At 74.8% G+C, this 57,671-nt stretch carries 40 protein-coding genes (1 of these 40 running past the window's edge); 26 read left to right on the plus strand and 14 right to left on the minus strand.

Features of this window, described 5'->3' with window-relative positions:
* The 11 genes from ACFVVL_RS00005 to ACFVVL_RS00055 all read left to right on the plus strand — a co-directional run.
* On the plus strand, window positions 1-3,069 hold a 3,069-nt coding region (locus ACFVVL_RS00005), incomplete at its 5' end, for a serine hydrolase (protein ID WP_387670041.1).
* A gap of 82 nt (window positions 3,070-3,151) precedes the next feature.
* Window positions 3,152-4,684, plus strand: a complete 1,533-nt coding sequence (locus tag ACFVVL_RS00010) for an amino acid adenylation domain-containing protein (RefSeq protein ID WP_387670044.1) — start codon at window positions 3,152-3,154, stop codon at window positions 4,682-4,684.
* On the plus strand, window positions 4,681-6,036 hold the full coding sequence (locus ACFVVL_RS00015; RefSeq protein WP_387670047.1) for an MFS transporter: 1,356 nt from the start codon (window positions 4,681-4,683) through the stop codon (window positions 6,034-6,036). Before ACFVVL_RS00010 ends, ACFVVL_RS00015 begins: the two co-directional genes overlap by 4 nt.
* Before the next feature lie 98 nt (window positions 6,037-6,134).
* Entirely contained in the window at window positions 6,135-6,935 is an 801-nt protein-coding gene (locus ACFVVL_RS00020) for a thioesterase II family protein (RefSeq protein ID WP_387670050.1), read from the plus strand.
* Entirely contained in the window at window positions 6,935-8,332 is a 1,398-nt protein-coding gene (locus tag ACFVVL_RS00025; RefSeq protein WP_387670053.1) for a condensation domain-containing protein, read from the plus strand. Before ACFVVL_RS00020 ends, ACFVVL_RS00025 begins: the two co-directional genes overlap by 1 nt.
* Window positions 8,333-8,381: 49 nt before the next feature.
* Window positions 8,382-10,214 carry a fatty acyl-AMP ligase gene (locus ACFVVL_RS00030; protein WP_387670055.1) on the plus strand — a complete coding sequence of 611 codons (1,833 nt, stop codon included), beginning with the start codon at window positions 8,382-8,384 and terminating at the stop codon, window positions 10,212-10,214.
* Window positions 10,211-11,983, plus strand: coding sequence for an acyl-CoA dehydrogenase family protein (locus ACFVVL_RS00035; RefSeq protein ID WP_387670057.1), 1,773 nt, complete (start codon window positions 10,211-10,213; stop codon window positions 11,981-11,983). Before ACFVVL_RS00030 ends, ACFVVL_RS00035 begins: the two co-directional genes overlap by 4 nt.
* Window positions 11,980-13,716: an acyl-CoA dehydrogenase gene (locus ACFVVL_RS00040; RefSeq protein ID WP_387670059.1), complete on the plus strand. Its 1,737-nt coding sequence runs from the start codon at window positions 11,980-11,982 to the stop codon at window positions 13,714-13,716. Before ACFVVL_RS00035 ends, ACFVVL_RS00040 begins: the two co-directional genes overlap by 4 nt.
* Window positions 13,717-13,793: 77 nt before the next feature.
* On the plus strand, window positions 13,794-14,084 hold the full coding sequence (locus ACFVVL_RS00045; protein ID WP_380290357.1) for an acyl carrier protein: 291 nt from the start codon (window positions 13,794-13,796) through the stop codon (window positions 14,082-14,084).
* Entirely contained in the window at window positions 14,084-15,334 is a 1,251-nt protein-coding gene (locus ACFVVL_RS00050) for a cytochrome P450 (protein ID WP_380290355.1), read from the plus strand. Before ACFVVL_RS00045 ends, ACFVVL_RS00050 begins: the two co-directional genes overlap by 1 nt.
* Before the next feature lie 150 nt (window positions 15,335-15,484).
* Window positions 15,485-16,159: a class I SAM-dependent methyltransferase gene (locus ACFVVL_RS00055; RefSeq protein WP_387670062.1), complete on the plus strand. Its 675-nt coding sequence runs from the start codon at window positions 15,485-15,487 to the stop codon at window positions 16,157-16,159.
* Window positions 16,160-16,173: 14 nt separating this feature from the next.
* On the opposite strand, the gene ACFVVL_RS00060 is transcribed toward ACFVVL_RS00055, so the two are convergent.
* The 3 genes from ACFVVL_RS00060 to ACFVVL_RS00070 are packed head-to-tail and all read right to left on the minus strand — an operon-like array spanning window position 16,174 to window position 18,309.
* Window positions 16,174-17,313 carry an MAB_1171c family putative transporter gene (locus ACFVVL_RS00060; RefSeq protein ID WP_380290351.1) on the minus strand — a complete coding sequence of 380 codons (1,140 nt, stop codon included), beginning with the start codon at window positions 17,311-17,313 and terminating at the stop codon, window positions 16,174-16,176.
* Complete coding sequence (locus ACFVVL_RS00065; RefSeq protein WP_387670064.1) at window positions 17,310-17,843, minus strand: hypothetical protein; 534 nt, start codon at window positions 17,841-17,843, stop codon at window positions 17,310-17,312. Before ACFVVL_RS00065 ends, ACFVVL_RS00060 begins: the two co-directional genes overlap by 4 nt.
* A gap of 10 nt (window positions 17,844-17,853) precedes the next feature.
* Window positions 17,854-18,309, minus strand: coding sequence for a hypothetical protein (locus ACFVVL_RS00070; protein WP_387670066.1), 456 nt, complete (start codon window positions 18,307-18,309; stop codon window positions 17,854-17,856).
* A 210-nt stretch (window positions 18,310-18,519) separates the two neighbouring features.
* Between ACFVVL_RS00070 and ACFVVL_RS00075 the strand changes: the two genes are divergently transcribed.
* From ACFVVL_RS00075 to ACFVVL_RS00120, 10 genes are all read left to right on the plus strand, one after another.
* Complete coding sequence (locus ACFVVL_RS00075; protein ID WP_387670069.1) at window positions 18,520-20,472, plus strand: BTAD domain-containing putative transcriptional regulator; 1,953 nt, start codon at window positions 18,520-18,522, stop codon at window positions 20,470-20,472.
* Window positions 20,473-20,543: 71 nt separating this feature from the next.
* Window positions 20,544-20,867: a hypothetical protein gene (locus ACFVVL_RS00080; RefSeq protein ID WP_387670070.1), complete on the plus strand. Its 324-nt coding sequence runs from the start codon at window positions 20,544-20,546 to the stop codon at window positions 20,865-20,867.
* Window positions 20,868-21,144: 277 nt separating this feature from the next.
* Entirely contained in the window at window positions 21,145-21,660 is a 516-nt protein-coding gene (locus tag ACFVVL_RS00085; RefSeq protein ID WP_387670072.1) for an RICIN domain-containing protein, read from the plus strand.
* A 58-nt stretch (window positions 21,661-21,718) separates the two neighbouring features.
* Window positions 21,719-22,273, plus strand: a complete 555-nt coding sequence (locus tag ACFVVL_RS00090) for an RICIN domain-containing protein (protein ID WP_380290339.1) — start codon at window positions 21,719-21,721, stop codon at window positions 22,271-22,273.
* The gene (locus ACFVVL_RS00095) at window positions 22,261-25,464 is read left to right on the plus strand and encodes a DUF6603 domain-containing protein (protein WP_387670075.1); all 3,204 of its coding nucleotides are present in this window, start codon (window positions 22,261-22,263) and stop codon (window positions 25,462-25,464) included. Before ACFVVL_RS00090 ends, ACFVVL_RS00095 begins: the two co-directional genes overlap by 13 nt.
* 7 nt (window positions 25,465-25,471) lie before the next feature.
* Complete coding sequence (locus ACFVVL_RS00100; protein WP_387670078.1) at window positions 25,472-27,793, plus strand: hypothetical protein; 2,322 nt, start codon at window positions 25,472-25,474, stop codon at window positions 27,791-27,793.
* Window positions 27,790-31,392, plus strand: coding sequence for a hypothetical protein (locus ACFVVL_RS00105; RefSeq protein WP_387670081.1), 3,603 nt, complete (start codon window positions 27,790-27,792; stop codon window positions 31,390-31,392). Before ACFVVL_RS00100 ends, ACFVVL_RS00105 begins: the two co-directional genes overlap by 4 nt.
* A 10-nt stretch (window positions 31,393-31,402) precedes the next feature.
* Entirely contained in the window at window positions 31,403-32,812 is a 1,410-nt protein-coding gene (locus ACFVVL_RS00110) for a hypothetical protein (RefSeq protein WP_387670084.1), read from the plus strand.
* Window positions 32,813-32,882: 70 nt separating this feature from the next.
* Window positions 32,883-34,469, plus strand: a complete 1,587-nt coding sequence (locus tag ACFVVL_RS00115; protein ID WP_380290330.1) for a serine protease — start codon at window positions 32,883-32,885, stop codon at window positions 34,467-34,469.
* A 277-nt stretch (window positions 34,470-34,746) separates the two neighbouring features.
* Entirely contained in the window at window positions 34,747-35,154 is a 408-nt protein-coding gene (locus ACFVVL_RS00120; protein WP_380290328.1) for a hypothetical protein, read from the plus strand.
* A gap of 13 nt (window positions 35,155-35,167) precedes the next feature.
* Here ACFVVL_RS00120 and ACFVVL_RS00125 read toward each other — a convergent pair whose 3' ends face one another.
* The gene (locus ACFVVL_RS00125; protein WP_387670087.1) at window positions 35,168-36,493 is read right to left on the minus strand and encodes an MFS transporter; all 1,326 of its coding nucleotides are present in this window, start codon (window positions 36,491-36,493) and stop codon (window positions 35,168-35,170) included.
* A gap of 416 nt (window positions 36,494-36,909) precedes the next feature.
* Between ACFVVL_RS00125 and ACFVVL_RS00130 the strand changes: the two genes are divergently transcribed.
* From ACFVVL_RS00130 to ACFVVL_RS00150, 5 genes are read left to right on the plus strand one after another with little or no spacing between them, the layout of a single operon-like run.
* Window positions 36,910-42,978: an acyltransferase domain-containing protein gene (locus tag ACFVVL_RS00130; RefSeq protein WP_387670090.1), complete on the plus strand. Its 6,069-nt coding sequence runs from the start codon at window positions 36,910-36,912 to the stop codon at window positions 42,976-42,978.
* On the plus strand, window positions 42,975-44,804 hold the full coding sequence (locus ACFVVL_RS00135; RefSeq protein ID WP_387670093.1) for an amino acid adenylation domain-containing protein: 1,830 nt from the start codon (window positions 42,975-42,977) through the stop codon (window positions 44,802-44,804). The genes ACFVVL_RS00130 and ACFVVL_RS00135 overlap by 4 nt, the downstream gene beginning before the upstream one ends.
* Window positions 44,805-44,841: 37 nt before the next feature.
* Window positions 44,842-46,626, plus strand: coding sequence for a beta-ketoacyl synthase N-terminal-like domain-containing protein (locus tag ACFVVL_RS00140; protein ID WP_387670096.1), 1,785 nt, complete (start codon window positions 44,842-44,844; stop codon window positions 46,624-46,626).
* Window positions 46,623-47,882, plus strand: a complete 1,260-nt coding sequence (locus tag ACFVVL_RS00145; protein ID WP_387670099.1) for a cytochrome P450 — start codon at window positions 46,623-46,625, stop codon at window positions 47,880-47,882. Before ACFVVL_RS00140 ends, ACFVVL_RS00145 begins: the two co-directional genes overlap by 4 nt.
* The gene (locus ACFVVL_RS00150; protein ID WP_380290320.1) at window positions 47,879-48,574 is read left to right on the plus strand and encodes a formyltransferase family protein; all 696 of its coding nucleotides are present in this window, start codon (window positions 47,879-47,881) and stop codon (window positions 48,572-48,574) included. Before ACFVVL_RS00145 ends, ACFVVL_RS00150 begins: the two co-directional genes overlap by 4 nt.
* A gap of 83 nt (window positions 48,575-48,657) precedes the next feature.
* On the opposite strand, the gene ACFVVL_RS00155 is transcribed toward ACFVVL_RS00150, so the two are convergent.
* The 10 genes from ACFVVL_RS00155 to ACFVVL_RS00200 all read right to left on the minus strand — a co-directional run.
* Window positions 48,658-49,479 (minus strand): lipase family protein, encoded by an 822-nt coding sequence (locus ACFVVL_RS00155; protein WP_387670103.1) that lies wholly within the window; start codon window positions 49,477-49,479, stop codon window positions 48,658-48,660.
* Between the two features lie 200 nt (window positions 49,480-49,679).
* Window positions 49,680-50,753, minus strand: coding sequence for a hydrogenase expression/formation protein HypE (gene hypE, locus ACFVVL_RS00160; RefSeq protein WP_387670106.1), 1,074 nt, complete (start codon window positions 50,751-50,753; stop codon window positions 49,680-49,682).
* Window positions 50,746-51,870, minus strand: coding sequence for a hydrogenase formation protein HypD (gene hypD, locus ACFVVL_RS00165; RefSeq protein ID WP_387670109.1), 1,125 nt, complete (start codon window positions 51,868-51,870; stop codon window positions 50,746-50,748). The genes hypE and hypD overlap by 8 nt, the downstream gene beginning before the upstream one ends.
* A complete protein-coding gene (locus tag ACFVVL_RS00170; RefSeq protein WP_380290313.1) occupies window positions 51,867-52,157 on the minus strand; it encodes a HypC/HybG/HupF family hydrogenase formation chaperone in 291 nt (96 codons plus the stop codon). The genes hypD and ACFVVL_RS00170 overlap by 4 nt, the downstream gene beginning before the upstream one ends.
* A 13-nt stretch (window positions 52,158-52,170) precedes the next feature.
* On the minus strand, window positions 52,171-54,465 hold the full coding sequence (hypF, locus tag ACFVVL_RS00175; RefSeq protein ID WP_387670112.1) for a carbamoyltransferase HypF: 2,295 nt from the start codon (window positions 54,463-54,465) through the stop codon (window positions 52,171-52,173).
* Complete coding sequence (hypB, locus tag ACFVVL_RS00180; protein ID WP_387670115.1) at window positions 54,462-55,268, minus strand: hydrogenase nickel incorporation protein HypB; 807 nt, start codon at window positions 55,266-55,268, stop codon at window positions 54,462-54,464. The genes hypF and hypB overlap by 4 nt, the downstream gene beginning before the upstream one ends.
* A gap of 5 nt (window positions 55,269-55,273) precedes the next feature.
* A complete protein-coding gene (gene hypA, locus ACFVVL_RS00185) occupies window positions 55,274-55,660 on the minus strand; it encodes a hydrogenase maturation nickel metallochaperone HypA (protein WP_387670117.1) in 387 nt (128 codons plus the stop codon).
* Window positions 55,661-55,776: 116 nt separating this feature from the next.
* Window positions 55,777-55,878 (minus strand): DUF6893 family small protein, encoded by a 102-nt coding sequence (locus ACFVVL_RS00190; RefSeq protein ID WP_380283557.1) that lies wholly within the window; start codon window positions 55,876-55,878, stop codon window positions 55,777-55,779.
* On the minus strand, window positions 55,875-56,381 hold the full coding sequence (locus ACFVVL_RS00195; RefSeq protein WP_387670119.1) for a hydrogenase maturation protease: 507 nt from the start codon (window positions 56,379-56,381) through the stop codon (window positions 55,875-55,877). The genes ACFVVL_RS00190 and ACFVVL_RS00195 overlap by 4 nt, the downstream gene beginning before the upstream one ends.
* A protein-coding gene (locus ACFVVL_RS00200) for a hypothetical protein (RefSeq protein WP_387670121.1) crosses the window boundary here: on the minus strand, window positions 56,378-57,671 show its 3' portion. The gene runs 80 nt beyond the window's last position; 1,294 of the gene's 1,374 nt are visible here — the last part of the coding sequence; its start codon lies off the right edge, out of view; its stop codon occupies window positions 56,378-56,380. Before ACFVVL_RS00200 ends, ACFVVL_RS00195 begins: the two co-directional genes overlap by 4 nt.

Genomic DNA, 57,671 nt, shown 5'->3' on the forward strand with positions numbered 1-57,671 from the left:
CGACTCCCCGACGGCACCCTCGAATTCCTCGACCGCATCGACACCCAAGTCAAAATCCACGGCTACCGCATCGAACTCGGCGAAATCCAGACCACACTCACCACCCACCCCCACGTCCACGACGCCGTCGTCACCACCCACGACACCGAGAAGGGCAAGCAGCTCGTCGCCTACCTCGTCCCCGCCGACGGCCACACCCCCGACCCCGCCGACCTGCGCGACCACCTCACCGCCACACTCCCCCGCTACATGGTCCCCGCCGCCTTCGTCACCATCGACACCATCCCGCTCACCGCCAACGGCAAGCTCGACCACCGGGCACTCCCCACCCCCAACCGGGAGACGGCGGACGCCAACCGGCGTCACACGCCGCCCCGCACGCCGGTCGAGGAGAAGCTCGCCGCCCTGTGGTGCGAGGGTCTGGACGTCACCCGGGTCGGCGTCGAGGACAACTTCTTCGACCTCGGCGGCGACTCCATCCGTGCCGTCCGGATGCTCAACTCCGCACGTCAGGCCGGTCTGGACCTGTCACTGTGGATGATCTACGAGGCCCGCAGCCTCGCGGAGCTCGCCGGCCTGGTCGGCAGCGGGCAGTCCGACGACGCCGACCGCTCGCCGCTCCTGCCGGGCCAGCTCCGGCTGCTGGAGGAGGGCGGGTCGCCGGCCCGTTCGGTCCGGGTGCCGGTGACCGAGCCGCTCGACCCCGAGCTCCTGGAGCAGGCGCTGGCGGCCGTGGTCGCCCAGCACGAGGCGCTGCGCTTCCGCCTGGACACCAGTGGCACCATGCCCCACGGCTGGACGGCGGCGCACGAGTCCGCGCAGCTGGTGCGGACGGTCGACCTGGAGTCGGTGCCGGCCGAGCGCCGGGCCGAGGAGATCGCGACGGCCACCGCGGCCGACCGGGCCGACCTGGACCCGCAGGCCGGTCCGGTGCTCAGGGCCAGTCTCTGCCGGTTCGGCGGGGACCGGGTGCTCGGCAGCGAGCAGCTCCCCGAACTCTGGCTCACCGCGTACGACCTGGCGGTCGACGCCGACTCCTGGGAGACCCTGCTGCTCGACCTCGAAGCGGCGTACCGGCGCCTCTCCGAGGGTCGGCCGGCCGAGTGGGCCCGGCCGGCGATGACCTGGCGGCAGTGGGCCGGCCGGGTGGCCAAGCGGGCGGGCGACGCGGAGATCACCGACCAGGCGGACTTCTGGCTCAACCGGCAGCCGCAGGTGGAGCTGCCGGTCGACCACCCGGAGGCCGTGCACACCTGGGCCGGCCGGCGGACGCTCACCACGGTGCTGGCACCGGAGCCGACCGCCGCGCTGCTCGGCGGTGCCGAGGCCGAGCAGACCCTGCTCGGCGTGCTGGGGCGGGTGCTCACCCGCTGGACCGGCAACGACCGGATCGACATCGAGGTCGGTCGCGACCTCCGCCGCGAGGTTCCCGAACTCCGTGGCGCGGTCGGTGCGTTCGCCGACGCCTTCCCGGTCTCGCTGTGGCTTCCGAAGCGCCGGGACACGGCGGCCGCCGTGCGGTCGGTCTGCGAGCAGCTGCGCGGTGTGCCGGAGCCCTGGTACGGCTACGGGCTGCTGCGTCACCTCGCGCCGGACGCCGTGGTCGCCGAGGAGCTGGCCGCGCAGCCGGCCCCCCTGGTCCGCTTCTCGTTCGCCCGGCCGGAGGACTCCGCGGGCCGTGGTTCGGCCCTGTCAGGGCTCTTCCTGGCACCGCGCCGGGAGGACGAGGTCCGCGAGGGCTCGGCGGGCCGGGGGCACCAGCTGGCGGTGCGCGCCGAGGTCCAGGACGGCCGGCTGTACCTCGGCTGGACGTACAGTGCCGAGCTGCACACCGAGGACACGGTGCGGGAGCTGGCCGAGAACCTGGTCGCCGAGCTGGGCACCCTGCTCGCCGCACCCCGGGCGAACGGCGCCCGGGCGAACAGCCGGCAGACCAACAGCGGGCAGGCGGACGCCGGTCGGGCCGACGGCGGGCGCAGCCGCGGGGCCGCTTCGGCCATCGGCCTCGCCATGCCGGAGCTGCTGGCCCGCCACGAGGTGCCGGGCGTCAGCCTGGTGCTGATCCAGGACGGCGCGATCGCCTCGGCCGAGGCGTTCGGCACGCTGGCCGCCGGCGGCAGCGAGCCGGTCACCACCGACACGGTGTTCGCGGCCGGGTCGCTCAGCAAGCACGTCACCACCTTCGCGCTGCTCCGGCTGCTGGCCGAGCGCGGCCTGGACCTCGACGAGGACGTCAACGCGCACCTCACCTCGTGGCGGATCCCCGGCGACCCGGCACCGGCGGTGACGTTCCGTCAGCTGCTCGGCCACCTGGCCGGGTTCGCCCAGCACCCGCGGCTCAACCGGTTCGCGCCGGACGAGCCGATCCCGACGGTGCTGGACGTCCTGCACGGACGGCCGCCGGCCGTGACGCCGCCGCCCCGCTTCGCGTCGGCCCCGGGCAGCGCGTTCCTGATGAACACGCTCCACATCTCGATCCTCCAGCAGACGATGAGCGACCTCACCGGGGCGCCCTTCGACGAGGTGGTCCGGACCCTGGTGTTCGGTCCGCTGGGGATGGCGGGGAGCAGCTTCGACCCGGCGTTCCCGAGGACGGGCGGGCGCCCGGTGGCCCTGGGCCACGACGAGCCCGGCCGGCCGCTGCCCGGCGGCTACCAGGTCTACGCGGAGTCGGCGGCCGCCGGTCTGTGGACGACGGCGACCGACCTGGCCCGGCTGGCCGTGGAGGTCCGGCGCGGCTACCTGGGGCTGCCCGGCGCGCTGCTGCCGCGGCCGCTGGTCCAGGAGATGCTGACGCCGCGTTCGGGCCGGCCGTACGGCTGGAGCACGATCGTCGACGACAGCGGGGCCGACCTGGAGTTCGGCCACGGCGGACAGGCGATCGGTTACCAGGCGATGTCCGGCCTGCGGGTCCACTCGGGGCTCGGCGGGGTGCTGCTGACCAACGCGACGGCCGGCCGGGAGCTGGTGAAGCGGGTCATCGCCGAGGTGTGGCCGAGCCAGCAGCGGCTGACCGGCCTGTGGCAGCGCGGCCTGGACGACGCCGCGGCCCGCCGGGCCGAGTCCTGACCCTCCGGGTGCGGCCGGGCCCCTCCCGGCCCGGCCGCACCCGGCCCGTACCGATCAGAGCCGACGAGTGGAAGGGAAGACTATGAACACGGCGATAGCCGTCGGTCGTGTGGTCGAGTTGATCGAGGCGCAGGTCGATGCCGCGCCGGAGGCGGTCGCGGTCGTCGCCGAGGGGGCCCGGCTGAGCTACGGCGAGCTGGACCGGCAGGCGAACCGGATCGCCCGGAGGCTGATCGCCCTGGGCGTGCGGCCGGACCGGCCGGTCGGGGTGCTGCTGCCGCGCGGCCCGGAGTTGCTGCCGGCGCTGCTCGGGGTGTGGAAGGCGGGCGCGGCGTACCTCCCGCTCGACCTGGGGCTGCCCGCCGGGCGGCTGGAGTTCATGCTGGCGGACAGCGGGGCGGCGGTGCTGATCTGCCGGGCCGGCGCCGCCGGGCGGGTGCCGGCGGGCTTCGCCGGGGCGGTGCTCGAACTCGGGGAGGACGGTCCGGCCGTGGAGTCGGACGACAGCTCCCGGCCGGAACGGGCCTCGGACCCCGAGCAGTTGGCGTATGTGATCTACACCTCGGGTTCGACCGGCACTCCCAAGGGCGTGATGGTCACCCATCGTTCACTGCTGAACGTGGTGCGCTCGGTCACCGAGGACGTGGGGGCCGGCCCGGCGGGCACCTGGCTCGCGGCCACCTCGGTCTCCTTCGACATCTCGGCGCTGGAGCTCTACTCGGCGCTGCTGGACGGCGGCCGGGTGGTGCTGGCGCCGGACGCGGAGGCGCGCAATCCCGCGGCGCTGCTGCGGCTGGTCGTCGACCGGGGCGTCAGCCACGTGCAGGCCACGCCCTCGGGCTGGCGGCTGCTGCTGGCCGCCGGGTTCGACCGGCCGGATGTCCACGCGCTGGTCGGCGGGGAGGCCCTGCCGGTCGCGCTGGCCGGTGAACTGCGGCGCAGGGTGCGCCGGTTGACCAATGTGTACGGCCCGACGGAGACGACCGTCTGGTCCTCGTTCTGGGAGGTTCCGCAGCGGCCGGCGGAGGTGCTCCTCGGCGGCCCGCTGGCCAACACCCGGCTGCACGTGCTGGACGGCGCGGGCCGCGCGGCGGGTGACGGCGGGACCGGCGAACTCTGTATCGCCGGGGACGGGTTGGCCCGTGGCTACGCCAACCGGCCGGATCTCACCGCGGAGCGTTTCGTCCCCGATCCATGGGGCGAGCCAGGGGCCCGGATGTACCGCACGGGTGATCTGGTGCGGCGCGGGCCCGGCGGCGCGCTGGTCTTCCTCGGGCGGATCGACACCCAGGTCAAGATCAGCGGCTACCGGATCGAACTGGGCGAGATCCAGGCCAGGTTGATCGAGCACCCCGGGGTCCGCGACGCCGTCGTCACGGTGTGGGAGCCGAGCGAGGGCGACCTCCGTCTGGTCGCCTACCTGGTGCCCGTGGACCGGGCGCCGGAGGTGGCCGCGCTGCGGGCGCACCTGGCCGTGAGCCTGCCGGACTACATGATCCCGAGCACCTTCCTGGCGATCGCCCGGATTCCGCTCAGCATCAGCGGGAAGGTCGACCTCCAGGCGCTCCCGGCGCCGGCCCGGGCGTCCCGCCGGCCCGCGGGACGCGCCCGATGAGCCCTGCCGCGGGCACCGCGGGCACCGCAGGCACCGCCGAGACCCCCGACGCCCAGAACGCCCCCGAAACCCCCGACGCCCCCGACGCCCGCGCCGCCGCGGACGCCCGCGCCGCCGCGGACGCCCGGCAGGCCCCGCCCTCCGACCATCCGCCGCTGCACCGCAACCGGGACTTCACCCGGCTCTGGCTGAGCGCGGGCATCTCCCGGTTCGGCTCCTGCATCGCCATGGTGGCCTTCCCGCTGCTGGCGCTCTACCACACGGGGTCGGCGGCCCACGCCGGGCTGGTGGGCTTCGCGGCGGCGCTGCCGAACCTGGTCGTCCAGCTGCCGGCCGGCGCCTTCGTGGACCGCTGGGACCGCCGTCGGGTGATGCTCTGGTGTGACGTCATCGGGCTCCTGACGGTGGCCAGTGTCGCGGTCGCCGTCGCCCGGGACGAGGTGTGGCTGCCGCACCTGATGCTGGCCGCGTTCGTGGAGATGAGCCTGGCCACCTTCTACGACCTCGCGGAGCGCGCCGCGGTGCGCAGCGTCGTCTCCACCGAGCAGTTGCCGACCGCGATGTCGCGCAACGAGGCGCGCGGTTCGGCCATCGGTCTGCTCGGCCAGCCGGCCAGCGGTCTGCTGCTGTCGGCCGCCCACTGGCTGCCGTTCGGCTTCATGGCGGCGGCGAACCTGCTGGCGCTGGGCATGCTGGCGCGACTGAGGCGCGACCTCCGGGCGGTGGTGGGCGAGCGGTCCGGCCGGCGGCTGTACACGGACATCAGGGACGGCGTCAGCTGGCTGTGGCGGCGGAAGTTCGCCCGGTTCCTGGTCGGGTTCTTCGCCGGCAGCAATCTGATCTTCCAGGTGCTCGCGCTGACCGTGATGGTGATCATCCAGCGCAACGGCGGTTCACCGGCCGACTTCGGGATCGTGGCGGCCGCCCGCGGGATCGGCGGGATCGCCGGCTCGCTCGTCGAGCCGCACCTGTCGCGGCGCTACCGGCTGCACACCGTGCTGGTGATCGTGACGACGCTGTGGGTGGTCCTGATGCCGTTCGTGGCGCTGCTCCACCGGCCGGTGGCGCTGGCGCTGGTCCTGGGCGGTCTGAGCTTCGCCTCCGGGATCCTGAACGTGGCCGCCTGGGTGTTCCAGGTGCAGAACACGCCGGACGAGATGCAGGGCCGGGTCAACGGCACCGCGCGGTTCCTCGGCGCGGGCTTCAACTCCCTCGGTGCGCTGGGCTGCGGCTACCTGCTCGACGCGATCGGGACGACCCGGACCTCGATGCTGCTGTGGGCGGCGGTCGCGGCCCTCGCCGCCGTGGTCGGCTTCAGCCGGACCGCGCGCACCGAGAAGGATGTGGATTGATCCGCATATGACTCATATAGCTGATGTATAGGCATTCTTCGCATCATCGTTCAGTGCATTCATCTCGTCCTTCGACCGGTTGTCCCGGAGGGATCCCCATGACGCAAACGGGCGGCAAGTGGTTTCAGGGGTACGGCGCCGCGGCCCGTCCCGCTCTGCGGCTGGTGTGCTTTCCGCACGCGGGCGGCGTACCGACGTTCTTCCACGGCTGGGCGGCGCACCTGCCGGAGGACATCGAGCTCCGGGCGGCCTGCTACCCGGGGCGCCAGAGCCGCATCCACGAGCGGCCGGTGGAGTCCATGACGGCGCTCGCCGACGAGGCCGCGCAGGCGCTGGCCCCCCTGCTGGACACCCCGGTGGCCTTCTTCGGGCACAGCATGGGCGCGGCGCTGGCCTACGAGGTCGCCCGCCGGCTCGACGTTCTCCACGGGGTCCAGCCGGTGCGGCTGTTCCTGTCGGGCCAGCCGGCGCCGCACCGCAGGGAGCCGAGCCGGCTGAACCTGGAGGACGACGCGACGCTGGTCGCGGCGGTGCGCCGGCTCGGGCTGTCCTCGGCCGACGCGATGGCCGATCCGGAGCTGCTGACCCTGACGCTGCCGGCGCTGCGGGCGGACTTCCGGGCCGTCGAGACCTATGCGCCGGAGCCGGCCAAGGTCCGCTGCCCGGTGGTGGCCTACAACGGCGACCAGGACCGGGACTGCCCGCCCGGGACGGTCCGCGCCTGGTCGGAGCTGACCAGCGGCCGGTTCGAGTACCGGGCCTTCCCCGGCGGCCACTTCTATCTGGAGGCGCACACCGCCGCGCTGCTGCGGCACCTGGTGGGCCACCTCAGGGACGATCTGCGGCTGGCCCGGGCGGTCCGGGCCGCCGGGTCGCCGGTGCGGGCGGGGGGCGCGTGATGGCGCAGCAGGTCCTTCCCCTCTCGCACACCCAGGAAGCGCAGTGGTTCCTGTACCGGCTGGCGCCGCACAGCGGGGCGTACAACACCGGGCTCGCCGTGCGGATCCGCTCGGCGGTCGACCTCGACCGGCTGCGGCACGCCGTCGCGGCGCTGGGCGAGCGGCACACGATGCTGCGCTCGCGCTTCGACGTGGTCGGCGGCCGGCCGGTGCGGATCGAGGAACCGCTGGGCGAGCCGGTGCTGACGGTGCGCGAGCTGCCCGGCGCGGACGACCCGGCCCTGCGGGCGGCGGTCCGCGAGGAGCTCGGCCGGCCGTTCGTGCCGGAGTCGGGCGCGCCGTTCCGGTTCGTCCTGCTGACCCGGGGGCCCGCCGACGCGGTGCTGCTGGTCGCGGGGCACCACATCGCCACCGACGCGGCGTCCAACGCGCTGCTGCTGGGCGATCTGCTCAAGGGGTACGAGCACCCGGCCCCGGCCGGACCGCCGCCGGCGGGCCGCTACCACGACCACGTCGACAAGGAGCGCCGGCTGCTCGCCTCGGCCCGCGGCACGGCGATGGGCGGCCACTGGCGCGAGGTCTGCGCCGAGGTCCCGGCGGCCGAGCTGCCCGCCGACCACCGGCGGCCGGACAGCCAGTCCTTCGCCGGTGACACCCTGCGGGTGACCGTGCCGCCCGAGCTGGCGGGGCCGGCGCTGTCGGCGGCCGCCGAGTGGGGAGTCACGCCGTACGCCTTCCTGCTGGCCGCCTTCCAGGTGGTGCTGCACCGCTCCACCCGGCAGCGCGAGTTCCTGATCGGTGCCCCGGTCACCACCCGGCTGAGCAGCCGGATGCGCGAGGTGGTCGGCAACTTCATGAACACCATCGTGCTGAAGGCGGCGTTCGCCGACGGGGCGACGTTCCGGGACACCGCCGTCGCCGCCAACGAGCAGATCCGCGGCGGCATGGACGCGGGGCGCTACCCGTTCCCGCTGGTCGCCCGCGAGTCGCGCAGCCGGCGGGCCGCCGGGCGGTCGGCGCTGTTCCAGATCACCTTCAACATGCTGTCCACCGCCCATGCCGCGGCCGGGCTGCGCCCGCTGCTGGACACCGGGGACGAGGACCGGGTCACCCGGTGCTCCGGGCTGCTGCTGAGCCCCTGGCACCTGCCCCAGCAGGAGGGGCAGGTCGACCTGGCGGTCGACGTGCTGCAGAGCGCCGAGGCGTTCGCGGTCGACTTCCGCTACGACACCCGGCTGTACGAGCGGGCGACGGTCGAGCGGCTGGCCGGTCACTATCTGCGCGCGGTCGAGCTGGCGGCCCGCACCCCGGACGCCCGGGTCGCCACGGCACCGCTGTGGCACCCGGTGGGCACGGGACGGCCGGCCGGTCTCGCCGGCCTCACGACGACGAGGTGAACCGCTCCCGTACCGGGTCCGCGGCAACCATGGAGAAAGGAATTGCGGGATGGGCGACTACCTGGTCGACCGGCTCAGGCGGTACGCACAGGACCGGCCGGAGCGGGACGCGGTCAGCTTCGTGCAGGTCAGCGGGTCCAGCCGGACGACTCTGACGCTGGGCTTCGCCGAGCTGGACCGCCGGGCGCGCTCGGTCGCGGCCCGGCTGCGCACCCGGTGCGCCGAGGGTGACCGGGTCCTGCTGCTGTACCCCACCGGGCTGGACTTCGTCGCGGCGCTGGTCGGCTGCATGTACGCCGGCCTGGTGGCGGTGCCGGCGCCGCTGCCGGTGAACAACGGGCGCCGGGGGCCGCGCACGGCCGCGATCCTGCGCAACGCCGGGCCCGCCGTGGTGCTGACCGACAGCCGGTCGCTGGCGGACGTCGTCGAGGCCGTCGCGGAGGCGGGCGCGCCGGAGCTCGACTGCGTCGCCACCGACACCTTCGAGCCGGACGCGGACGCCGCCGGGCCGCAGCCGTGGATCGGCGCCGACACCCCGGCCTTCCTCCAGTACACCTCGGGCTCCACCAGCGACCCCAAGGGCGTCGTGGTGACCCACCGCTCGCTGGCCGACAACATCCGGTACATGGAGCGGACGTTCGGCCTCGACGAGTCGATCACCTCCTGCAGCTGGCTGCCGCTCTACCACGACATGGGCCTGGTCGGGATGCTGCTGGCCCCGCTGTTCCTGGGGACCGGTACGGTGCTGCTGTCGCCCGGCGACTTCCTGCGCCGGCCGTACCTGTGGCTGCAGCTGATCGACGAGCACCGGGTGACCAACACGGCGGCCCCGAACTTCGCCTACGAGCTGTGCGCGCGGCAGGTGACGGCGGAGAAGGCGGCGGCGCTGGACCTCTCCAGCCTGCGGACGGCGGTGAACGGCGCGGAGCCGATCAACCCCGGTACGCTGGCCCGCTTCAACGAGCGCTTCGCGGTCTCGGGGCTCCGGCCGGACGCCGTCGCGCCCTGCTTCGGCATGGCCGAGGCGACCCTGCTGATCACCGCCACGCCGCGCGGCCGGCGGGCGCCGGTCATCGAGGCGGACCGGGCGGCCCTCGAACGGCACCTCCTGGTCCGCGCGGGAAGCGACGCCGCCGGTGCCGACGACGCCGACGGCCCGGACGGCACGCACGCCCCGGACCGCACGCACGCCCCGGCGGAGGCGGACCGGCTGCCGCTGGTGAGCAGCGGCCGGGCCGACTGGATGGACGTGCGGATCGTGCACCCGGAGAGCCGGGTCACCCTGCCCGAGGGCGCGGTCGGCGAGATCTGGGTGCGCGGCGAGAGCGTGTCACCGGGCTACTGGAACAACCCGGAGGAGTCCGCGCGGGCCTTCGGGGCCGTCACCGCCGAGGGGGAGGCCGGATTCCTGCGCACCGGCGACCTCGGGGCCTTCGAGGACGGCGAGCTCTACGTGACCGGCCGGATCAAGGACATGCTCATCATCCACGGCCGCAACCTCTACCCGCACGACATCGAGCGCGAGGTCGCCGCGATGCACCCGGCCTTCCGGGGTCTGTCGGGCAGCGTCTGCTCGGTCCCCACGGACCAGGAGGACCTCGTGGTGATGCAGGAGCTGCGCGTCCCGCGCGGCGAGGAGGTCGACCCGGGCGAGCTGGCGCGCCGGATCCAGGAGGAGCTGGCGGGCTCGCTCGGGGTGCGGCTGCCCAGCGTGGTGCTGCTGCGCCCGGGGCACGTGCACCGCACCACCAGCGGCAAGGTGCAGCGCTCCCTGATGCGGGAGCTGTTCCTGAGCGGCGGGCTGAAGCCCGTCCACGAGGAGCTGAGCCGGCCGGTCGGGCGGCGCTACCGGGCGGCGGCCGTGGCGGGGGGTGCCGCGTGAGGGCGCCGGACACCACCGTGGCGGCCGCGTTCGACCGGCTGCTGGGCGACCCGCACGACGCCGGGCGGCTGTTCTCCTACCCGCGGTGCGCCGAGCTGGACGAGCGGGAGGAGTTCCCGCTGGAGATCTGCCGCGAGCTCGACGTCCTGGGTCTGCCCGCCCAGTACGTGCCCGCCGGGTACGGCGGGGCGCTGGACAGCTTCCCGGAGGCGGTGCAGCTGGTCCGCGCCCTGGCCCGGCGCGACCTCACGGTCGCCGTCGCCCACGCCAAGACCTTCCTCGGCGCGGTCTCGGTCTGGGTCGGGGGCAGTCCGGAGCAGGCCGAGGCGCTCGGCGCCGACGTCGCCCGGGGCACCGTGGTCTCCTGGGGCCTGACCGAACGCGAGCACGGCAGCGACCTGCTGGCCGGGGAGGTCCGGGCCGAGCGCGTCCCGGGCGGCTACCGGATCTCCGGGGAGAAGTGGCTGATCAACAACGCCACCCGGGGCGACCTGGTCAGCGTGCTCGCGCGGACCTCCCCGGAGGGCGGCCCGCGCGGCTTCAGCGTCCTGCTGGTCGACAAGCGCCGGCTCGGCCCGGCGCAGTACCGCCCGCTCCCGGCGGCGCGGCTGCACGGGATCCGCGGCGCGGACATCAGCGGCGTCGTGTTCTCCGGGGCCGAGGTGCCGGGGACGGCGCTGGTCGGCACCGAGGGCGACGGCATCGAAACGGTGCTCAAGAGCCTCCAGCTGACCCGCACCCTGTGCGCGTCGCTGTCGCTCGGCGCGGGCGACCAGGCCCTCGGCATGGCCACCGGCTACGCGCTGACCCGGCTGAACCACGGGCGGCGGCTGATCGACCTGCCGCAGTCGCGCCGGCTGCTCGCGCAGTCCTACGCGGACCTGCTCGCGGCGGAGGCGCTGACCCTGGTGGCCGGCCGGTCCATCCACGCGCTCACCGAGGAGCTCGCGCTCGTCTCGGCGGCGACGAAGTACCTGGTCCCCACGCTGGTGGACCAGGCCCTCGGCCGGCTCGCCCGGCTGATCGGCACCCGTTCGCTGCTGCGCGGCGACACCTTCGCCGACGGCCGCTTCCAGAAGGTGCTGCGCGACCACCGGATCGTCGGGATCTTCGACGGCAACTCGGTGATCAACCTGCACGCGCTGGTCAACCTGTTCCCGCTGATCGCCCGCGGCCACCGGCGCGGCGCCGCGCCCGGCGCCGGGCTGCGGACGGCGACCACCCTCACCGAACCGCTGCCCGCGTTCGACCCGGGCAGGCTGGACCTGCTGCCCCGCGACGGCTGCGGGCTGCTGCGGGCGCTGCCCGCGGCGGTCGAGGAGCTGCGCGCCCTCGCCGACGCCGGCACCGTCCCCGCCTCGCTCGCCGCGTGCGCGGCCGACGTGGCCGGCGCCGCCGACGAGCTGATCGGCCGGATCACCGCGTACCGGCCCGTGCCGGCGGGGGCCCCCGCCGAGGCGTTCGAGCTCGCCGAGCGCTACGCCCGCTGCCTCGCCGCCGCCGCGGCGGTGCACCTGTGGCTCCGCAACCGGGAGTCGGACCTCGCCCTGGCGGGCCACGGGCTCTGGGACTCCGGGCTGTGGCTGGAGGGCTGCCTGGTGCGGCTGCTGCGCTCGCTGCGCCCGGTCCGCACCGCGTACCTCGCCGCCGACGGCGGACAGGACCCGGAGCAGGCCGTCGACCGGCTGGTGGAGCCGCTCGTCGACCAGTTCACCGCCGGGCGGCTGCCCTCGCTGCTGCCCTACCAGCTCACCGGAGCCGCCGTATGACCGCCCTCGACACCGCCTCCCCGGCCCGGCCCGCACCGGCGGGCCCGCTCGGCGACCTGGAGACCCCGGACCCGCTGGAGCTGCTGCTCGGCGACCCGACCGACCCCGGCAACCCGGTCGGCTACCAGGCGTTCGTCGACGCCGACGAGCACGGCGACTTCCTGCCCGCCGGCCGCAAGGCCATGGAGGCCTACGGGATCGGCGCGGAGTTCGTGCCGACGGCGCTCGGCGGCCGGCTCGTGCAGGCCGACCGGCTCGCCCGGGTGCTGCGCACGGTGTTCCGCCGGGACGGCGCCCTGGGCCTGGGGTTCGGCGCGATCAACCTGATCGCCTCCTCCACCGTCTGGGCGGCCGGTGACCAGGCGCAGCGCCGGTGGCTGGCCGACGTCCTGCTGGGCAACGGCCAGACCGCCGGTGCGATCACCGAACTCGCCCACGGCGACGACCTCGCCCGCACCCGGCTGACAGCCACCCCGCGCGGCGCCGAGCTGGTGCTCGACGGCCGCAAGGAGGTGATCAACAACATCGCCCGGGCGCACGCGATCACCGTCCTGGCCAGGACCAGCACCGAGCCCGGCAACCGCAGCCACTCGCTGCTGCTGGTGGACCCGGCCGCGGTGCCGCGCGACCGGCTGCGCTTCCTGCCCCGCTTCCGCACCTCCGGCATGCGCGCCACCCACCTGGGCGGGGTGGAGTTCCTGGAGTGCCCCGTGCCCGCCTCGGCGGTGGTCGGCGAGATCGGCGACGCCATGGAGACGGTGCTGCGCTGCTTCCAGGTCACCAAGTCGGTGGCGAGCAGTGCGATGGTCGGCGCGCTGGACACCATGCTGCGCACGGTCACCGACTTCACCCTGCGGCGCCGGCTGTACGACCGCACGGTGGCCGAACTGCCCCACGCCAGGGCGCAGCTGACCGCCGCCTTCACCGATCTGCTGGTCTGCGACAGCCTGGCGACCACGGTGTGCCGCTCGCTGCACGTGCTGCCGGGCCAGACCAGCGTCTACGCGGCGGCCGCCAAGTACCTGGTCCCGATGCTCGCGCAGAACGCGGCCGACGGCCTGGCGGTGCTGCTCAGCGCCCGGTCGTTCCTGCGCGAGGGCCCGCACGCGGTGTTCCAGAAGCACCTGCGGGACCTGCCGGTCGCGGCGCTGGCGCACTCCGGGGCCACCATCTGCCAGGCGACGATGATCCCGCAGCTGCCGAGGCTGGCCCGCAAGAGCTGGTTCTCCTCCGCCGCGCCGGACCCGGTCCTGTTCCGGTTCGGCGAGCCGCTGCCCGAGCTGGACTTCGGCCGGCTGGCGGCCGGCGCCGGGCCGGACGACCGGCTGATCGCGACCCTGCCGGCGGCCGACCTCTCGGGCGACCCGGCGCTGCGGGTGCTGCACGGACGGCTGCTGGAGGAGCTGCGGGCCCAGAAGAACGGCTGGACCGGGCTGCCGCCGCGCAACCGGACGCCGTTCGCCGGGCCGGTCGCCTTCGAGCTCGCGGAGCGCTACGCCGTCCTGCTGGCGGCCGCCGCCTGCGTGGGCGTGTGGCAGCACAACCAGGACCACCCCAGCGCGTTCGTCCGCGACCCGGCGTGGCTGGTCTGCGCCCTCGACCGGCTCACCGCGCGGCTGGGGTACGACCCCGTCGACGGCGCGCGGGAGGCCGGCCACCAGGTCTTCGCGGAGCTCACCGCCCGGTACGCGGCCAACACCGGCTTCGACCTGATCGGCCGCCGGCTCTGCTGAACCGGCGCCACCGCGCCACCGCGCCACCGCCCTCCCCATCACCCCACCACCCGGAATCCCGAGAGAGGAACCCGATCATGACCGCCCCCGTCGAGGAAGCCGTCGACTGCCCCACCCCGGAGGAGATCCGCGCGCTGCTGATCCACCACGTGGTCTCCTTCCTGGAGTGTCCGGAGAGCGACATCGACCCGGACGTCCCCCTGATCCAGTACGGCCTGGACTCGATCTTCGCGCTCACCCTGTGCGGGGACATCGAGGACGAGTACGACATCGACATCAAGTCGACCCTGGTGTGGGACCACCCCACCGTCAACGGCATCACCGGCTACGTGCACGGGATCCTGAGCGAGAAGGCGCGGGAGATCTGATGGCCCTCGACACCGCCGTGACCACCGGGCCGCTGGACCTGGCCTCCTTCGGTCCGCGCATGCTCACCGACCCCTACCCGGTCTTCGCCGAGCTGCGCGAGCGCGGACCGGCCCACCGGGTGCGGCTGTTCGACGGCAGCGAGGCGTGGCTGATCGTCAGCTACCCCGAGGCCCGCGCCGCGCTCGCCGACCCCCGGTTCCGCAAGGACTGGTCGGCGGCCGACCCCGCGCTGCGCAAGGAGGTGATGGGCGACGGCAGCGAGGGCGGTTCGCGGCCCAAGGTCGGCCGGCACATGCTGTCCGCCGACCCGCCGGACCACACCCGGCTGCGGAACCTGGTCTCGCGGGCCTTCACGCCGCGCCGGATCGAGCTGCTGCGCCCGACGATCCAGCGGACCACCGACGAACTGCTCGACGCGATGCTGCCGCAGGGGCGCGCCGACCTGCTGGACGCGCTGGCCTACCCGCTGTCGATGGCGGTGATCTGCGAGCTGCTCGGCGTCCCGGTGCCGGACCAGGAGCAGTTCCGCCGCTGGTCGGGCTACCTGGTGGTGAACGACCGGAGCCCGGCCGCCGCCGAGGCCGCCCAGCGCTTCCACGCCTACCTCCGGGAGCTGGTCGCCGCCAAGCGGGAGTCCCCCGGCAGCGATGTGCTGAGCGCGCTGATCCAGGTCCAGGACGACGACGGCGACCGGCTGTCCGAGGAGGAGCTGCACGCGACGACCCTGCTGCTGCTCCTGGCCGGCCACGAGACCACCCTCAACATGATCGGCAACGCGGTGCTGTCGCTGCTGCGGCACCCGGACCAGCTGGCGGCGCTGCGCGCGGACTGGTCGCTGATCGACGGCGCCATCGCCGAGTCGCTGCGCTACCAGGGCCCGTTGAAGACCGCCAGCGTCCGCTTCGCCGCCGAGGAGGTGCGGGTCGGCGACACGGTGATCCCCGCCGACGGCAGCCCCGTGCTGGTGGCCCTGGCGGCGGCCGACCGGGACCCGAACCGGTACCAGGACCCGGACCGCTTCGACATCACCAGGAACACCAACGGGCACCTGGCGTTCGGGCACGGGGTGCACTACTGCCTCGGCGCGCCGCTGGCCCGGCTGGAGGGGGCGGTGGTGGTCCGGTCGCTGCTGGAGCGCTGCCCGGACCTGGCGCTCGACGTGCCGGTCGAGGAGCTGGGCTGGCGCGGCGGCATCGCGCTGCGGGGCATGACCGAACTGCCGGTCCGCTTCACGCCCGTGCGCGGGTGACGACCGGTCCCGGGGCGGGGGCCCCGGGCACGGGGGCTGTAGCCAGTACCAGGGCGAGAACGGGCATCAGGGGGAGCGACCGCGCCCCGCGATTCGGGAATCGTGGGGGGTGCGCCGCCGACCCGCCCGCGCAGAGCAGGAGAGATCCCCGTGACAGCCGTTCCGCCCGCCACCCCGTCCCGGCGCCGTAGCACCGTCGGGCGGGTCGTGGCGGGCACGGCGGCGGTGGCTTCGGCCGCGGCCCTGGCCGGCGCCGCGGCCCGGTGGCCGGCCGCCGCCGCGCCCGCCCCCTACGTGCGGCGCGGGCGCTTCGACCGGCCGCTGCCGCTGCTGTCGCTGCGCCGGCTGGACGGCCTGCTGCGGGCCCGGGCGGGCGAGCGGCTGCTGGAGATCGGCCCCGGTTCGGGGCGCCAGGCCCTGCACGTCGCCCCGCAGTTGGGCCGGGAGGGGCGGCTGGACATCGTCGACGTGCGGCACCGGGCGCTGGACCGGGTCGTGCGCAGGGCGGCGGGCAGCGGCATCGGCACCATCGTGCCGTGCCTGGCCGACGTCCACCACCTGCCGTTCGGCGATGCGGTCTTCGACGCCGCCTACCTGGTCACGGTGCTCGGGGAGCTCCCGGCCCCGACGGGGACGCTGGCCGAGCTGCGGCGGGTGCTCAAGCCGGGCGGCCGGCTGGTCGTGGGCGAGTGCTTCCACCGGCACCAGCTGCGGGTGCCCGCCCTGGCCGCGCACGCGGCCCGCGCCGGGCTGCGGGTGGAGGCGCTGAGCGGCCCGTCCTTCGCCTACTTCGCGCTCCTCCAGCCGCTCCCCGGCCGCCGCTGACGGCCGGGGCACCGTCAGCGGGCGCGGTTCGCGTAGGCCTGGGAGACGGCGACGAGCTCCCGGGCGTCGGCGCCGAGCCCGCTCGCCGAGGGGAACGCCACCCGGGTGGCGGACAGCGCGGCGTTGGGGTCCTCGACGGCCGGCTTCAGGGCGAGGGCCTCGGCGATGTGGCGGGCGAGGCGGTCGGCGGGCCCGCCGGCGAGGTCGTCGGCGGGGGCGACGCGCGCCAGGTACGGGCTCAGCCGCACCAGCGCGTCACGGCACTCGATGAGGCGGCGGTAGAACCGGGCGTGGGTGTGGCGCAGCCCCAGCCGGCCGAAGCGGGTGCGCTCCGGCTCCCGGGTCAGGACGAGTTCGGGGTAGGCGTCGGCGAGGACGGTCCACAGCGGGGCGAGCCCCTCGTACATCCGGCGGTGGTGCAGCACCGAGCGGACGTAGGCGACCAGTTGGGCGCCGGCCGCGTAGCAGAGGCCGGCCAGCACCAGGCCCGTCCCCCAGTCGTCCGGCGACCAGCCGCCGGTGTCGAACGCGGGGTGCGGCCCCGGTCCGCCGGTCCGCAGGCCCGCCCGGACCATCCGGGCCGCCGAGGCGAGCGCGACCACGCCGAGCCCGAGCGTCACCGTGCGCAGGCCGAGCGCCAGGTGCCGCCCGGCCGGGCGGGCGTAGCGCCCCGCCCACAGCGCCGAGGCCAGGCAGGCGTAGAGCAGGTAGCCGTTGCCGATCACGGCGAAGGCCGCGAGGGAGGTCCGCGCCGCCCCGGGGGTGCCCGGCGGGTGGCCGCGCAGGGCCTCGGGGGTGGCGAGGGTGCACAGCGCCAGGGCGGCCACCACGGCGCCGAGCAGTGCCGCCTCGAACCGCATCCGGGCCCGGTTCTCCCGGTACCCGCCGCGCAGCGAGGAGACGAAGAAGACGGTCAGCGCCGCCAGTCCCGCCATGGAGGCCGCGCCGGAGGCGAGTTCGCCGACGCCGGCGGCGGTGACCGCGTCGGTGGCGCTCAGCACCGCCGGGAAGCCGAGGAGCTCACCGGCGGTCAGCAGGAGCAGCGAGGCCACCAGGACGCGCAGCGCGCGGTCGAACGGTGCGCGCGCCAGGTCGACCGCCTTCCACACCGATCCGGCGACCAGTACGACGGTGGCGGGTTCCCGGAGGATCACGTCCGCCCCCAGCGGGAGCCGAGGGCGGAGCGCAGCACCCCGGGCGCCGTGGCCTGCGGACCGCGGGGTGCGAGGTCGCCGGTGACCACGGCCCACTCCTGGAGGATCGTGGCGACCAGTTCGGCCTCGCGCTCGTTGTCCTCGTCGTAGCAGGTCCGCAGGAAGCCCCGGCGCCGGTGCTCCCAGGGGTACTCCGGGCCGAGGTCGGGGAAGGCCGCGGCCGCGGCCCCGGCCCCGGTCCCGTCGTCCTGGTGGTCGGCGAGCAGGTGGCCGATCTCGTGCAGGATGATGTGGTCCTGATGGACCCTGGTGGTCTCCTGCTGGTAGAAGATGCAGTCGTCGTCGTCCCGCGACATCCAGACCCCGAACGGTCCGGGGACCGGCAGCGGCCACGGGATCAGCCGGATCGGCTTGCCCCGGTACTCGCCCAGCCGTCGGCACAGCTCGTCGACCCGCAACGGGGGCTGGATCTCCAGCTTGCGCAGGAGACGCTTGCAGGAGCGGCGGAGATCGCGTTCGCGTACAGACACGCGTCCATGCTCACACCGCGGGGTCCGCCGCTCCAGCCTGGTCGAGACTTGCCATCATCTTTAGCAACTGTTCCCGCATCGCGGGCGTCATCGCCCCGGCCCGCATGGCGATCGCCCGCACCTGGTGGCTCGCGAGCCCGCGCTGCAGCAGCTCGTCCTCGGCCGAGGACTCGGCGACCAGCCACTGCACCGTGACCCGCGGGGCCCCCGGCTCGCGGTGGTCGTCGAAGAACTTGGCGAGCCCTTCCAGCACGCTCAGCGTGGGGTTCGTGTGCGAGCCGTTGCGCAGCATCGCCAGGTAGCTGCGCGACAGCGTCGCCGGGTGCGACGGGTCGTCGGTGACCGCCTTGGCCACCTGCGCCGTCGAGTACTCCCACTGCCGGCCGTGCGCGTCGGTCCGCCGTGTGCGCGCGAACAACGCGTTCAGCCTCTCGGCGAGCGACCGCCCGCCTTCCCTCTCGTCCACCACCGTGTCCGCACCTCCCGGCCGGATCGCCGTCCGCCCGCCCTTGAACCGGATCCCCGGCTCGGCCTTGTTCCGGGCGCTCCCAGACTACTTGACCATGCAAACCGTCAGCTGCCAATATATTGGCCATTCCGCCAATGAGAGAAGCGTGGGGTCGAAGATGTTCTCAGGGCGGGTGACAGCTCCATAGGGCAGTGCGGAGAGCCGCACATGACAGCGCATGGGGGCGACATGGAGTTCCGACTGCTCGGCCCGGTCGAGGCCGGCCGGTGTACCGGGCCGATCGAGATCCTGGGCACCAAGGAGAACACCCTGCTGGCGGCGCTGCTGCTGGCCCGGGGCAAGGTCGTGTCCGACGAGCGGCTGACCGAACTGCTGTGGGGCTGGGACCCGCCCAAGACGGTGAGCGCGCAGATCTACACCTACATCTCGCGGCTGCGCAAACGACTCGGCCCGGAGGTCGAGCTCGTCCGCCGCCAGCCCGGCTACCTGCTGGACGTCCGCGGCTCCCGGGTCGACGTCACCGAGTTCGAACGGCTGGCCCGGCTCGGCGCCGTCGCCCTCCAGGACGGGCGCCACGCCGACGCCGCCGAACTGCTGCGCGACGCGCTCGGCCTGTGGAGCGGCACCGCCCTGGCGAACGTCACCCCCCACCTCACCCAGGCCTACGGGCCGCAGCTGGAGGAGACCAGGGCGGCCACCCTGGAGCAACGCATCGAGGCCGACCTGGCGCTCGGCGCCCACCACGGCCTCATCGCCGAACTCACCGGACTGGTGGCCGAGTTCCCGGTCCGGGAACGGCTGAGGGCGCAGCTGATGACCGCCCTGTACCGGTGCGGGCGGCAGAGCGACGCGCTGGCCGTGTTCCACGAGGGCCGCCAGGTCCTCTCCGAGGAACTGGGCATCGACCCCTCGGCGGTCCTCACCGACACCTACCAGGCGGTGCTGACGGGCAGCCTCGACGCGGGCGTGCCGCTCCCCGACCCCGAGGCCTCCCCGGTGCCCGAGCCGCTCCCGTTCCCCGGCGCGCCGGTCACCCTGCCCCCGGACCTCCCCGACTTCGTCGGCCGCCGGCGGGAGTTCGAGCGGCTGTGCGCCCTGCTGCGGCCGGCGCCCGGCGCCGGGGGACCCGGCGGGCCGCGCCGGTTCCTGGTGGCCGGCATGGGCGGCGTCGGCAAGACCGCCCTCGCCCTGCACGCGGTGCACCACCTGCGGGAGTCCTTCCCCGACGGCCGCCTGCACGTCACCCTGTGCCGGGCCGACGGCGAGCCCAAGGACCCCCGGGAGGTCCTCACCGGCCTGCTGCGCGCCCTGGGCGAGCGGCCCGGCCCGCCCGGGGAGGACCTGGACGACCTGGTCCGGCGCTACCGCGCCGCCACCTACGACAAGCGCATGCTGATCCTGCTCGACAACGCCGTCGGCGACCGCCAGCTGGAACCGCTGCTGCCGAGCACCCCGGGACCCACCCTGCTGATCACCGGCCGCACCGTGCTGGCCGGGGTCCCCCGGGAGCACACCCTGCCGCTGGGACCGCTGGACGACGACGACGCACGCCTGCTGCTCTCCGCCGTCCTGGGCGCCGGCCGGGCCGCCGAGTCCCCGGCCGACCTCGACGACCTCGTCACCCACTGCGCCGGTCTGCCGCTGGCCCTGCGGATCGCGGGCGCCCGGTACGCCGCCCGCCCCCGGGGCTCCGCCACCCGGCTGGCCCGGCGGCTCGCGGACCGCACCGCCCGGCTCGACGAACTGCGCCTGGGCGACCTCGACGTGCGGCAGAGCCTGCTGCTGTCGGTGCGGCGGCTGGCCCCGGACAGCCAGGCCTTCCTGCGCCGCCTCGCCCGGGTCCGGCGGGGCTCCTTCTCCGCCGCGGAGGCCGCGACCGCCCTGGCGGTGCCGGCCGGGGCCGCCGAACGGATGATGGAGGGCCTGGTCGACGCGTCGCTGATGGACGTGGCCGGAGCCGACCGCGAGGAGCGGCTGCGGTACCGCTTCCACGAGCTGGTGCACCTGCTGGCCGCCGAACCCGCCCCCGAGCCGGCCCCGGTGGTGCGCCTGCCCGTCCAGGTCCGCTCGTTCGTGCAGGCCCCCCGGACCACCCGGCTCACCCCCAAGGGCGCCGTCCGCCCGCCGCTGGCCCTCGGCCGCACCGGCAGCACGCGCTGACGCGCGCGGCGGGCACCGGGGCCATCCGGTCGTATAGGGAAAATACAGGCCGGGCTGTGACGGTGACGGCCATGCAGATCAATCGGAACATCCTGAAGGCGGCCCTCACCGCAACGGTGACGGGCGCCGCGCTCCTGGTCCCGGTGATGCCCGCGGGCGCCACCACCACGACCACCACCGTCACCGCCGGTTCCGGCGTCGCGACCGAGCTGCCCTGCGGGGAGTCCCGCGACTCCAGCTACCGGTACTGGCGGAACTGCGAGACCCACCCCGTCAAGATCAGCGCGTACTACATCGACGGCTGGACCGACCGCTTCTGCGTGGCGGCCGGCGCCACCCAGACCATGTCCGACCCGGGCCTGCTCTGGGTCACCAAGCTCGGCGACAGCTGCTGAGACCGCGGGCCGGCCGCAGTCACCCCCGGGGCCCCAGGCCCGACCGCGGCCGGCCCGCTCCCTCCCCCGGCGCGGGACCGGGAGCGGACCGCCGGGGCGTCGCACAGCGGGAAGGTCCAAGGCCTTCCGACCATGGGACGAGCCGACCAGGTGCCCGCCCCGCCGGCCCGCAGCGCCAGCGGTTGCCGCCGGCGGAGGGGGGCCTTAGGTTCGCACCCGGACGGCCTCCGCGGCGGTGACGCCCGCCCGGGCCGGGAGCGGAGGAGCCGAGGTGCGGATGCTGTCGAGCAGGTGGAGCCGGGCGGCGGCCGTCGGGGTGCTCGCCGGGGTGACGGCGACCGGCCCCCTCGGGCAGCCGGCCCGCGCGACGGCGCCGGACTCCCTGGTGACGCTGCGCCAGGCAGCCCGTCCGACGATGTTCCTCACCTCCACGGCGGAGGGCGACCAGGCCTACGCGAAGGCCGAGGCACCGGACCACACGGCCCAGCGGTGGCTGCTGCGCCCGGACGGGAACGGCGCCTACACCATCAGGGACCCGAGCGGCAGCTCGTGCCTGGCCACCAACAGCACGGAGGACTACAGCTGGGTCGCGCTGATGGCCTGTGACTCCGCCCAGTACTCCCATCGGCTGTGGAAGCTGGTGCGCGAGGGCACCGGATTCCTGATCGCCGACGCCGGGGGCACCTCGGCCCGTTTCGACACGTTCAGCGAAGACCGCGACCAGATCATCCTGTGGCTCTACGGCAACTACCCGGACGACCAGATCTGGCTGCCGGTCTTCGAGCCCCGATGAGGTGAAGCCCCCGCGCGCCGCGCCGGGGACGACGACGGCGGCTCCTAGGCTCGGGCCCGTGACGACGGTAGTCCGCCGGTGGCTCGCCCTCTCCCTCGCCGCCGCACTCCCCCTCGCCGCGGCCGGCTGCCAGGCACCGGCCTCCGCCGATCCGGCCCCCACCGCCGACTGGGTCACCGTCCGGCCGGCCTCGGACCCCACCAAGGCCCTCACCGACCCCGGCGGCCCCCTGGTCGTGCGGGGCTTCGACGCGCAGCTCACCGGCCAGCGCTGGTTCATCGGCCGCCGGGCGGGCACGGGCCCGTACATCATCGGCGACGGCGGCATCCGCTGCGTCTCCGCCCCGGACGGCGGCCAGGGCACGCCGGTCGTGAGCGCCGACTGCGCCGGGTCGCAGATCACCCACTGGCGGTTCGTCCCCCGGGCGGGCGGCTTCCGGATCCGCAGCGACGAGACGCCGTTCTGCCTCGCTGCCCCCGACGCCACGAAGCCGGTGATGCTCTGGCCCTGCGACTCCGACGGCGCCGACGACGTGTGGCTGCCGGTGATCGAGCCCGCGTCACCGTCACCGTCCGCCCAGCCACCCGACAGGAGCCGTCCATGGCCGCGATGACACTGAAGGACCTGCGGGCCCGGCTCTCCGAAGCCCAGGGCGGGACCTTCACCCTGACCGGCACCGAACTCGGCGTGGGCGCGTCCGGCACGGTGTTCGGCAGGTACCTCACCGGCGGCACGCTCACCATCACCGGCGCGGCCACGGACCAGGACGAGCTGACGGCCTCCGGCGCCGTCACCCTGCCGGGCGAGCACGGCGCGACGACCGTGACAGCCGTGTTCACCGCCGCCTCCGACAGCGTCGGCGGCTACACCCTCACCTTCCCGCTCGCCTCCGGCTGGACCGTCACCACCGACGACGGAAAGGTCCACGACTACGGCACGCTCCAGAAGGCCGGCACGCTCACCTCCCCCGCGCTGCTCCTCCAGGGCCAGGACTCCACCGGCAGCGGCGTCCTCACCGCCATGACAGACGGCACCCCCTACACCTTCGCCCTCGACGGCTCCGGCACGGTCACCACGCCCGGCGGCCTCACCCTCGCGAAGAGCGCCAAGGCGTTCGGGTTCGAGCTGGCGCAGGACCTCGACATCGCGCTCACCGACCTGTGGATCGGCAACGATCCGGCCAGGAAGGCGACGGTGATCACCGGTACCCTCCAGCTCGCCAAGGGCCACCAGGTCGGCTGGGTGGCGGTGCTGCAGTGGATCGACCCCCTGCTGTGGGGAATCACCGTGGTCACCGCCGAACTGGGCTGGGACATCCCCTCGCTCTCCCCGCTGTCCCACCTGATCCCGTCCACGGCCGGGCTGGTGGTCTCCGACGCCGGGCTGACCTTCGTCCGCAGGAAGCTCGACCAGGACAAGCTCGGCGAGTTCCAGCAGATCCTGCGGGAGACCGTCGGCGCCACCGGGCGCCAGGTGCCCGGGCTCCCCGGAGCTCCGCTGGAGGCCGGCGCGATCGCGACGCTGGGCTACACGCTCGGCAGCGTCCGCACGGAGGCGTTGAAGGTCCAGCTCGGCGCGCTGTCCAAGGACACCGGGTCGGAGTTCCCGCCCGAAGCCGACGCCGAGCAGCACCCCAGGCCCGCCTCGGAGGGGCCGCTGCGGCTGGACACGGTGAGCCTGGGATACCAGGGCGGCACCCTCACGATCACCGTCGACCTCACCCTCGCCCTGGGCCCGGTCGTCTTCCAGTTCCACCGGCTCGGGCTGGCCTACTGCCTCCTGGGGACCGGCCACGGCACGCAGAAGCCGACGATCGGCGGCCTGGGTGTGGAGGTCGAGGCCGGCCCGGTCGAGTTGCTGGCAGCCCTGCGCCACCGCTCCGACGCGCAGTTCGACCCGCTCGTCGAGGGCGCCGGGCTGCTGACCCTGCCCTCCCTGGCGGCCACCGTCGTCGGGGCCTACGCCCGCCCCACCAGCGACCCCTTCTCCTCCTTCTTCCTGTTCGGCAGCCTCTCCGTCGGCAAGGAGAGCGGGGGCCTGGGCCCACCGTGGTTCCGGGTCAAGGGCGTCTGCCTGGGCGGCGGCTACAACAGCCGGGTCCGGCTGCCCGGTGTCGCGGAGCTCGACAGCTTCCCGCTGCTGCGCGGCGTGGACGACCCGGCGGTGTTCGGCGGCCTCGATCCGCGCCCGATGGACGTGCTGAACGTCCTCACCGGCGGTGCGCCGCCCTGGGTGGCCCCGGAACGCGGCGAGTACTGGATCGCCGGCGGGCTGCGGGCGAGCATCGTCGAGTTCGTCGACCTGCGCGCCACCCTGCTCGTCGAGTTCGGCGACGACCTGGTGGTCTCGCTGTCCGCGCTGGGCATCTGCGACCTGCCCAGGAAGCCGGCCGACGCGGTCACCGGCGACGCCGGGGAAACCCCGAAGGTGGCGCACATCGAGCTCGCCGCCGCCGCGTCGTACGTGCACTCCCGGGGACTGCTGCAGCTCTCCGCCGAACTCGGCTCCAACTCCTGGGTCGTCTCCGAGTACGCCCGGCTCACCGGCGGCCTGGCGGTGTGCTGCTGGATCGATCCCAGCCCGTACCACGGGGACTTCGTCGTCAGCTTCGGCGGCTACCACCCGGCCTACGACAAGCCGGACCGGTACCCGGCCGTGCCGCGGCTGGGCCTCAACTGGACGATCGACGACAGGACCCACGTCCGGGGCGAGGCGTACGCGACCGTCACGCCCAACGGGCTGATGTTCGGCGCGTCCCTCGCCCTGGTGTACGAGTCGGGCTCCTTCAAGGCGTGGCTGACCGCCCACCTCGACGGCCTCTTCGAGTGGAACCCCCTGTACGCCGAGATCACCGTCGGGGTCACCATCGGGGTGCAGGCCACCGTCTCGGTCGCCTTCGTGCACGTCACCGTCAGCGTGGAGGTCGGCGTCGACCTCGACTGGTGGTCGCCCCCGGCGGGCGGCCACGCCGACGTCCACCTCTGGTTCCTCTCCTGGGCCTTCGACTTCGGCGACCCGAGCCCCGACCACAAGGCGGTGTCCTGGACCGCCTTCCAGAGCCGGCTGCCGCCCCCGGCCTCCGCCAAGCGGACCTGGACCGAGATGAAGGAGATGCCGACCACCCCGGACGAGGACGAGCAGGCCCTCGCCGATCCGCAGGCCCCGCCGCCCTGGATCACCGGCAACCGCCGGTTCGTCTTCGGCACCTCCGCCGCCGTACCGGCGACCCGGCTCTTCCTCGGCGACCGCCGGATCACGGATCCGGGCGCGGACGCCGACGACAAGCTCTACATCCGCCCGCTCGACCGGGAGAGCGACTCGGTGCACACCGTCACGGTCACCGGCGCGGACGGCACGGCGGTCGACACCTCCGCCTGGCCCGCCACCGCCGTGCCGGGCACCGGCCCCGTCTCGCTGTGGGGCCGCGGCGACCTGACGCTCAACGGCTCCGGACTGGTCGGCCACTACGACGGTCTGCGCATCGCGTTCCCGGACCCGGCCCTGGCCCCCGACCCGTTCACCGCGCCCGCCGAGCGATTCGCCCGCGATCCCATGACCGGCCCGATGCCCTACGACGGCACCGACGTCCCCGACGGCCCCGCGCCCCGGCAGGTGGCCGACACGCCCCGGACGATCGCCGGCCAGATCGCCGACGACACCCGCACCGCACGGCGGTCCGGGCTCCGCACCCGGCTCGCCGCCCTCGGCTACGCCCCCGGCGACGACGACCCCCTCGTCCGCTACCCGGCGTTCGCGGGGCACGACCTGACAGCCGCTCCGCTGCTCCTCCCGGAAGGCACCTGACCCGCCGATGACCACGCTCCCCAGCACCGACTACGCCTTCCGGGACAACGCCGTCCCCCGGGTCGAGGCCGGCCTCTACCGGGTCACCGTCACCCACGATCTCCCCGACATCGACGACCCCGCCGCCAAGGCCTACTTCGGGGATCCCGTCGTCCGCACCCTGGACGTCCGCACCCCGCGCTTCCGCCTCCCGCCCGGCGCCGTGCACTCCGCCCACCCCGCGCACGGCTGCGTCGGCACCTTCGACGACGTCCTGCCGCACCTCACCCTCGACCACCCCGAACTGCCCTGGCAGACCGCGCTCGGCGGCACGGCCCCCCGAAAGACGCCGTTCCTCGCCCTGCTGCTGTTCGGCGCGGGGGAACTGCCCGGCGACCCGGAGGCGACCGGGCGCACCGACACCCGCACGGTCAGGGACCTCCTCGCCACGCCCCCGGCCGAAGCCGTCGTCCCCGTGATCGATCCCGCGAGCGTCGAGGCGGACGTCCTGGACAGCGACTGCGCCACGATCGACGTCCCCGCCGGGCTGTTCGCCCGGGTCGCGCCCCGCCTCGACGAACTGCACCTGCTGGCCCATCTGCGCCTGGGCGGCGACGAGCCGCAGTCCCTCCCGGCGCTGGCCGCCCGGGCCCGCTCCCGCTCCGTCCACGGCGTCGTGCGCGCCGTGCCCCGGCACGCCGGGCCGGTGGACGCGGACGACCCGCAGCAACCCGGCCTGCACGGCGTCATCCTCGCCAACCGCTTCCCCGATCCCGCCGGCGGGCAGCACGCCGTCCACCTGGTCTCGCTCGAAGGGCACGCCGAGCGGCTGCCCACCTCCGACACCGCCACCGGCGCGGGCGCTCCCCCACTGCGCCTGGTCGCCCTGCACTCCTGGACCTTCCGCTCGCTCCCCGACGTCGGCCCGCACTTCGGCGCCGTCATGGCGCGGCTCGCCGCCGCCGGCTCGCCCCACCCCGAGGCCCTCACCCTGCGGCTGGACCCCAAGGACGCGGTCGGCGACCTCGGGGACCGGCTCACCCGCGGTTTCGTCCCGGTCTCCCACCAGCTGCCGACCGGCGAGCACAGCTACGCCTGGTACCGGGGGCCGCTCACCGCCACGCCCGCCGCCGTGCCGCCCACGCCCACCGCGCCCTACAGCGCCGACGCCTGGCTGGTCTACGACCAGCACGACGGCGTGTTCGACGTCGGCTACGCCGCCGCCTGGACCCTCGGCCGCTCCCTCGCGATGGCCGACGACGCCTTCACCACCGCGCTGATGACCTGGCGCGGCGCCGTGCGGCAGGCCCTCGGCCGGGCCCTGACCGCCCGTCCGGGCCGCCGCCACGGCAGCCTCAGCGGCACCGGCGCGGTGCTGGCCGGCAGGCGGGACGCCGCCGCGCTGCTCGACCCGCGCGCCGCCCGGGACGTGTTCCGGGCCTCGGTGCCCGGTGGCCGGTTGGCCGGCCTCGTCCCCCAGGCGCGGCCTGCGCACGGCCCCGGCGCACTGGGAGACCACCCCGGGCCGCCGCCGGGCCCCGGCGACCCCGGCCCGGCCTCCGACCGGCTGCGGGCCTGCCTCGCCGACGAGGGGTTCCGGCGGGCCCTCGGGGCGGTCGCCGCCACCTCGGAGGCCGCCGTCCTGGACTGGCTCGACCGGCTCGCCCTGCTCCGGCCCGTCCCCTTCGACCACCTGGTGCCCGACGGCCGGGCCCTGCCCGACGAGAGCCTGCGGCTGTTCCACGTCGACCCCGGCTGGCAGAGCGCCCTCGTGCACGGCGCCCTGAGCGTCGGCTCCGGCACCTCGCTGGACCTCGCCGCCAACGACCGGATCGCGGCGGCGGCGCTCGCCGGGCTGCCCCGGGCGGTGACCGGCTTCCTGGTCCGCTCCGCCCTGGTGCCCACCTGGCCCGCCCTGCGGGTCCGGGTCCGCGGCACGCTCCCCGGCGGCGGCAGCGGCGCGCTCACGGTGGTGCGCGCCGACGTCCTCGCGCCCGACGTCCTGCTGATCGCCGTCGACGGACTCCTCGACGCGATCGACGTCGCGGAGCCGCCGCAGGCCATGCACCTCGGCTACCGGTACGACGACGGCACGCACGGCGACCACCTGCAGCTGCGCGAGCTCGTCACCGGCATCGGCACGCTGCTCGGCCTCTACCAGCCGCTCGCCGGCCACTTCCGCGAGTCCGGCGCGGGCCTGCCCCGGGTGCTGCGGACGGCGGCCCTCGGCACGGACCTGCGGACGCTGCTCGGCGCCCACGCGCCCGACGGCCCGCTCGGTCCGGCCGGCTTCGCCCTGCAACTCCTCGCCGCGCCCCTCCAGATGACCTTCCAGCACCCCTCGTCGTGAAGGGACGCCACCCGGTGCACACCCCCTCGCCCGTCCCGCTCGTCGTCCCGATCGAGGTCGACGCCCTGCTGGTCAACCCGCCCATGCTGCAGAGCCGCACCTTCGAGCGGTGGCAACCGGACTACCGGCTGCTGCTCCAGGGCGAGTCGCCGGACAACTCCACGCTCACCTCCGACATCCGCCAAGGGGTGTACCTCCAGTGGCAGTTGCCGGGTGCGCTGCGCCACAGCCGGCTCGGCCCGGCGTCCGGGCACGCCGCCGAGTTCCCCCGCATCCCCAACCGGTGGCTGGTCGTGCGCGGCTGGGGTCCGGCCGACGGCCGCACGGCGCGCGGCTGGATCGTGGAGAGCGACCGCTACGGAGACGGCTGCACCACCCCGTTCCTGAACCCCGGCTGGACACCCGGTGCAGGTGCGGCCGCCGACGGGCCGGCCGGGCCGACCCGCTTCATCGGCCGCGCCGTCCCGCTGGAGAACTGGGACGGTGACCCGCACCCGGCCCCCTCGTTCGTCACCGCCGCCGGTCCCGGCCAGGTCGCCTTCACCACCTTCCAGCCGCACAACGAGAACGTGCTGTCCCTGCACGACCCCCTGGACGACGTGGAGCCGACCGCGGACCTCTGCTACCTGGTCACCGGATGGCACGCGGACCCCGACGACGACCCGCTCAGCGTGACGGCGGACCCGTCCGCGCTCCACTGGACGGTCGCCGGCGGCCGGCTCCCCGCGCCCCCGAACGCGGCGCTCTACACCGGACGGGTCCTCGGTCTCACCTGGGACCTCAACGGCGACCGCTGGACCGACACCGGCCGCATGCCGCCCTCGCCCCGGCCCGCCGGCGTCAACGTCGACGTCGGCGTGGGCAGCAGTTCCGCCGACGCCCTCACCGCGCTGCTCTGCGCCACCCAGGCGCCCCGGCCGGAGATCGCCGCGCTCGAAGCCCTCCAGTACGGCCTCCTGGACAGCCTGGACCACGACGGCCCCGCCGTCGTGGACGACGCCGTCCACAGCTCCTGGTTCGCCGCCGCACCCGGCGGCTGGTCCTGGGAGATCCGCGACCGCGACCGCGGCGACGACACCGGGCCGGTGGCGAGCACGGTCACGGCCGGGGAGGAAGCACTGCTCGACACCCTCGACCGGGCCCAGACCGCGCACGACCAGGGCGACCGCGCCCTCACCGCGCTCCGCCGACAGCTCTACGACGTCTGGCTGCTCATGTTCGACCCCGGTCTGCCGGACCAGTACGGCGACGCCTTCCCCGCCGCCGTGGACCCCGGCGTGCCGCAGAGCCTCGCCGCCCGCGTCGCCGCCGCGGCGGCGGACATCGAGCGCCGGCGCACCGCCACCGGGGACCCCGACCACGTGCCCTGGGGCGACACCCCCGCCACGCTCGCCGCGGCCGCGGACGCCTATCTGGCCCTGCACGGCGGGGACGTCAGGGCCCGCGTCCTGCGCCGCGTCCCGCTGCCCGGCTTCCACCGGGCCGCCGATCCGGTCGTGATGCTGCACGGCATCTCACCCGCGCCGCTGCCCGATCTGCGCACCGAGGTCGAGTGCCGGCTCGCCGCCTCCCTCGTCACCGCCGTCGCCGGCGCCGTTCCCGGGCCCGAGGCCGGCCTTCCCGGCACCCTGGACCACCACCCGCACGCCGACACGGTGCACCGGCTGCTCACCGAGTTCTGGGTCCTCGACCGCGCCCTGACCGCCGGCGTGCTCGCCGCCGCCGTCGCCGACCCCACCAGGGTGACGGGCATCCTGCCGCAGTACGGCACCACCGCCTGGACCCAGCCGTGGAAGCCCCTCTTCCTCACCTACCGGGCGTTCCACTACTCCCTGCCCTACCAGGACTCCGATGGCACCCACTGGACCTTCGACGGGCACACCTACACCTGGAACGGTTCCCCGGTCCCGTCCCCCGAGGACTACCGGGAGGAGCACGCCCGCGTCCTGCTGACCCCCCACGCCGTGTTCAACCTCGCCGCGCAGGTACGCCGCGACCGGGAGAACAACCCCGGCGTGCTGACACCCGAACTCCTGGACCTGGAGGCCGAGGTGACCGGCTGGGACGTGATCAGCCAGGTCCTGGGCGGGATGACCCGGCGGATGGCCCTGCGCGATCCGGCCACCCGGATGCACCCGTACGACCCGAAGGCCGCCGCCGTCCCCGGGTCGCTGCCCGCACTCCTCGCGGGAGAGCACCACACCGCCCCGACACCCGGCCGGCCGCCCGTCGGCGACGTCTGGGCCCCGTCGCAGCTCCTCCAGACCCGCAGCGGCCAGTTCTACTTCTCGGAACTGCACGTCGTGGACCAGTTCGGCCAGGTCTGCAACGTCATCGACCCCGACACCACCACCGGCACGCCCGGCAAGGGCGACACCGCCCTGCGCAGCGCCGAGAAGCGGCTGTACGTGTCCGCCTCCGCCTCCCTGGACGACGGCCGTGCGGTCGTCCCGCCCGCGTTCCGCATGGTCTCCCTGCGCCCGCGCCTGCTCCAGGCCGCCCGGCTGTGCACCGACTGGCTCTCGGCCCGGTCCGACGACATCGTGGTCGCCCCCCACTCCTCGGCCACGCAGATCTGCGGCTGGCTGCTGCCGAACCACCTGGACCGGGCCCTGGCCGCCCACGGCCCGGACGGCGGCCCGCTCGGCGAACTGCGGACCGCCTACGACGACAGTCTGTTCTGGGAGCCCGCCCCCGGCAGCGCCTTCCCGTCCCTGGACTCCCTGGCGGCCCCGTTCCCGCACCTGCACGGCTTTCTCACCGCGCTCGCCGCCCGCGCCGACGCCGGAGCCGCGTTCACGGCCCTGCTGGGCGCCGTCGACGAGACCCTCCACACGGTCGCCCCCCTCGGCGGCCGGGACGACCGCACCATGACCGTCCTGGTCGGCCGCCCGCTCGCTCTCGTCCGGGGCCGGCTACGGTTCGAACTGGACGGCCCGCCGCTCCACGACCCCAGTTGGGAGGCCTGGCAGTACGTCGTCGGCCTCAAGCAGGGCCCGCCACCGCCACCGGACTTCCTCGGCTACCCGTGGAACGTACGGCTGGGCGCGGCCGACAACCTCCGGGACGGTCTGATCGGCTACTTCGAGGGCACCGACTACGGCCTGCTGCGCGCCGTCGCCGTTCCCGACCGGCCGACGACGACCTATCTGAGCCGGATCGGCACCGGCTTCACCCTCGACATCGCGGGAGCCGCACCGGTCCGGCACGTGACGATGCTCGTCGACCCGCGCGCCGCCGTCCACGCCGCCACCGACATCCTGCCCACCGTCGCCTGGCAGCTGCCCGCCGCGCGCGTCACCCCCGCCCTGGCACGGATGGAGGTCTCCTACCGGGTCGGTCCGCTGCTCGCGCGCACCGAGCCGGCCGCCGACGGCGACGAACGGCTCATCGCTCCCCGGCCGTCCACCCGGCACGGCAGTTGGACCTTCGCCCGGCCCCGGCGCGACGGTTCGCCCGGCTGGACCGAACTGCCCGTCGGCCCGGCCGACCCGGTGGCCCGGATCGCCCCCACGCCCCCCGTGGCCCGCAACGGCCGGATGGTGCTGCGCGGCGCGGTGTCCGAGCGCTCCGCCGGCCGCTCCGGCCGGGACCGCTGAGGGGGCCGCCGTGTTCATCGGCCGCACCGCCGGCTCGACCTGCGTCCTGGACTACGCGCTGTTCACCCGCCCCGTCCCGCTCCAGGTCGACTACGCGGGAACGGGGGCCGCCCCCACCGGCAACGGCCGGATCGTGGTGACCGTGTCCAACAGCACGGGGAACACGGTGAACATCGCCTCACTGACCTTCACCGTCGAGGTCGGCCCCGACCCGAAGGACCTGACCCGTCACCCCGAGGGCATCCGGCCGACGGCCGCGCCGGACGACTGGACCCTCTCCCCGGACGGCGGGACGTTCACCGCCCTGCCGAAGGACGCGACGGCCGGCTACATCCCCTTCGGCGCCGGGACCAGTTACGCGTTCACCTTCGACACCATCGACGTCAACACCGCGGTCGGGGTCACCACCGTCACCATCGCCGAATCGCAGTACGACAAGCCGCCCGTCAAACACACCTCCTTTCTCGTCGGAAAGGCCCCCTACGGCTTCGAGTTCGGCAACTTCCGTCCACAGACCGTCGACCAGGCGGACGCGAAGGGCCATCACGCGGCCGTCCGGCCGGGCGACCGGGTGACCCTGCTGTGGGAAGGCTCGCAAGGGGCCACGTACGAGATCGTCCACGACCTCGAACCGCCCTGCGCCGTGGCCCCGGGAACGTACTCCTGGCAGTCCGGGCCGGTCTACCGGGACACCACCTTCCATTTGCGGGCCACCCTCACCACCCCCGGCGGAACGGTCCAGGTCAGCCACTACCTCGACACCACCGTCACCGTCCTGGGGCCCGTCACCCTCGGCACCCAGCAGGACCCGACCGACCTCCTGGTCACCGGGACCTCCACCACCTGGGGCGACTCCCGCACGGACGGCCGGCTGACGGTCTCGGGCGAAGCGGTCGTCGAAGGCGATCTGGCGGTCTCGGGCGTGGCGACCCTCGACCGGGACACGACCGTCCACGGCGACCTGACGGTCTCGGGCACGACGGTGCTCGAACAGGACACAGCCGTCCGGGGCCGCCTGACCGCCCGTCTCTCCGGGCTCCTCGGCCCGGCGGAGGACCTCTGGACACCCACCGACGAGGAGCTGGCGGCGGCCGCCAAGGACGGCAAGCCCAGGACGCGACCCGTCGACGCGAACTCCACGGACGGCTTCGTCCTGGGCGCGCTCACCGTTCCCCTGGTCGAGCAAGGGTCGGTGTACCTCGTGGCCCGGATCTCGTGTTCGGTCACCGGGCAGCCGGACGTCGGGGCACACGTCATCCAGCAATGGGGGCTGGGTTTCATGACGATGAACGACAGCTTCCTCCTGCCGGTACCGGCCGGCACGGGCTTCACCCTGGGCTTCGCCGCCCTGCACGTGCCCGAGACCGACAAGCCCGCCTTTTCGCTCTCCTTCCGCTGGATCCCGATCGGAACCACGTAGCCGGCGGCGGCCGCCGATTCACGTGGCCCGGATCACAGGAACCCCGGCATTCCTGCGGGCAGGTCGGAACATGAGCGCAATTCCCCTCCCCCGCCGCAACGTCCTCCGGGCGCTGGCCGTCGCCGTCACCCTGGTCGGCGGCCTGACGCCCGCCTGGGGCGGCGCGGCCGTCGCCGCCGAACCGGAGACGTACACCCTCACCATCCGGCACCTGGACCGCACCGGCCACGCGCCGGAGAAGTACCGCACCACCGTCGCCGGCATCTCCGGCCCCGGCGCCGACCGCGCGGAGCGGCCGTACGACGCCTCGGGCGTGACCACCGTGCGGCTGCCCAGGGGCCGGTACCTGCTGGAGAGCGAGCTGTACACCAGCAGGGTGGCGGACGGCAGCGACTGGATCGTGCAGCCCCGGCTGGACCTCGACCGCGACACCACCGTCACCGTCGACGCGCGGACCACCGAGCCCGTCGACGTGCGGCCGCCCGACGGCTCGGCGCGCATGCTGAGCAGCGGGATGTTCATCGAGGTCACGCACGAGGGCCGGACCAGGACCGCCAGCACGGTCAAGGCGACGCCGACCCTGCGCGTCGCCCACCTGGGGCCCGAGGTCGAGGCCGGGTCGATGCGGCAGTGGTTCGACGCCTACTGGAGGGGTGACACCGCCGACCACGCACTCGGCGAGACCTTCTCCGGCACCCGCGCGCTGACCGGGCTCACCCGCCACTACACCCCGCAGGAGCTGGCCACCCTGCGGATCCACGGCGGCGCCCGGCCGGGTGCCGGGGGGACGGCGCTGCTCGATCTGGCACCGACCCCCGGACCGGCCGCGGGACCGACCGTCGGCGCCCCGCGGCCGCTGGAGGTCCCCGGCACCGCCACCTTCCTGGTCACGCCGGGGCGCGGCACCTGGGACGTCGGCTACGCGGCCCCCGACTCCGCCGGCGCGCCGGTGAACCGCTACTCCGCCGAAGCCCTCGCCCTGCGGGCCGGGACCACCACCACGCTCACCTTCGACAACCCGGCCTTCGGCCCCGCGCTCCCCGCCGGCGCCGGCGTCGTCCGCGACGGCGACACGATCACCGCGAACCTGCCGCTGCTCGCCGACGGCGACGGCCACGCGCCGTCGGCGCCGTCCTTCGACACCGCCTTCACCTCGCTGCACCGTGACGGCGTGCTGGTCGGCGCCCGCTCCGGCGCGGACAGCGCGGCCGGACGCGCCGCGTTCACCGTGCCCCCGGCGCCGGCCTCCTACCGGCTGGCCGCCACGGTGACCCGCAGGGCCGCGACCGGTGCGACCACCCGGGTGAACGCGTCCTGGACCTTCTCCTCCGCCGCGACCACCGGGCCGGCCCCGGTGCCGGTGAGCGTCGTCCGCTTCGCGCCCGCCCTGGACGCGGACGGCACCGCGCCGGCCGGGAGCGCGCTGCGGGTGCCGGTCACCGTGCAGGGCGCAGCCGCCGACGGCCGCGTCCGCTCGCTGACGGTCTCGGCCTCCACCGACGGCGGCGTCTCGTGGACCCGGCTCCCGGTGGAGGACGGGGCCGTCACGGTCCGCAACCCGGCGGCGGGTACCGGGGTCTCGCTGCGCGCGGAGCTGACCGACGCCGACGGCAACACCCTCGACCAGAGCGTCCTGGACGCCTACCGGACCCGGTGAGCCCGGTGGCCGGGCCGGGCCGGTCCGCCGGTGCGGTCCGGCCACCGCGCGTTCCCTTTCCCGGGGGACATTCGGAAATGCTCGGGAAAAGGGCCCGGGAAGATTAGGGGAAAGCGGTTGACGCGCGGTGGACACGGCGTACACGCGCACGACTCCGCGCCATATCGCCATGGCATTTCGGTCGTCCGGCCTTTCTCCCGACGCTCCGTCCGGAAACGGGACGCACCATGGGTCGCGGGAAATCCCCGCTCTCACCTCCCGACTGGAGCAGATCGCCATGCGCTTTTCCGTTCGTCCGACGCCGACCCGGTACCTCGCCGTTGCCGCCCTCGCCGTGGCGGGTGTGGCCCTGGCGGCCGCGCCCGCCCAGGCCTACCCCGTCGCGATCGCCGCCCACGGCGCCGGCGTCGCGGACGCCGGCCGGACGCTGAACGTCTCCGTGACCTACAGCTGCCACGCGGAGTTCCAGTGGGCCGCGATCACCGTGCAGGGCACCCAGTCCGCCGTGTCGGGCACGGGCTCGGTCCGCGTCCCCTGCACCGGCGGCACGACGACCGCGACCGTCGCGGTGGGCGCCGCCCCGGCCGGCCGGGTGTGGACGACGTCCCCGGTGGACCTCGCGCTGTACATCGCCGACGCCGAGCTCAACCGCACCCGGGCCTGGGCCACGGTCGTCCCCGGGTGAACCGGGCGGCGCCTCAGCCCGCCCGCCGCCGGGCGGCGATGACCGCCGCGCCCAGGACGCACGCGACGGCGGCGGTGACGTAGGCGAGGTGGTAGCCCGCGAGCTGGTCGTCGCGGGTCGCGGCGACCAGCACCATCACCGCGACTCCCGCGCTGGCCCCGATCTGCTGCGTCACCACGTTCACCGCCCCGGCGACGGCGTGCCGCTCCGGGGGAACGCCGGTGAGCCCGGCGGAGGTCATCGAGGGGAAGTTGAGGCCCTGTCCGATGCCGCTCACCACCAGTCCGGGCAGCACGTGCAGCAGGTAGTCGCCGTCGTGCGGGGTGCCCAGCCACAGGCCGGTGCCGACACCGATCAGGACCAGGCCGACCGCCATCAGGGTGCGCGGGGCGTACCGGGCGAGCAGCCGGCCGGTGGCGAAGTTGGCGGTCAGGAAGACGGCCGCGGACATCGGCACCAGCGCCAGACCGGACTCGAAGGGCGAGTAGTCCAGCATGCCCTGCAGATACAGCGGCGCGAAGAACAGCATCCCGACCGAGCCCATGTACTGGAGGAACGCCGCCAGGCTCGCGGCCCGTACCGAGGCGAGCCGGAAGAGGCCGAGCGGCAGCACCGGATCGGCGGTGCGGTGCTCCCGGACGACGAACAGCGCCAGGCACAGCACCGCGGCGGCGAGCAGCGCCCACACCGTCGCGCCGTCACTGCTCACGCCGACCACGAGGAGGGTGAGCCCGAGGGTGCCGGTGATCGCGCCGGGCAGGTCCAGCCGGCCGCTGTGCCCGACGCCGCCCGGCAGGCCGGCCCGGGTCGCGGCCAGCACGGCGAGGCCCAGCAGCACCGAGAACCACAGCACCGAGCGCCAGCCGAGGAGCTGGGTGAGGACGCCGCCCAGCATCACCCCTCCGCTGAAGCTCGCGGCGCCGACCGCCGCGTACACGCTGAAGGCCCGGTTGCGGGCCGGACCGGCCGGGAAGGTCTCGGTGAGCAGGGCGAGTGCGGCCGGACCCGACAGGGCGGCGCCGATCCCCTGGACGGCGCGCGCGCCCAGCAGCACCGCGATGTCCGGGGCCACCGCCCCGACCAGCGCGGACACGGTGAACAGCGCGACCCCGGCCTCGAACACCCGCCGCCGTCCGAGGACGTCGGCGAGCCGGCCGCCCACCAGGAGGAAGCCGGCGAAGGTGACCGCGTAGGCGGTCATGACCCACTGGAGGGTGCTGTCGCCCAGTGCGAAGCGCTCCCCGACGGACGGCAGAGCGGCGTTGAGCACTCCGAGCCCGCTCACGTCCAGGGCGAGCGCCCCGGCCAGGACGCCGAGCGCCAGGCCCGGCCTGCGCACCGGCGAACCCTCGGACAAGGAGCCACCGACATCGACTGACGCAATATCAGATCCATCAACTGCCATGCCGGCCAGCTTGCATGGACCGATCATCTGGTGTCCAGCCCGCCTCGTGCCTATGATACCGGAGCGCGCCCTTCAGAAGGTCATGCTCCTGTCATCCATCGGGCAGTGACGACAGGACACCGGGCACCGCTGAACCGGACCACCCTCCCGTACCGCCAAGTCGATCCGATTCCGGCCGCGTGACGCCGGGTCGGCCTCCGTCCCTGCGCACCGCCGGAACCCGCGCGCCCCGTGCGCGGCCTTCATCTGTCATGCCCAGGTCGGCCCCCTCGCCGACCTCGGCCGCGCCGCGCCGGCGCCCCGCTCCGCCCTTTTTCCTTTCCTCCATCCGCCCTGCCGAGGGAGTCACCATGCCCCAGGAACACGCAGCGCGAGACCTGTCCACCGTGACGGACTTCCTGGTGTCCCGTTTTGCCGAAATTTTGGACCTCTCCCCGTCCTCGGTGGACCGCCGGGCGCCCATGCACCGCTACGGGCTGGACTCACTGAGGTCGGTGAGCCTCGCGGCCGCGCTCTCCGCCTTCATCGGTTGGCAGGTACCTGCCACATGGATGTGGCAGTACCCGACCGTCGACGGTCTGGCCCGGGCCCTCGTCGACGGACCGCAGGCCGCCGCCCGGGCCCCGGGCACCGACCGCGGCGAGCGCCGGCCGTCCCCGCACGAGCCCGTCGCGGTCGTGGGCATCGGCTGCCGGTTCCCCGGCGGACCGGACCCCTCCGCCTTCTGGCGGCTGCTCACCGAGGGCGGCGACGCCGTCGGACCGGTCCCGGCCGCACGGCGCGAGCTGCTGAACGACCGGGTGCGCTGGGGCGGCTTCATCGACGGCATCGACCGCTTCGACCCGCTGTTCTTCGGCATCTCACCCCGCGAAGCCGTCCAGATGGACCCCCAGCAACGGCTGGTCCTGGAACTCTGCTGGGAGGCGCTGGAGGACGCGGGAATCCCGCCGCTGAGCCTGGTCGGCAGCGACACCGGCGTGTTCATGGCCTCCTGTTGGGGCGACTACGCCGCGCTGGCCCACTACCGCGGGCCGGACGCGCAGATCACCCCGCACACCGCGACCGGCATGCATGACGGCATCATCGCCAACCGGGTCTCCTACCTGCTCGGCCTCCAGGGCCCGAGCATGGCCATCGACGCCGCCTGCGCCGGCTCGCTGGTCTCGGTGCACGTCGGCTGCCAGTCGATCCAGCTCGGCGAGAGCGACCTGGTGCTGGCCGGCGGCGTCAACCTGAGTTTCGTCTCCGACTACTACACCGCCATGGACCAGATGGGCGCGCTCGCCCCGGACGGCCGCTGCAAGTCCTTCGACGCCCGCGCCGACGGCTACGTCCGCGGCGAGGGCGCCGGCGTGGTCGTGCTCGCCCCGCTGAGCGTGGCCCTGGAGCGCGACCTGCCGGTGTACTGCCTGATCAAGGGCAGCTCCTCGAACAACGACGGCCCGAGCAACGGCATGACGGCGCCGAACCCGCAGGCGCAGGAGAAGATGCTGCGCACCGCCTACCGGCGGGCCGGCATCGACCCGCACCTCGTGGACTACATCGAGTGCCACGGCTCCGCGACGCCCCTCGGCGACCCGATCGAGGCCAACGCCATCGGCGCGGTGCTGGGCGGCACCGACCGCGCGGAACCGCTGCGGCTGGGCTCCGTCAAGTCCAACGTGGGCCACCTGGAGGCCGCCGCCGGCATCGTCGGCCTGGTCAAACTCGCGCTGTCGATGCGCAACGGCGTGCTGCCGCCGAGCCTGCACTACAGCGCGCCCAACCCGCAGATCATGTTCGACGCCCACAACCTCACCGTCCAGGACCGGCTGACGCCGTGGCCGCGCCGCTCCGACGCCCGCCGCGGCGGCGTCAGTTCCTTCGGCTTCGGCGGCGCGATCTGTCACGTGGCCGTCGAGGAACTGCCCCGCCCCGAGAGCTCGCTGCTCCTGCTGGCCGCCGACTCCCGGGAGGAGCTGGCCGAACGGGCCCTGGCGCTGCGCGACGGGACCGACCTGCGGGCGCTGTGCCGCCGCACCCCCGGCGACGGCGCGTTCCGGCTGGCGGCCACCGCCCGCGACATGGCCGAGCTCAGGAGCAAGCTCGACGCCTTCGCCGCCGGTGGGGCGACCGCCGGGCTGAGCGTCGGCGAGTCCACCGGGCGCGGCCCCCGGGTGGCGTTCCTGTTCTCCGGCAACGGCTCCCAGTGGGCCGGCATGGGCCGGCAACTGCTCGCCGGGCTGCCGGTGTTCCGGCGCTCCATGATGGCGTCCGACCGGCGGATGCGGGAGCTGCTGGGCTTCTCGATCGTCGAGCAGCTGCTCTCCCCCGAGGGCCGCCTCGACGACATGGACGTCTTCCAGCCGCTGCTGTTCTCGATGCAGGTCGCACTCGCCGAGGCCTGGCGCGCGCTGGGCGTGGAGCCGGACGTCGTGGTCGGGCAGAGCGTCGGCGAGTTCGCCGCCGCCCACGTCGCGGGCGCGCTCGACTTCGACGACGCCTCCCGGCTGGCCGCCCACCACGGGCGACTGCTCCAGCAGTTGGCCGTGGGGCGCGGCGAGGGCATCGTGGTGATGACCTCCGCGGCCCGGGTCGAGCCGTACCTGAGTGGCCGGCTCACCGTCTCCGGCCGCAACGGGCTGGGCTCCACCCTGGTCACCGGCACCCCGGAGGAGATCGACGCGCTCGTGGCGCGGCTGACCGACGAGGGTGTCACCAGCCACCGGGTGCGGATGGGCCACGCCCCGCACTCCCCGCTGGTCGACCAGGTGCTCGCGCCGCTGCGGGCCGCGCTCGACGGCATCCGGCCGCGCACCGCCCGGGTCCCGATGATCTCGTCGGTCACCGGTGAGCGGGTCGACGGCGCGGAACTCGGGCCGGACTACTGGGCGGACAACCTGCGCCGGGAGATCCGGATGGTCGACGCCCTGACCGGGCTGCGCGACCACGACGTCGACGCGGTGGTCGAGATCAGCCCGCACCCCGTCCTGCTCAAGTCGGCGGCGGAGCTGCTGACCGCGGCCACCCTGCCCTCGCTGCGGCGCGGCGCCGACGAGGCCGACGTGCTGCTCGGCTCGCTCGGCGCCCTGTACGCCGCCGGACTGCCCGTCGCCGCCCACCCGTTCCTGGCGGGCGACCGGGGGCGGCACGTCGCACCGGGCCACGGCGACGCCGTGCCCGACGGGCAGGTGCACCTCGTCACCGTCTCGGCCCGGACGGCGGGCGCGCTGAGCGACACCTGCCGCGAGCTGTCCAACCACGTCGAACGCGACCCCGGGCTGCGGGTCCGCGACCTCGCCTACACGCTCGCCGCCCGGCGCAGCCACCACGGCCACCGGGTCGCCCTGTTCGCCCGCGACCGGCAGGACGTCCTGGACGGCCTCGCCCGGGTCGCCGCCGGGCAGCCGCACCCCGACGTCGTCGCGGGCACGGTCTCCGGCAGCGCCGACCGCCGGGTGGCGCTGGTGTTCTCGGGCGGCGGCACCCAGTGGGTCGGCATGGGCCGTGAACTCCTGCGCTCGCACGCCGGTTTCCGCGGCTGGATGCACGCCTGCGACGCCGCCGTGCGGGCGGCCGGCGGCCCCGCGGTGCTCGACCGGCTCGCCGCCCCGGCCGAGGAGGCGGGGTACGAGGAGATGGACGTCCAGCAGCCGGTGCTGTTCGCCCTCCAGGTGTCGCTGGCGAAGGTCTGGCTCTCGCTCGGCATCGAACCGGCCGCCGTGGTCGGGCACAGCCTGGGCGAGGTCGCGGCCGCCTGCGTGGCCGGTGCGCTGTCGCTGGAGGACGCCGCCCGCGTGGTGGTGACCCGTTCGCGGCTGCTCCAGCACCTGGCCGCCGAGGGTGCCATGATCTCGGTGGACCTGCCGGAGGCGGAGCTGCGGCCGTGGCTCGCCCGCCACGCCGCGCACGCGGCCGTCGCCGTGGTCAACAGCCCCACCAGCGCGGCGGTCTCCGGTTCGCCCGGGGCCGTCGACGCGCTGGAGGCCGAGCTGCGGGCGGCCGGGGTCTCGGTCCGGCGGATCCGGGTGGAACGGCCGGTGCACAGCCCCGGCATGGATCCGCTGATCCAGCCGCTGCGCGCGGGCATCGAGGGCATCGCCCCGCTGCCGCCCGGCATCGACTTCCACTCCACGGCGCTGGCCGGCGCGGTGAACCCGGTCGCCGACGAGGACTACTGGGTGCAGAACCTGCGCAACCAGGTCCGCTTCGCCGCGACGATCGGCGCGCTGGTCGACCGGGGGGTCGGCACCTTCATCGAGATCGGCCCGCACGAGACGCTGCGCGGCGCGGTCGAGGAGATCGCGCTCACCCGCGGCGCCCCGGTGCACGCGGTCAACTCGCTGCGGCGCGGCGAGAGCGACGTCCGCTGCCTCCTCGGCGCCGCTGCCTCGCTGTACGTCCGGGGCGTGCCGCTGGCCTTCGACGCGCTGTTCGCCGACGACGTCGAGCTGGTGGAGACCCCGCTCGTCCAGTGGCAGAAGGAGCGCTACTGGATCGACACCGAGCCCCGTCCCGTGGCCGCGCCCGCGCCGGCCCCGGCCGTCGCGGCCGTGACGGTGGCCGCGGCGGCGGAGTCGGCGGCGGAGTCGGCCGCTCCCGCGCCGACGGCGCAGCGGCGCCCCGTGGAGGAGGTGGTGCTCGCCGAACTCGCCGACGCGCTGGGCGTACCGGTCGCACGGTTCGAGGCCGACGCCGCGCTGCGGGACTTCGGTCTGGACTCCATGCTGGCGATCCGGCTGGTCAACCGGATGCAGTCGGTGCTCGGGCACCGGGTGTCGCCGGTGGTGTTCCTGGACGGCCGGAGCATCGCCGAGGTGGTCGCCCACTTCACCGGGCTCACCACCGGGGCACCGCCCGCGCCCGCGCCCGCCCCGGCCCCCGCCGCCGTCCCCACCCCCTCCCTCACCCCGGGCCCGGTCCCGGTCCCCGTCCTGCGGAACGAGCCCGTCCCGGACCGGAGCTTCCTCGACGAGCTGTCCGAACTGGACGCCGAGGAGCTGGTGGAGGAGCTCGACGCGCGCGGGCTGCTGGAAGCCACCGACGCCCCGGCCCTGGAGCAGCTGCGCGCCGAGGGTTCCGGGCTCCTGCTCGCCCCGGCCTCGCACGGCCAGGCCTCGCTCTGGTTCATGCAGATGGTCGCGCCGGACGCCGTGCCCTACAACTTCATGGTGACCGCCCGGATCCGCGCCGCGGTCGACGAGAAGGTCCTCGAACACGCGGTCCGCGCCGTCATGGACCGCCACCCCTCCCTGCGCACGCTGTTCGTGGAGGCGGGCGGCCGCCCGTACCAGGTGGTGCTGGACGAGCCGGTGTACGAGTTCACCGTGGTCGACGGCTCCGCCCTGGACCCGGAGGAGGCCCGCGAGGAACTCGCCCGCCGCGGCCACGAACCGCTCGACCTGGACAACGGGCCACTGGTGCGGATCGTCCTCCTGACCCGGGAACCGGCCGACCACTACCTGCTGGTGCTCGTCCACCACATCGCCTCGGACGCGGCCTCGGCCGAGGTGATGATCCGCGAGATCCAGGAGTTCTACCAGGGCGCCGACCCGGCCGGGCTCGAACCCGCCGCCCCCTACACCGAGTTCGTCACCCGCGAGCGGGATTGGCTGGCGGGTCCGGCGGCCGGGGCGGCGCTGGACTGGTGGTCCCGGCAGCTGGAGGACCCGCCCGCCCGGCTCGACCTGTCCGACAAGGAGCGGCCGCCCGGCGTCACCTACGAGGGCCGCGACCTCGCGTTCCGCTGGAGCGCCGAGGAGACCCGTCTGCTGCGGGAGTTCGCGGTGCGCGAGGGCGTGTCGGTCAGCACGGTGGTGCTGGCCGGGTTCTTCGCCACGCTCAACCGCGCGGTCGGCACCGAGGACGCGGTGCTGGCCACCGCGATCGCCCAGCGCTCCGAGCCCGGCTGGGAGTCCGCCGTCGGCTACTACCTCAACACCGTGCTGGTCCGGGCGAACCCGGCCCCCGACCGCAGCTTCCGGGTGCTGCTGGGCGAGGTGCACGCCTTCTCGCTCGGCCTCCTGGAACACATGGACTACCCGCTCGACCTGCTGGCCTCCCAGCTGAAGCCGCCGCGCGCCGAGGGCCGTTCGCCGTGGTTCGACGTGGTGGTGAACTGGCTGTCCTCGGACGCCTTCCCCCGCGCCGTCAAGCTCTTCCACGGCGTCGGCGACACCCTGTCGCCGGACGGCGCGCTGCCGCTCGAACCGCTCCAGGTGCGCCGTCACCTCGCCAAGTTCGACCTGGAGATCTCGATGGCCGACATCGACGGCCGGGTGGCCGGCCACGTCCAGTTCAAACCGAGCTACCTGGAACGGCACACCGTCACCGCGCTGCTCGCACTCTTCCGCACGGTGCTCTTCGACTCGATCGCCCACCCCGACCTGGCCCTCGGCGCCGTGGCGCCGGCCGGCCTCCCCGAGGAGACGGACCAATGACCGAGACCCTGCACTCCGAGTTCCTCGCCCAAGCGGTCAAGAACCCCGACGCGACCGCCGTCTGCTCCGACGCCGGCGTCCTGACGTACGGCGAACTGAACGAGCGCTCCCGGCTGCTGGCCGAGCGGCTGACCGCCGTCGGCGCGGGCCCCGGCGTGCCGGTCGGCATCTGCGTCGAGCGCACCCCCGACCTGCTGGTCGCCGTCCTGGCGACCCTGCGCACCGGGTCCTGCTACCTGCCGCTGGACCCGAACTACCCCGCCGACCGGCTGGGCTTCATGGTCGGCGACAGCGGGACCGGGCTGCTGCTGACCACGCCCGCCTCCCGCGCCGCCTGCCCGCCGGGGCCGACCGTGGTGGTGCTGGGCGACACCGTGACCGTCGAGCCCGGCGCCGAGCCCGCCGCGGTCGTGCCCGAGGACACCGCGTACATCATCTACACCTCCGGCTCCACCGGCCGGCCCAAGGGCGTGGCCGTGCACCACGGCGGCTGCGTGGCGATGCTCTCCGAGATGGACCGCGCCCTGGAGGGCTGCGACCTGAGCGGCGTGGCGGCGGCGAGCTCGGTGTGCTTCGACATGTCCGTGATGGAGATCTTCAACGCGCTCTGCCGCGGCGGCACCGTGGTGCTCGTCGAGAGCGCCGTGCACCTGGCGGAGAGCCGGTACGCCGACCGGATCACCCATCTGAACGTCGTGCCGTCGGTGATGAACGGCCTGCTGGACGCCGGGGCGCTGCCGCCGAACGTGCGCTCCGTCGTGTTCGGCGGCGAGGCGCTGCGCCGCAAGCTGGTGGACCGGACCTACCGCGAGACCACCGCCGAGCGGGTGTACAACGCCTACGGCCCCACCGAGGGCACCGTGTTCTGCTCCTTCGGCCCGGTGCCCGAGGGCGGGACCGAGGAGCCGACGATCGGCCCGCCGACGACCGCCGACCGGATCCACGTGCTGGACGGCGACCTGAAGCCGGTCCCGGCCGGGGAGCCCGGCGAGCTCTTCCTCGGCGGCCCCAAGGTGGCGCACGGCTACGTCAACCGGCCGCAGACCACGGCCGAGCGCTTCCTGCCGGACCCGTTCGCCGGCGGTGACGCGCGGATGTACCGCACCGGCGACCTGGTCGCGTTCACCCCCTCCGGCGAGCTGCGCTTCCTCGGCCGCACCGACCACCAGGTCAAACTGCGCGGCTACCGCATCGAGCTGGAGGAGGTCGAGGCCCGGCTGACCGCCTGCCCCGAGGTGCGGGAGGCGGCCGCCGCCGTCCGGGGCAACCGGCTGCTCGGCTACGTGGTGCCCGCGGGCGAGGGCGCCGCGCCGGACGGCCCGCGGCTGGACGCCGCGCTCCAGGGCGCCGTCACCGGGCGGCTCGCCGCCGAACTGCCCGACTACATGGTGCCCGCGACGCTGGTGTTCCTTCCGGCCCTGCCGCTGGGGCCGGGCGGGAAGCTCGACCGTGCCGCACTGCCCGAGCCGCCGGCCGCCGGCACCGGCGCCCCGCTGACGGCCGCGAGCACGCCGACCGAGGTGGCCCTGGCGGAGATCTGGGGCCAGCTGCTCGACCTCGACCCCTCGGGCATCGACGTCCAGTCCGCCTTCTACGACCTGGGCGGCGACTCGCTGCTGCTGGTCCGCCTCGCCCGGCTGATGACCCGGCGCTTCGAGCGGCGCGTGCGGGTGCCCGACCTCTTCAGCTTCCGCGACATCGCCTCCCTCGCCCGCTGGCTCGACGACGAGAGCGGCGAAGCCCCCGAGGTGGTCCGGTCCGCCCGTGCTCGTGCCACCGCCCGCCGTGCCGCGCTGCGCGGGCGCGGTGGCGCCACCGGCCGCTGAGCCACCCTTCCCTCGACGACGAAGCAGGAGCCTTCCCATGACCGACAGCCCCGAGCAGGAGTACGACCCGGGCGACGTGGCCGTGATCGGTATGTCCCTGCGGGCGCCCGGAGCCCGCACCAAGGAGCAGTTCTGGGACAACCTGGTCCACGGCCGGGAGTCCATCAGCTTCCTGGCCAAGGACGACATCCATGTCGACGAGACGCTGATCCACAGCCCGTTCTACGTCCGGGCCTGCGGCGTGCTCGACACCTACGACCAGTTCGACCCCTCGGTGTTCGGCATCAGCGACCGGATGGCCGCCGCGATGACCCCGGAGAACCGGCTCTTCCTGGAGAGCGCCTGGGAGACGTTGGAGGACGGCGGCTACGACCCCGACCGGCTGAAGGCCGAGGTCGGCATGTACGGCGCCAACAACCCGCAGACCGCCGCGCTCTACAGCTCCCCGCCGGACCGGGTGTCGGTCGGCCCCGAGGCGATCGAGGCCAGCCTGGCGTGGTCGCCGGACACCATGACCTCCAACGCGCTGTACTACATGGGGCTGACCGGTGAGGCCGTCACCGTCGCCGCCGTCTGCGCGGGCTTCCACTACGCGGTGCACCTGGCCTGCCAGTCGCTGCTGCTCGGCCAGACCGACCTGGCGATCGCCGGCGGCGCGATGGTCCGGCTGCCGCACCCCCGCGGCCACCTGTGGGAGGAGAACCGCATCCTGTCGAAGGACGGTCACTGCCGCCCGTTCGACGCCAACGGCACCGGCACCGCGCTGTCCAGCGGTGTGGTCACCGTGCTGCTGAAGCCGCTGGGCCGGGCCGTCGCCGACCGCGACCACATCTACGCCGTGGTCAAGGGATCGGCCGTCAACAACAACGGGGTCAGCGCGATGGCCTACGGCCTGGCGCAGCCCGAGCGGCTGAGCGCCTGCATCGCGAGCGCCATGGAGGTCGGCGGCGTCACCCCGGACACCGTGTCCATGTACGAGGCGAACGGGCTCGGCATGCCGGTCACCGACGAACTGGAGGTGCACGCGGCGAGCATGGCGTTCGGCAAGCAGACCGCCACCACCTCGATCGGCGGGGTCAAGGGCAACGTGGGCCACGGCGGCGTGGTGTCGGGCGGCTTCGGCGCGATCAAGGCCGCGCTGTCGCTGTACCACCGGACGCTGCCGGCGACGATCAACCTGACCGAGGTCAACCCCGACCTCGACCTGCCGGGCACCCCGTTCGTGCCGCAGCTCGAAGGGGCCGGCTGGGAGCCGGAGGCCGGCGTCCGCCGCGCCGGGATCACCTCGATCGGGGGCGGCGGCTACAACGCCCACCTGCTGCTGGAGGAGGCGCCGGCCACTGCCGCGCGGGCGCCCGAGGAGACGGGCCGGCCGCGGCTGGCCACCCTCTCCGCCCTGGACGACGAGGCGCTGGCCCGTCAGCGCGAGCGGCTCCGGGCGTGGCTGGAGGCCGACCCCGGGCTCCGGCTGGACGACGTCTGCTTCAGCCTCAACCTCGGCCGCAAGGTGATGGCCCGGCGGTGGGCGGCGGTGGTCCGCAGCCGCGCGGAGCTGCTCGCGGCGCTGTCCGGCGACGCCGGCGGGCCGGCCGCCGTCAGCACCGCCGACGCCCCGCAGCCGGGCCCCGACGACTTCACCCGCACGGAGCGGGGCATCGTGCCCTCCGGTCCCCACGCGCGGGCGCTGTCCGAGCTGGCCGCCGCCTGGGTGGGCGGCCGGCAGGTGGACTTCGAGGCCCTGCACCGCGGGGAGGCCAGCCACCGGGTGCCGCTGCCCACCTACCCGTTCCGGCCCCGCCGCTTCTGGCGGACGGACTGGTGACCGTGACCACCCCGGCACCGGACACGGTGGACCTGGGCGACCCGGCCACCTTCGCCGACCACGACCTCACCGGCTTCTGGCGCACCCTGCGCGACACCGCCCCGCTGCACTGGAACCCGCCGGCCGACGGGCGGCCCGGATTCTGGGTGCTCTCGCGCCACGAGGACATCATGAACGCCTACCGGGACAACGTGAACCTCACGTCCCAGCGCGGCAATGTGCTCGTCACCCTGCTGGAGGGCGGTGACGCCGGCGCCGGCCGGATGCTGGCCGTCACCGACGGACCCCGGCACCTGGAGCTGCGCAAGATCCTCCAGCGGGTGCTGTCCCCGCGGGTGCTCGACGAGGTCGCACTGACCGTGCGGGCCAACACCCGGCGGTGGATCCGCGAGGCCGTGGAGTCGGGCGGCTGCGACTTCGCGGAGCGGATCGCGAGCCGGATCCCGATGACCACGATCTCGAACCTGCTCGGCGTGCCCGAGCAGGACCGGGAGTACCTGCTCGGCCTGACCAGGACCGCGCTCTCGGCCGAGGACGAGTCCGTCGACGAGCTCGACTCCGAGATGGCCCGCAACGAGATCCTGATGTACTTCATGGACGTCGTCGAGGAACGGCGCGAGAACCCGGGCGACGACGTGATCAGCATGCTGATCGACAGCGCCGTCGACGGCGTGCCGCTGTCCGACGAGGACGTCGTGCTCAACTGCTACAGCCTGATCATCGGCGGCGACGAGACCAGCCGGCTGACGATGATCGACTGCGTCCGCACCCTCGCCGCCCGGCCGGACCAGTGGCAGCGGCTCAAGCGCGGCGAGGTCGCCGTCGGGACCGCCGTCGAGGAGGTGCTGCGCTGGGCCTCGCCCACGATGCACTTCGGGCGCAGCGTCGAGCGGGAGACCGAACTGCACGGCGTGCGGCTGCGCCCGGGCGAGATCCTGACGCTCTGGCACGCCTCCGGCAACCGGGACGAGCGGGTCTTCGCCCGGCCCGGGGTGTTCGACCTCGGCCGCACCCCCAACAAGCACCTGGCCTTCGGCTACGGCCCGCACTTCTGCGTCGGCTCGTACCTGGCGAAGGTGGAGATCGCCGAACTGCTCACGGCGCTGCGGGACTTCACCACCGGCTTCGAGCAGAACGGCGAGGCCCTGCCGATCCGGTCCAACTTCCTGACCGGGTTCTCCACCATGCCGGTGCTGTTCCACCCCGACCACTCCGGACTGAAGGCACCCGACCCGCGACCGCAGGAGGACCGGTGAACATCTACATCTCGGGACAGGGGGCGTTCGCGGTGCAGGTCGCGGAGGCCCTGTTGGACAAGGGGCACAAGATCACCGGGGCGGCCGCACCCCGGCTGCGCAAGGGGAGGTCCGACGAGGGCGACGCGATGTGCTGGGACCGCCTGCGCTCCTGGGCCTACCACCGGGACATCCCGTGGACGGACTCCGCCGAACTGCGGGCGCGGCACGTCCCGGACGGCGTGGACGTCATCATCGCCGCGCACTCGCACGCCTTCCTCGGCCGTCAGACCCGCGCCCGGGCCGGCATCGCGACGATCGGCTACCACCCCAGTCTGCTGCCGCTGCACCGCGGCCGGGACGCGATCCGGTGGACGATCCGCGACGGCGACAAGGTGACCGGCGGGAGCGTCTACCACCTCACCGAGCGCACCGACGCCGGCCCGCTCGCCGCCCAGGAGCACCTGTTCGTGCCCCCGGGCTCGACCGCGCAGAGCCTGTGGCGCGACCAGCTGGCACCGCTCGGGGTGCGCCTGCTGCTCCGGGTGGTCTCCGACCTCGCCGCCGGCCGGCACATCGAGGTCCCCCAGGACGAGAAGCTGGCGACCTGGGAGCCCGCGATGGGCGCTCCCCCGCTGTTCAAGCCCGAACTCATCGCGCTGCCCGGCTCGGTGAAGGTCGACAGCAGCGCGTGGGCGCTCCACGAGCGGTAGGCGGAACCCGGCGCACGGCGGGGCCCGGTGCCTCCGCCGTGCGCCGGGACGTCGGGCGCCGGGCGCCGGGCGCTGCGGCGCGGTCAGGCGAGGGCCTTCTCCAGGGCGGCGAGGTAGTTGCGCATCAGGTGGTCGCGGATGCCCTCGCCGTCCGGGGAGAACGCGGCGGCGCCCAGCCCCTTGGCGCGGTCGGCCAGGCCGCCCACCAGTCCGGTCCGCTCGCGCAGCCGGCCCGCCGAGTCGATGTGGTGCAGCGTCTCCACATGGGTGAAGGCGGGCTCCGGGGGCAGCTGCGGCACGATGTCGTTGGCGTGGACGAAGCGGTGGGTGCGGCCCTGGAGGCCCTGGTCGTAGGCGGCGGCCAGCAGGCGGTCGCAGGTGCGGGGCTGGCCGAAGGTGTAGACGCCGTCGGCCCGCAGCCGGGGGTCCTCCAGGCTCAGCCGGGCGGCGGTGAGCATCGCGAGCGCCCCGCCGAGGCTGTGCCCGGTGAACCAGACGCTCTGCCCGTCGGTGCGCAGTTCGGCGAGGGTCTTGGCGACGTCGGGGAAGACGGATTCGAGGGCCTCGGCGAAGCCGTAGTGGACGAAGCCGGTGCGGGCGGGACCGGGCCAGGGCGGCGTGGTGCTGTCGGTGAGCCAGTCGCGGATCTGCGCGGGCTCGGTGCCGCGGAACGCGGTGACGATCATGTGCTCGCCGGCCATCGTGAAGGCCTGGGTGTCCTGGAGCGGGAACGGCGGGGTGAAGCGGGTGCGGTGGTGGCGCACGGTGTCGAAGCCCCAGGCGCGGGCCTGCGCCTCGATGGTGGCCTCGTCCTGGTAGGCGAGCTCGGCGGCCTTCGCCAGGTTGTAGGCCAGCGGGAGGCCGAAGCCGGTGGCGCGCTGGTCGAAGGTGGTGGGTACGGCCACGGTGGGACGCTCCTGTCGGGTCGGCGGGCGGGACGACGGGGCCACGGCGGACCGCGCCCGCGCCCCGTCCCGGGCAAGCGGTCCGCGACGGCCCGGTGACCACCAGTGACGCTACCCCGGCGGGAGTTCGTGGGCGACCGGACGGGCGGGGCCCCGGCGCGGGAGGTTCCACCGCACCGGGGCCCCGCTCGCGCCGGGAGCTAGCAGATCCTCGGCAGCTGCTCGCCCATCGGCAGGTCCACCACCCGGGTGCCGCCGAACGCCGTCCGGGCGACGACCGTGCCGGGGTGGTCGGCCACACACGCGCCGATCACCGCCGCGCCCGTGCCCCGGGGGTGCGCCCGCATGGCGGCGAGCACCGCGTCCGCCTCCTCGCGCGGCACGAAGGCGACCAGCTTGCCCTCGTTGGCGACGTACATCGGGTCGAGGCCCAGCACGGCGCAGGCGTTGGCCACTTCGGGCGGCACCGGGACGGCCCGCTCGTTCACCACCACGCCCACGCCGGCCGCCGTCGCGATCTCGTTGAGGGCCGCGCCCAGCCCGCCCCGGGTGGGGTCGCGCAGCGCGTGGAGGTCCGGGGTGACGGCGAGCATCGCCCCGACCAGGCCGCCGAGCGCGGCGCAGTCGCTCTCGACCGTGACCCCGAACTCCAGGCCCTCGCGTACGCTCATGATCGCGACGCCGTGCAGCCCGATGTCCCCGCTGACGATCACCACGTCGCCCGGCACCGCCCGCTGCGGCGCGATGCGCACGCCCTCCGGGACGAGCCCGATGCCGGCGGTGTTCAGGTAGACGCCGTCGCCGCGGCCCGCCTCCACCACCTTGGTGTCGCCGGTGACCACCTCCACCCCGGCCGCCCGGGCGGCGGCGCCGAGGGCCTTCGCCACGCGGTCCACCACGGCCATCTCCACCCCCTCCTCCAGGATGAAGCCGCAGGACAGGTAGGCGGGCCGCGCCCCGCTCATCGCGAGGTCGTTGACCGTGCCGTTGACGGCGAGGTCGCCGATGCTGCCGCCGGGGAAGAACAGCGGCCGCACCACGTAGGAGTCGGTGGAGAACGCGAGGCGGGCGCCGCCGAGTTCCAGCACGGCGGAGTCCGCGAGGCCGGCCAGGGTCCGGTTGCCGTAGGCCGGGGCGAACAGGCCCGCCACCAGTTCGGCGGACATCGCCCCGCCTCCTCCGTGCCCCATCACCACCCGGGGGTGGTCGCGCAGCGGCAGCGGACAGCTCCAGCCGGAGAGGTCCGGTCCGGTCAGGGTCACGGTGTCAGCCAACGGGGCTCGCCTCCCGGGGGACGCCCGGCGTGCCGAGCCGCCGGTAGAGGTAGTACGCGGCGCAGGCGCCCTCGCTGGACACCATGGTGGCGCCCAGCGGGGTGCGCGGGGTGCAGACGGTGCCGAACGCCTCGCACCGGTCGGGCTTGAGCAGCCCCTGGAGCACCTCGCCGCTGCGGCAGGCCGCGGGCTCGCGGGTGGTGATCCCCGTGACGTCGAAGCGGTGCTCGGCGTCGTGGTCACGGTAGCGCGGCGAGAGCCGCCAGCCGCTGCCCGGGATGACCCCGATCCCCCGCCAGGCCCGGTCGGTCACCTCGAAGACGTCCGCCAGCATCGCCCGGGCCGCCGGGTTGCCCTCCGGCCGGACGGCCCGCGGGTACGCGTTGTCGACGGTGTGCTCGCCGCGCTCCAACTGCCGTACGGTGCGCCGGATCCCCTCCAGGATGTCCAGCGGTTCGAAGCCGGTGACCACGATCGGCACCCGATGGCGCTCGGCCAGCTCCGGGTACTCCTCGACACCCATCACGCTGCACACGTGCCCGGCCGCGAGGAAGGCCTGCACCCGGCAGTCCGGCGCCTTCATGATGGCCTCGACGGCCGGGGGCACCCGGACGTGCGAGACCAGCATGCTGAAGTTGCGCACGCCCTGCTTCCTGGCCTGGTGGACGGCCATCGCGTTGGGCGGCGCGGTGGTCTCGAAGCCGATGCCGAAGAACACCACCTCGCGGTCCGGGTTCTCCCGGGCGATCCGCAGCGCGTCCAGCGGCGAGTAGACCACCCGGACGTCACCGCCCTCGCCGCGGACCCGGAACAGGTCGCGGTCGGTGCCCGGCACCCGCAGCATGTCGCCGAAGGAGCAGAAGATCACCCCGGGCCGGGAGGCGATCGCCAGCGCCCGGTCGATCACCTCCAGCGGGGTCACACAGACCGGACAGCCCGGCCCGTGGATCAACTCGACACCCTCGGGCAGCAGTTGGTCGATCCCGTGCCGAATGATGCTGTGCGTCTGCCCGCCACACACCTCCATCAGCGCCCACGGCCTGGTCACCGCGGCCCGGATGTCGGCGAGCAGCCCGCCCGCCAGCTCCGGGTTCTGGAACTCCTCCAGGTACCTCAACTCCGCTCCTCCGTTCCGGCCGGCCCGGCCGCCGCCTCCCACGGGTCCCCGAACTCCTCCTGCAACAGCCCGAGTTCGGCGAACAGGTCGAGGGTCCGCCGGGCCGACTCCTCGTCCAGCCGCTGCAGGGCGAACCCCACGTGCACGATGGCGTACTCACCCACCGCCAGATCGGGGAGGTACTCCAGGCAGACATCCTTGACGACGCCGCCGAAGTCGACGACCGCCATCCGCGTGCCGTCCCGCTCCGCGATCTCCATCACCCTGCCGGGCACCGCCAGACACATCCGCCCTCTCCTCTCAACCGGCGCCCGGGCCGCCGGCCCGGGCGGCCACCATCAGCTGGCCGAGCGCCAGTCCGCCGTCATTGGGGGGCACCCGGCGGTGGCGCAGCACGGTGAAGCCGTCGGCCCGCAGGCCGCGCCCGCAGTCGGCGGAGAGCAGCGCGTTGGCGAACACCCCGCCGCTCAGCGCGACCGTCTCCAGTCCGCAGCGCTCGCGGGCGGCCCGGCACAACGCGCGGACGAGGCCGGCCACCGCGGCGTGGAAGCGGGCGGCGACCAGGCCGGCCGGCGCGCCGGCGGCGAGGTCGGCGACCACTCCCGCCAGCACCGGTCCGGGGTCGCCGACCAGGACGCCGTCCTCCGGGCGCAGCGCGAAGGCGTAGCCGTCGGCCGGGCCGTGCTGCAGCGCCGCCGCCTCCAGTTCGACCGCCGCCTGCGCCTCGTAGCCGGCCAGCTGGCAGACCCCGGCCAGCGAGGAGACCGCGTCGAACAGCCGGCCCATGCTGGAGGTCGGCACGCAGTTCAGCGAGCGGGTCAACTGCCGCTCCAGTAGCGCGCGTTCGCCGTCAGGGCAGGCCCGGACGGCGGGCAGCGAGGCGGTCCAGGGCAGACCGGCGGCCCACAGATGGGCGAGCGCCATCCGGTAGGGGCGGCGCACCGCCGCGTCGCCGCCGGGCAGCGGCACGTACCCGAGGTGCCCGAACCGCCGGAAGCCGTCGTAGTCGGCGAGCAGCACCTCGCCGCCCCAGACCGCGCCGTCGTCGCCGTAGCCGGTGCCGTCGAAGGCGACGCCGATGACCGGGCGGCGGCCGTCGAGACCGTGCTCCGCCATGACCGAGGCGATGTGCGCGTGGTGGTGCTGCACCGTCCGCGGCTGCGCCGTCGGGTGGGTGCGCCGGGCGTGCCGGGCGGAGCGGTAGCCGGGGTGGCGGTCCACCACCAGCACCTCGGGCCGCACGGCGGTGACGGCCGCCAGCTGCGCCACCGCGCGGTCGAAGGCGCCGAGGGTGGCGAGGTCGTCCATGTCGCCGATGTGCCCGGACAGCCAGGCGTAGCCGCCGTCCGCCAGCGCGAAGGTGTTCTTGACGTCCCCGCCGGCCGCCAGCGCGGGCCGGACCGGCACGGGCAGCGGCAGCGGCAGCGGCGCGTGGCCGCGCGAGCGCCGCAGCGGCAGTTGCTCCCCGTCGACGACCCGGACCACCGAGTCCTCGCAGGGGACGTGGATGGCCCGGTCGTGCGTCAGCCAGGCGTCGACCAGCGGGGCGAGCCGGGCGAGGGCCTCGGCGTCGTCGGTCACGATGGGCTCGCCGGACAGGTTGGCGCTGGTCATCACCAGCAGCCCGGGGCCGGGCGGGGCGAGCAGCAGGTGGTGCAGCGGGGTGTACGGCAGCATCACCCCGAGGTCGGGGCTGCCGGGTGCCACCGCGTCGAGCCCGTCCGCGGCCGGGCCCGGGCGGCGCAGCAGCACGATCGGCCGGGCCGGGCCGGTGAGCAGTTCCTCCTCGACCGGGCCGAGCCGGACGAGCGCGGCGAGCTCCGTGAGGTCGCGGGCCATCAGCGCGAAGGGCTTGGCGCCGCGGCGCTTGCGCCGGCGCAGCCGGGTGACGCTCGGCGCGTTGCGGGCGTCGCACGCCAGGTGGTAGCCGCCGAGGCCCTTGACGGCGAGGACCGCTCCCTCGCGCAGCAGCCGGCGGGCCCCGTCGAGGGCGGCCTCGCGCTCGACGGCGGGCCGGCCGGGGACGGTGAGGGCGAGCCGGGGCCCGCAGGCGTGGCAGCAGAGCGGCTGGGCGTGGAAGCGCCGGTCGGCGGGGTCGGTGTACTCCCGGGTGCAGTCCGGGCAGAGCGGGAAGCCGGCCATGGTGGTGTTGGCGCGGTCGTAGGGCAGCCCGGTGACGATGGTGTGGCGCGGTCCGCAGTTGGTGCAGCTGATGAACGGGTGGCGGTGGCGGCGGTCGGCCGGGTCGGCGAGTTCGGCGAGGCAGTCGGCGCAGGTGGCGGTGTCCGGCGGCACCAGGGTCCGGCGCGGGCCGCCGTCGCGGGACGGCGTGATGGCGAAGCCGCGGGCGCCGGTGGGGGTGAGCGGCGCGTGCTCCACGGCGGCGACCAGGGCGAGCGGCGGCGCGTCCCCGGCGATCCGGCGGCAGAACGCCTCGACCGCCTCCGGCCCGCCCTCGACCTCGGCCAGTACGCCCTCGCCGGTGTTGGTGACGGTGCCGGCGAGGCCCAGCTCGGTGGCGAGGGCGAAGACGAAGGGCCGGAAGCCGACGCCCTGGACGACCCCGCTGACGGCCACCCGGCGCCGTACCGTCACGACCGCTCCGCCGCCGCGCCCGCGTGCGTGGGCCCGTGCCCGTGCTCGTGCTCGTGCCCGTGGGAGTGGGCGTGGGAGTGGCCGTGCGTGTGCCCGTGCCCGTGCCCGTGCTGCGGCGCGCCCGCCATCACCGGCCGGTGGACCGGCGCGCCGTCCAGCACCGCGCAGGCCCGCTCCAGCAGCGTCCCCGCCCCCTGCCCGGTGCGGGCCGAGGTGCGGACCACCTCCACCCCCGGGTTGACCCGGGCGACGGCGGCCAGGAACGCGGCCTCGTCGAACTCCACCGCCGCCGCGAGGTCGGCCTTGGTCACCAGCACCAGGTTGGCCAGGCCGAAGGCGGTCGGGTACTTGAGCGGCTTGTCCTCCCCCTCGGTGACCGAGGCGAGCACCACCCGCAGCGACTCGCCGAGGTCGTAGGAGGCCGGGCAGACCAGGTTGCCGACGTTCTCCACGAACAGCAGCCTGGTGTCCCGCGGCAGCCAGCCGGCCAGCTGCGCGGTGAGCATCTCGGTCTCCAGGTGGCACAGCCCGTCGGTGAGCACCTGCTTCACCGGCACGCCCGAACGGGCCAGCCGCAGCGCGTCGTTCTCCGTCGCGAGGTCGGCGGTGAGCGCCGCGACCGCGATCCCGCGCTCGCGGGCCAGCGCGAGTTCGGCCTCCAGCAGTGCCGTCTTCCCGCTGCCCGGGCTGGAGAGCAGGTTCACCACGACGGTGCCCCGGGCGAGCAGCCGGGCGCGCAGTTCACGGGCGCCCTCGTCGTTGCGGGCGAGGACCGCCTGCCGGAGTTCCACCGTGCGACACATGGGTTTCAGCCTTCCTGTCCGGCGCCGGTACCGGCGCCCGGCGGGCGTGCGGCCCACTCCACGCCGAGGATCTGCAGTTCGCGGCCCGCCAGCAGTTCGACCCGGCCGCCGGCGCAGTGCGGGCAGCCCAGGTCGGGCGGCATGCCGACGGCCCACTCGGCCGCGCACGGCACGCACCTGGCCCGCCCCGCCACCGCCTCGGTCTCCAGCACGGCGCCCGCCACCAGCGTTCCGGCGCAGGCCAGTTCGAAGCAGAAGCCGAGGGCCGCGGGCACCACCCCGGCCAGTTCGCCGATCTGCAGGCTCACCCGCGCGACCGCCCGGGCCCCGTGCCGGCGCGCCGCGGCGTCCACCTGTTCGACGACGGCCGTCGCGATCGACATCTCGTGCATGGGCCCCGTTCCCGGCTGGGAGGCAACAGGCCCCATTACAGGCCGCGGCGGCGGCAGCGGCCCGCAGCCGCGCCGCCGCCGCGCCCGGGACTACGCCGGACGCACCAACGCGCCGTTCACATCCGGCGGATGCGCAGATAGCGCTTCAGGTCGTCCAGGTTCTGCACGACCAGGGCCACGACGGCGGCCAGCACGGCCGCGCACAGCAGCTTCCTCATGACGGTGAGACCTCTCTCTCGGTCAGCTCCGGCGCACCGACGGTCCGCAGGACCAGCCGGACCGCCTCCTCGACGGCGGCGGCCACCGGTGCGCTCAGTCCGATCCCCTCCTCCAGCGACTGCGGCTCGCAGCCCACCACGAGGACCCGGTCGGGCGGGGATCCGCCCGTTCCCGCGGCGAGTGTGCCGAGCAGCGCGAGCACGGCGTCCGGGCCCATCCGGTGCCCGTCCAGGACGGGCGCCTCCACCGGCCCGGCGTCCGCCTCGATGAGGTACACCGTGCCCGGCTCGCCACCGCGGGCGGTGGCGTCGACGAGCACCAGCATCCGGTAGCCGTCGAGGAGTTGGTAGGCCAGATGGACCCCGCGCACGCCGACGTCGAGCAGTTCGACGCCGGCCGGCAGCGGGTGCTCGCGCAGCCGCCGCACGGTCTCCACCCCGAAGCCGTCGTCACCGAGGAAGATGTTGCCCACCCCGGCGACCAGCACCCTTGGCCGCGTCACGGCGCCTCCAGCGGGGTGATCTCGTCGGGCTGGAAGTACCGGTAGCGGCCCTGGGCGCGCCACAGGTCCGCGCCCGGGTCGTCCTCCAGGGTGACCGCCAGGTGCACCGAGCCGTCGACGTCGTGCAGCACGGCCTCGACCACGGCGGTGCGCCCGGCCAGGAAGAGGTCCTGGGCGTCGGTGCGCCGCCGTCCCGGCCGCAGCAGGACCCGGCTTCCGGCGCCGACCTCGCGGCCGTCGACCAGGACCCGGTCGCGGTCCGGGTCGACCTCCGGATCGTCGCCCGGGTCCCACCAGGGCTGCCCGGGCTCGTTGCCGGTGATCCCGCGCAGGCCCCGGACGGCGCCGTGCAGCCGCTCCAGCACCTCCGGGGGCATCGAGTCGGCGAGGTCGATCACCGCGCCGGCCCGCTCGTCGGTGCCCCGGGCCTCGCGCTTCTCGCGGTCGGTCAGGGCGGCGGTGCGCAGGGCGAGGATCTCGTCGATCTCGGTGGCGTCGTAGAGCGCGCCGGGGCTCTCGGGGGCGATGGCGGGGTGGTCCTCCAGGATGATCGGCGAGGAGAGCACCACCCGGTCGCGGCCGGGCGGGCCCGCCAGCACCGGCCAGGTGTGCTCGTTGCGGCACTGCCCGGCGGCGGCCCGCGCCCACTCGGGCGGGTCGGTCGGCGACAGGAAGGCGCCGTGGTCGAGCCCCAGCAGCAGGTGCGCCGAGACCAGCGAGCGCGCCAGCGCGGTGTCCCGCCCGTCCTCCGGCCGCGGCGCCCAGTCGGTGGTGTTCTCCACCACGGCGGTCAGCAGCCGCACCGGGTAGGGACCGGGCACGTCACGGGCGGTCAGCCGGAGCAGGCCGTCGGTGCGCTCCCAGCGGCGCAGCAGCCGCCCGGCGACGGCGCCGTCCGCGCGCAGCACCTCCACCTCCCGGCCGGCCGGGAGGTGGAAGGGCCGCACCACCTCGCCCGCCAGTTCCCCGACCGGCACCACGAGCTCGACGCGTTCCTCGACGCCCTCGTCCCACGGCACCAGGACCCGGTCGGCGAGCTCCAGTTCGGCGGTCTCCTCGTAGCCGCCGCGGGGCAGGGCGCGTTCGACGGTGCGCCGCCGGGCCCGCAGGAAGCGCAGCTCGACGGCCAGCCGGTCGCCGGGGCGCGGCTCCATCAGGCATTCGGTGCGCTGGTGGAAGTGCTCGCCGCTGTCCGCGCCGTAGCCCGGCGGGACGAGCACGCCGAACTGCCAGCGCAGCCGGTTCTTCGCCGCGGAGGCCCGGTAGGGGTAGAGCACGTAGCCCTCGAAC

Source organism: Kitasatospora sp. NPDC058115, from assembly GCF_042884635.1.
GTDB lineage: Bacteria > Actinomycetota > Actinomycetes > Streptomycetales > Streptomycetaceae > Kitasatospora.

What these genes read in the sequence shown, in the direction of transcription:
- ACFVVL_RS00010 (WP_387670044.1), top strand. Translation starts at nt 3,152, where the DNA reads ATGAACACGGCGATAGCCGTCGGTCGTGTGGTCGAGTTGATCGAGGCG.
- ACFVVL_RS00015 (WP_387670047.1), top strand. Translation starts at nt 4,681, where the DNA reads ATGAGCCCTGCCGCGGGCACCGCGGGCACCGCAGGCACCGCCGAGACC.
- ACFVVL_RS00020 (WP_387670050.1), top strand. Translation starts at nt 6,135, where the DNA reads ATGACGCAAACGGGCGGCAAGTGGTTTCAGGGGTACGGCGCCGCGGCC.
- ACFVVL_RS00025 (WP_387670053.1), top strand. Translation starts at nt 6,935, where the DNA reads ATGGCGCAGCAGGTCCTTCCCCTCTCGCACACCCAGGAAGCGCAGTGG.
- ACFVVL_RS00030 (WP_387670055.1), top strand. Translation starts at nt 8,382, where the DNA reads ATGGGCGACTACCTGGTCGACCGGCTCAGGCGGTACGCACAGGACCGG.
- ACFVVL_RS00040 (WP_387670059.1), top strand. Translation starts at nt 11,980, where the DNA reads ATGACCGCCCTCGACACCGCCTCCCCGGCCCGGCCCGCACCGGCGGGC.
- ACFVVL_RS00045 (WP_380290357.1), top strand. Translation starts at nt 13,794, where the DNA reads ATGACCGCCCCCGTCGAGGAAGCCGTCGACTGCCCCACCCCGGAGGAG.
- ACFVVL_RS00050 (WP_380290355.1), top strand. Translation starts at nt 14,084, where the DNA reads ATGGCCCTCGACACCGCCGTGACCACCGGGCCGCTGGACCTGGCCTCC.
- ACFVVL_RS00075 (WP_387670069.1), top strand. Translation starts at nt 18,520, where the DNA reads ATGACAGCGCATGGGGGCGACATGGAGTTCCGACTGCTCGGCCCGGTC.
- ACFVVL_RS00080 (WP_387670070.1), top strand. Translation starts at nt 20,544, where the DNA reads ATGCAGATCAATCGGAACATCCTGAAGGCGGCCCTCACCGCAACGGTG.
- ACFVVL_RS00085 (WP_387670072.1), top strand. Translation starts at nt 21,145, where the DNA reads ATGCTGTCGAGCAGGTGGAGCCGGGCGGCGGCCGTCGGGGTGCTCGCC.
- ACFVVL_RS00095 (WP_387670075.1), top strand. Translation starts at nt 22,261, where the DNA reads ATGGCCGCGATGACACTGAAGGACCTGCGGGCCCGGCTCTCCGAAGCC.
- ACFVVL_RS00100 (WP_387670078.1), top strand. Translation starts at nt 25,472, where the DNA reads ATGACCACGCTCCCCAGCACCGACTACGCCTTCCGGGACAACGCCGTC.
- ACFVVL_RS00115 (WP_380290330.1), top strand. Translation starts at nt 32,883, where the DNA reads ATGAGCGCAATTCCCCTCCCCCGCCGCAACGTCCTCCGGGCGCTGGCC.
- ACFVVL_RS00120 (WP_380290328.1), top strand. Translation starts at nt 34,747, where the DNA reads ATGCGCTTTTCCGTTCGTCCGACGCCGACCCGGTACCTCGCCGTTGCC.
- ACFVVL_RS00130 (WP_387670090.1), top strand. Translation starts at nt 36,910, where the DNA reads ATGCCCCAGGAACACGCAGCGCGAGACCTGTCCACCGTGACGGACTTC.
- ACFVVL_RS00135 (WP_387670093.1), top strand. Translation starts at nt 42,975, where the DNA reads ATGACCGAGACCCTGCACTCCGAGTTCCTCGCCCAAGCGGTCAAGAAC.
- ACFVVL_RS00140 (WP_387670096.1), top strand. Translation starts at nt 44,842, where the DNA reads ATGACCGACAGCCCCGAGCAGGAGTACGACCCGGGCGACGTGGCCGTG.
- ACFVVL_RS00170 (WP_380290313.1), bottom strand. Translation starts at nt 52,157, where the DNA reads ATGTGTCTGGCGGTGCCCGGCAGGGTGATGGAGATCGCGGAGCGGGAC.
- hypB (WP_387670115.1), bottom strand. Translation starts at nt 55,268, where the DNA reads ATGTGTCGCACGGTGGAACTCCGGCAGGCGGTCCTCGCCCGCAACGAC.
- hypA (WP_387670117.1), bottom strand. Translation starts at nt 55,660, where the DNA reads ATGCACGAGATGTCGATCGCGACGGCCGTCGTCGAACAGGTGGACGCC.
- ACFVVL_RS00190 (WP_380283557.1), bottom strand. Translation starts at nt 55,878, where the DNA reads ATGAGGAAGCTGCTGTGCGCGGCCGTGCTGGCCGCCGTCGTGGCCCTG.